Origin of the sequence: Nitrincola alkalisediminis, from assembly GCF_009821115.1 — a bacterium.
GTDB classification, from domain to species: Bacteria; Pseudomonadota; Gammaproteobacteria; order Pseudomonadales; family Balneatricaceae; genus Nitrincola; species Nitrincola alkalisediminis.
In genome coordinates, this window is sequence record NZ_VYTY01000012.1 from 57,672 (window position 1) to 115,342 (window position 57,671).

Consider the following 57,671-nt stretch of genomic DNA (forward strand, 5'->3'; position numbering starts at 1 on the left):
CTCACTTACGCCCTTTCTTAGCGCAAGTAACCTCAAGGCGGCTTGCAAAGGCAATAATCCTTGCTTCTTTAGATTAATTGCATCTTGATGGGGTGTCTCTTTCCCATCGCCATGAAGACGTTCAAAACGATCCAATGCCACGGGAGTCTCATCCAACAACTCGCTCATTTCATGTAAAAACAAACCCGCTCTTGGCATTCGGCTCAATGCATACTCACGAAACGCATCAGCTAATGAAGAGTCACCAAACACAGGTTTGAAATCCAACAAAATATTGGAAAATTGTACCTGACGAACGGTTCTGCGAGACGTCCATTGCCTGAACTGTTCACACCACTGAGATAGCGTCTTACGCCACAGAGGCCAGCGCGCCATAACATGCCCTTTACATAACGGGATGCCTACTAAATCTAATTTATCGGTAAAGCGCTCTGATAATGTCTGAAACCAAAGATCGATTTCCCCCTGTCGAGCATCTGGATAATCTTCAATAATCAAAGCATTGTCTTGGTCAGGGTTTAATAAACTCTCGGATCGTGCTCCCGAGCCCATACACAGCACACAAAATCGACAGGGTGCTTCACCCCAACCTTGCTGCTGCATTTCAGCAATGGACTCTTGAATAGCAAAACGATAAAGCCAATCATTATGATCACTTAGAATTTGACTGATGTGCCACGCTGGCAACTGTAACTCCATCAAAGCTTCAACAAGCGGAACTTGCAAGGCTTTAACACGCGTTACATCAGATGAAGACATCGCACTTAAGACACTGGCAAGTCCCGATAGACAATCCGGCCAACCTTGGGTATCCGGTAAACGAGTCTGAGAAAACAGCATTCTCCAGCCCAACACAAGGGCGCGTTGCGTTTCGAACATGTCTATTTCCTTTAATTATTATTCGCTAGGTATAGCGCCTAAAGGTTCTGCTGTCTTTTAGCCTCTAGTCTTATTCGCTTGTCTGCCTGTTGGGCTCAACGGACTCTTGATCTGGATCACAAATACAAGATAAATCGCTCATAAGATTGCAATTACCTCATTAATAAAGTGATAATGGCATCAAATTTTGGTTCGTCATATTAATTGCAGGATTGTGGGTTTTTTATGCAATTGAGAAAAGTTTATTTACCTAAGCACTTAACATCCGCTCTTCCCCTACCACACTTATGTGCTCTACTGATCGCTGTTTTTTTGCTGGCTTCTGCTTTCCTTATGCCAGAGACATCAAATGACGAGACCTCTGTAAGTGTCAAAATGAATGAAGACCCGCATGACTTTGCTCAAGAAATACGTCTTGATGCTGAATTTAGTGATATTTTTCACGATGAGAACCTGCTCACATTTGAGCATGAAATCGCACTCGATGTTGTCGAAACCGTCGAGGAAGAGCCTGGCATCGTCCGTTATTCAATTGAAGCAGGCGATACGCTCAGTTCTATTTTCGACAAATTTGAAATCGGCCAAACCATCATGTATCAAATTCTAGCTGCGGACGAACAAGTACTCGCGCTAGACATTATTCGGCCCGGACACCACTTAACCTTCCGTAAAGACCTTGAAACATCTGACCTGCTAGAGATGGAGCTCTTTATTCATGCAGGCAATCGCGTTATTTATCGTCGCGTTGACGAGACGATGTTTGAATTTGAGGAGCTCATTAATCCGGGGGTCTGGGAACAAGAAATTATTGCTGGCGAAATCTACGGAAGTTTTTATGTCTCTGCCATTCGAGCGGGTCTAACAAAATCTGAAATCCTCGAAGTCAATAAACTGATGGGGGAACAAATCGATTTTAATAGACAAATTCAAGCCGGTGATCGATTTCAGATTGTACGCAGTTCGCAGCGTGTCAACGATGAACATACAGGGCAATCGACTATCGAAGGCATCCGCTTACAACAAAATAGATCGACCTATACCGCCTTTTTGTTTGAAGATGGAAACTATTACGATGCAAAAGGTGAAAGCCTAACACGTGCATTCCGACGCATTCCTCACGATCAGAATTTCCGCATTAGCTCACCTTTTAACCCAACACGCCTTCATCCAGTGACACGACGTGTCGCTCCCCACAATGGGACTGATTTCGCTATGCCCATTGGCACCCCCGTTGTCAGCATCGGTGATGGTGTTGTTACACGTGTCGAAAATCATCCATTTGCAGGCAAGTATATTGAGATCCAACACGGCTCTACCTACAAGACCCGTTATTTACATTTAAATCGTCAATTGGTGAAGCGTGGTGACACCGTTAAACGCGGCCAACGCATCGCTCTCTCAGGCAACACAGGCCGCTCGACAGGCCCCCACCTACACTTCGAACTCCATGTTAACGGTAGGCCTGTAAACCCGATGACCGCTAATCTTCCGATGGCACTTTCTGTTCCTAGAGAGCAACTGGCGAAGTTCAACCAACGGGTCGAACAACTGGTTAGTGTGATGGAAGTCGCTAGCCAAGAGCAAATTGCAATGCGCTCTCAAAATGCTAACCAACCTGGAAGCTAAGTTGTACTTAAATGAACAACTTTTTGAAACACTCTCTAATGAAGCATAAGAATAGAGCTTCGTCCTTTTTTAGATCACTATGAAACGTCAATAATGGAACTCGATTTATCCATTCTCATGCTACTGGGGCTTGCCGGATTTGCTGCCGGATTTGTTGACTCAATCGCGGGCGGAGGCGGTTTAATCTCAATTCCGGCTTTGCTAGCAACTGGCATGCCTCCTACTATGGCGTTGGCAACAAACAAACTACAAAGTAGTTTTGGGGCTTTTACAGCGACATTATTTTTTTGGCGAAAGGGCCTCATTAAACTATCAACAATGAAGCTTCCCATTTTTTGCACATTCATTGGCAGTGCCTTAGGGACACTCTTAGTGCAACGTGTCGACTCTGGCTTTTTAAGTCAACTATTACCCTTCTTACTCATGGCATTTGCCATCTACTTTTTACTCTCTCCTCGAATCACCAATGACGATAGTGAACGACGTTTATCACACTCGGCTTTTGCTTTACTGATTGGAACAAGCGTCGGATTTTATGATGGCTTTTTTGGGCCAGGCACTGGCTCATTTTTTGCGTTTGCATTTGTTGCACTTGCTGGCTTTGGCTTAGTGAAAGCGACAGCACATACCAAGCTTTTGAATTTCACATCCAACCTCGCATCCCTTCTTTTTTTCACCTTTGCCGGCCAAGTTTTATGGAGTGCCGGCCTAGTCATGGCTGCAGGACAAATTTTAGGCGCCCGCCTCGGCTCAACGTTAGTTATTAGCCAAGGTACCCGCTTAATAAAGCCCCTACTTGTCAGTGTCTCCATGATTATCTGTGCGCGCTTAATTTGGCAGCAATACGCTTAAACCCACCTGAGTAAATTAAATAAGATTGAAGAAAACACGACAAGATACTGTTAATATTTAGTCTGACACTTTTGACACGTAGGTTACGCGCATGATGACATTCGAGAAGCGTTTATTCTCTTTTTTAGTGAGACACTCAACACGCTCATCATTAACCCAACGACACCCTGCTTTGGCCACATTGTTTGCTGTATCGGCTATTTTGATGCCCATACAAGGATTAGCGCAGGGCTCACCTGCCGGTTTTCGTATACTCGCAACTCCTCAAGTCCTGGCCCACCCAGAGGGTGGAGAACTGCTACAAGCTTATGTTCCCGCTAATTGGCATTCAGTCTATCGAGAGTGGCTTAACAACCGTGGAGTGGATGAACTTGTCCCCCAAGAACAAAACCTTATTAATTGGAAGCAAATGCTCGCATTCCAAGTCATCGACAATCCGGTGTTACTGCCTCAACACTATCTTAATGATCTGAAATCCACCCTGAGTAAGGAGTGTCGTTTCAGTTACTCTCAACCCCTGCAAACCGTAACGCAACCTCGTTATGAAAGTGCAATGATTATTAGCTGGTGTGGACAAGTCCTTGATGCAGCCTGGGGCGAAATTATTCTGACGCGTGTCATTCGAGGTGAATCAGCTCTTTACACCCTGAGTAAGTCTTGGAGAACCATTCCCTTTTCTTCCGTTAACGAAATCGGATTACCCAATGCGGAAATACAACATTGGCAAGCAACTTTAAACCGCTCAAATATTTGTAACATGCGGGATCAAACCTGCGCACAATAATGCCAATATAGCTCAACACATGTTGCACTCTGCAACCCTGCTAACATCTCGAAAGGAGACGGGGCCGCCCCATTGCATACCATGAGACATATTTTTTTAAGCTGCCTACTTATCCCAATCAGTCCTCTTGCCCAAGCGAGCTTGGTAAACTATTTCAAAACTGCTGACGGCCGCACCAATTGGCAATACATTGCAAACTTTTCGAGCGGCGTTTTAATAATACTATTGTCCGTGGCCGCTTTTTTTCTATTCATGACTTGGAGAAAAGCATTTAAGACGAACAAAGAACTAACACTGATTAAAGGTCAACTTGAGGAACGAGTCGTTCAACGCACGTCTGCACTAAAATCCTCACAAGCCTATCTAGACGATATTCTATGTTCACTCCCTCTTATGCTCATCGGTTTAGATAAACACCATCTCATCACCCAATGGAACAACAAAGCAGAAGCAATTTCTGGAGTCAGTCGTGAACAAGCGCTGGGCACGCGGTTATGGGATACGTACCCCACGTTAAATATCACCGAAGAGCATCTCAACAGCGCCCTTAATAGCCGAGAAGCCGTGTATATTAAGCAAAGCCAAAATGGTCTGTATTATTTCAACATAACCATTTACCCCTTGCACAATCAGATGGACGCGGGCGTTGTTATTCTGATTGATGATGTTACCCAAAAAATCTTAGCTGAAAACATGCTGATCCATAACGACAAAATGTCTTCCATGGGCGAGCTAGCCGCCACTATGGCACATGACATTAACGCTCCATTACAAGGAATACTTTTGGATTTGTCGAGTTTTCAAGGATTACTGACATCAGGTCAACTTATGGCAGAAAACTCATCATGCGGTAAAGAGATCCAGCGACTCAACCACCTTCTGGCAGACGCATCGGAAAAAGGTCGGAATGTCACCGCAATCATTAACAATTTACTCACCTTTGCCCGTAAGCGTAGTGATATTCGCCAAGCCGCGGATCTAACTGAAATTACCCAACATGCCTTAACACTTGCCGGTGATGTACTTACGTCTTCCGACTACCTTAACTTCTCTGAAATCCGGATTGAGAAATCATTTGATACTCACCTACCGAAAATAGCCTGCTATATCATTGAAATGCAACAGGCATTGCTAAGCCTGTTCCGGCATACTTACGATGCTCTCATTGCAGCGCGTACAACCAATCCTCTTATTCGAATAGAGATTGAACGGATATATGATGCTATCTGGATTAAGATTCATCATAACGGAGCGACGCTATCGGATGATGAGCAAATGACACTGTTTGAACCTTTTTTCAATAACCCTTCCGATTCAGCAAGTGAAGACATGAGTAAACGCCTGTCTTTTGCGCACTTCATCATTACCGAGCAACACCAAGGACATATTGCTGTGACCTCCGATCCTCACTATGGCACAACCTTTAATATCCAGCTACAGGTGCATTAATATGAAGGACACGTCTCTGATTTCCGTAAAGAACTTGTCGATTGCTTTTTCAAATAAAACAGTCGTTGATAACGTCAGCTTCGAAATAGCACCGGGTGAGTGCTTAGCATTGGTTGGTGAATCAGGTTCAGGTAAATCAGTGACAGCTTTATCTATTTTACAGCTATTGCCGAAAAACATAACCCGCTACCCGAGCGGTGAGATACTGTATCGAGGAGAATCATTACTGAATGAACCAGAAGAGCGTCTAAGAAACGTTCGAGGAAACAAAGTAAGCATGATCTTTCAGGAGCCCATGACCTCACTCAATCCATTACATACGGTTGAAAAGCAATTGGCTGAGTCTTTACAGTTACATCAAGCATTGAAAAAAGCAGAGATAAAATCGCGAAGTTTAGAACTGCTTGCACTCGTCGGAATCCCTGCTCCAGAAAAACGACTCAAACAATACCCTCATGAACTTTCAGGTGGATTACGTCAGCGTGTAATGATTGCAATGGCTCTTGCAAACCAACCAGAACTTTTGATTGCGGATGAGCCAACAACAGCCTTAGATGTCACAATTCAAAAACAAATACTCGAACTGCTGCGCACTCTCCAGACAAAACTCAATATGGCCGTACTGCTGATCACTCACGATTTAGGTATTGTGAAGCATTTTGCTGACCGTGTATGCGTCATGTGCAAAGGGAAGCTTATTGAAACCCAAAGCACTGAATTACTGTTTAATCACCCCCAACAAAGCTACACGCAAAAATTACTATCAGCAGATCCTTCTGGCCAACCTTACCCCCTAAAACCGAATAGCCCTGTGATTTTAAACGTTCGTCAATTAAATGTATGGTTTCCCATCTACACCGGTTTATTTAAACGCGTCACCGATTACCACAAAGCCATCACAGGCGCTGACTTTGAGCTTAGAAAAGGAGAGACTCTCGGAGTTGTGGGGGAATCAGGCTCAGGCAAAACAACTTTAGCCCTGGCCATCCTACGTTTAATCCAATCGTCAGGTGAAATACATTTTCAATCTCACCCCTTGCACTCACTCACGCAAAAGCACGTCAAACCCTTACGTAAGCAAATGCAAATTGTGTTTCAGGACCCATTTGGCAGCCTGAGCCCTCGAATGTTGATCGGAGAATCGATTGCCGAGGGGCTTGAGGTTCATGGCGTTAAAGACCCCAACGAAATTCGGCGGCGTGTTGAAGAAGCCTTGGTTGATGTGGGCCTAGAACCGTCATCGGCTGAGCGCTACCCCCATGAGTTTTCGGGCGGCCAACGTCAACGCATTGCCATTGCCAGAGCCCTAGTACTCCGTCCCGACCTTATCGTCCTCGATGAACCTACCTCTGCTTTAGACCGCACGGTACAAAGACAAATCGTCGAACTTCTCAGAGAGCTACAAAAGCGTTATGAGCTCAGCTATCTGTTTATCAGCCATGACTTATCCGTTGTTAAAGCACTTAGTCATCGCGTCATGGTGGTTAAAGATGGGATTACGGTTGAATCAGGGCTCACAGATGAAGTCTTTGCATCGCCCAAACACCCCTATACACAATCGTTAATGAATGCAGCCTTCGCACTTCACTAAACACCTACAAAAAACCCCAGCACTTGGCTGGGGTTTTTGTTAAAACGAAAAACGAATTGTCGCCTTAGTTACGTTCAATTGTCGCCGCTTGTCGCAACCCTTGTACACGACCCTCATACTCTATCTGCCCCTGATTTGAACCTAGGAAAGAGAGCATAAACGCCATTTCATCTTCTGTTAGATCCGCTTCTACACGATTAACGCTGTCTAATCTTAATAGAGCGAAGTTACCATTTCGTAACGAGATCACTTCAAATGCTGGCAACTGGTCAGAACTCATAGCAAAAGCCGCATTGCGTATCTCGGAAGAAACATCTTGAGCGCCACGGTTTACACCCGTTATATCAACCCAAGAATATTCATCACTCATATCCTGCGGAACTTCACCATTTTTAAAACTGGCAAGCCAAGCATCCGCTTGCCCACGAAGCTGCTGTTTGGCGACTTCAGTTATGAGCTCGAGCTCTATCGAATCTCTTGCCTCTTCAAACGTCACCTGCCGAGAGGGCTGATGCTGATTCAGACGCACAACTACGGCCCGCTCACGATCCAATTCGATTGGGAGACTATTCAACCTATCCCTTAAGACATCTTGACTAAAAGCGGCATCTAAAACTCGAGGGTGACCACCTAACAAACCCGTCCCACCCTTTCGAGATATCGCTTCGGATGTCATGACCTCTAAACCTAGCTCTTCAGAGGGTGCAACAAGATCAGCTGAAGAAAATGATAAATCCGCTAAACGTTCCAATGCTTCGACATAAAAACGCTCTGCATCACGCTCTGCAATTTCATAACGCAGTTCCATTTCTAGGTCTGCACGAGACGGCATTTCTTCCTGCTTCACACCTTCAAGCTTAATGAGGTGATAACCAAACTCCGTTTGAAAAGGCTCAGAAATACTGCCCACGGTTTCCATGGCAAACAGTGTTTCTGCAAATGCACCCACCAGCATCTCACGTGACATGAAGCCTAGCGCACCACCCTCAGATGCTGAACCTATGTCGTCAGAATACATTTGGGCGAGGGTAGCAAAATCCTCCCCTTCCTCTAGCTTCAACTTAACTTCCTGAATTCGGGCCAACGCTGCCAAAGCATCTCGCTGCTCATCAACCTCAATCAAAATATGGGCAGCATCACGTAACTCCTCACTTCTAAACTCAGCTAGGGCTTGCTGGTAAAGGGACTCAACCTCCGAGTCACTCACTTGCTCAGGATCAACAAAAGCGACTTTTTCAAGCAATACATAGTCCAGTATTACTTGTTCTTCCGTCTGTAATGCCGCTGCATTTTGATCGTAGCGCGCACGGATCTCCTCCTCAGTCACACTCACTTGATTCAAAATTGGCAACAAGGGCAAATTTACATAGGCAAAATCACGTGTCTGCTGATCTAACGACACAATACGCTCTATTTCTGGTCGAGTCATAAATGAGGACAGCACATAGCCTGCCCGCTCTTGATCGATCAAGGTTTCCAGTCTCAACAACTCTCGATAGGTCAATGGAGTGAAGCCAGCACTGCGCAAAACCATTTCGAATTGGTTTCGATCAAAGCGACCATCCACTTGAAACTGAGGCGTATTAACAATCAACTGATCAAGCATTTCTTCAGAGAAATACAGGCCTTGTTTCTCAACAGATTGTGATAGTAACGAGCGCTCTATTAAGCTTTCTAACACCATACGGTTGAGCAGATTGTCATCCAGCATCGTAGGATCTGCATCGGGGCCCATTTGTGACAGTATTTGTCGGCGCTGCAGCTCAACACCTCGCATAAGCTCTTGAGTGCTAACAGCCTCACCATTGACTGTTGCTACTGGCTTTTCGGATGAACCGAGTCCAACCAGTGACTCTACACCAAAAAGTGCAAATGTCAGAGCGATCAGACCTACGATAATTTTGGCAATTATACCTTTTGAGTTGTCCCTTATGGATTGAAGCATTGTTCGCAATACACCTTAGTAAAAATAAAAAAAGCGCACCCTTTCTGAATGCGCTTTTTTTGACAATGACTAACCAGCATCAGTTCGTTCAAATAAGGGTAAGATTATAATCAAACTGCCTTGTCTAAAAAACTGAGCTAGCACAGCCCCATTACTTATTAACAGCGTCTTTCAGCGCCTTGCCAGGCTTAAACGTCGGCAGAGTAGCAGCTGCGATCTCAATAGGTTGACCTGTCTGTGGATTACGACCGGTACGTGCAGCACGCTCTTTAACTGAAAAAGTACCAAAACCAACAAGTGCAACAGATTCGTTATTCTGCAAAGCTTTTGTTACGGCTTCTAGTGTAGCATCCAATGCACGCCCTGCAGCTGCTTTTGGCAGATCCGCAGAAGCCGCAATTGCATCGATTAGTTCAGATTTATTCACATTGTTCCCCTTAATGCATCATTATTTTTTACTAAATCAGTTATGTACCCTGCAACCTTAGTGCACTTTATACCAACTCAAAGAAACGAGTGTCAACACGCCCGAAGGGCTTTCTTTGCGAGGGCTCACATTAATGTGTACTTACTTGCCCTGGCTCAGGTTTTACGCCACTCGCTTCCTTACCTACGATTTCAGGATCTGTTTCCGGTAAAGGCTCGGGGTAACGAACAAGCGCTATCTCCAATACCTCATCAATCCATTTTACCGCTTTTATGTTCAGATCAGCTTTAATATTTTCAGGTATTTCTTTTAAGTCTCGCTTGTTCTCATCCGGTATGATGACCGTCTTGATACCACCACGATGAGCCGCCAGTAACTTCTCCTTCAGACCTCCGATGGGAAGCACTTGACCTCGAAGTGTAATCTCACCCGTCATCGCAACATCAGAGCGAACAGGGATACCTGTTAAAGCTGACACTAACGCTGTACACATTCCGATACCAGCGCTAGGACCATCCTTCGGTGTGGCACCTTCGGGTACATGAATATGTAGATCATGCTTCTCATGAAAGTCTGGAGCTATGCCCAGAGACTTACCACGATGACGCACGACTGTCAGCGCTGCCTGAATCGACTCTTTCATGACATCACCTAAAGATCCGGTATGTATCTGACGTCCCTTTCCAGGCACAACGGCTGACTCAATTGTCAGGATCTCTCCTCCAACTTGAGTCCAAGCCAAACCTGTAACTTGTCCTACCAGATCATCTTCTTCGGCTTTGCCATATGTATGTTTACGAACACCGGAGTAATCTTCTAGATTTTCAGATGCAATCGTTAACGAGCCTGCAGCCACTTTGGCTAACGCCATCTCACGAACAGCCTTACGGCAAATTTTCGCGATTTCTCTTTCAAGCCCACGAACACCAGCTTCGCGCGTATAATAACGGATCAGATCAATAACTGCAGCATCTGAAATCACAACTTCACTATCTTTTAATCCATTTTGCTTCAATTGTTTCGGAATAAGATAGTTACGCGCAATATTTAGCTTCTCATCCTCGGTATAACCCGGAATACGGATGACTTCCATACGATCAAGCAATGGACCAGGAATGTTCATTGAGTTGGATGTACAGACGAACATAACGTCCGAAAGATCCAAATCAACCTCAAGGTAATGGTCATTAAACGTACTGTTTTGCTCTGGGTCTAACACCTCTAGCAGTGCAGACGATGGATCCCCACGATGATCCATACCCATTTTATCAATTTCATCTAACAAGAATAGAGGGTTTTTGACGCCCGCTTTGACAATTTTTTGGACCAGCTTGCCCGGCATCGAACCTATGTACGTGCGTCTATGACCTCGAATCTCAGCTTCATCTCGAACACCGCCCAGCGCCATTCGGACATACTCTCGATTAGTTGCACGTGCAATCGATTTACCTAAAGAGGTCTTACCTACCCCAGGAGGCCCAACTAAGCATAAAATTGGCCCTTTCAGTTTTTTAACGCGCTTCTGTACCGCCAAGTACTCAATAATCCGCTCTTTGACCTCTTCTAAGCCAAAGTGATCTTCGTTGAGAATCTTATCCGCACGTTGCATATCTAGGCGTACTTTAGAACGCTTATTCCACGGAATTTGCAACATCCAATCAATGTAACTTCTCACCACCGTGGCTTCAGCACTCATAGGAGACATCATTTGCAATTTTTTATGCTCAGCAAGTGCTTTATTTAATGCCTCTTGAGGCATACCAGCACTCTCTATACGGCGACGCAGTTCATCCATATCGTTCGCGCCCGTATCATCCATATCGCCCAGCTCTTTCTGAATGGCCTTCATTTGCTCATTCAGATAATACTCGCGCTGACTTTTTTCCATTTGCTTTTTAACACGACCACGAATGCGTTTTTCGACTTCAACCAAGTCAATCTCGGCTTCCATTTTGGCCATTAATAATTCTAAGCGCTCACGGGCACCTAGCATTTCCAATACTTGCTGCTTCTCTTCCAACTTAAGTGACATATGAGCTGCCAGCGTGTCAGCCAACCGACCAATATCATCAATATTCTGAAGCGAGGAGAGAACTTCTGATGGAATTTTCTTATTTACTTGAATAAAACGCTCGAACTGATCCAGCGCCGAACGTTTATAGATTTCGGACTCAGCTTCAGAGATTTCTTCAGTGACTAAGGGACCCAATGTACACTCAAAGTTACTCCCTTCGTCTGTCAAACATTGGATCTCAGCGCGGTACTCGCCTTCGACGAGAACCTTTACTGTTCCATCTGGGAGCTTTAGCATTTGTAATATATTGGCAACCGTTCCCACATGAAACAAATCAGACGCCACAGGTTCATCTTCTGAAGCACTCTTTTGCGCGACCAATAGTATCTGCTTATCTTGTGCTAACGCCTTATCTAGCGCATTGATTGACTTCGCACGGCCTACAAACAATGGAATAACCATATGAGGGTAGACAACAACATCACGAAGCGGCAATACGGGAAGCTCAACGTGAATTGCGCCATCTTTTGCTTCTAAATGATCCATAATATGCGTGCCTCTGTGCCGAGCAACAACTCAGGTTGAGTTGTGCAAAAATACTTTCTAAGACTATGGGGACATCAACCGAAAAAAACAAGCCGATAACCCATAAGAAGGTTACATTTGTACGACTTGTTTTCCGATTTAGTGCAAGAAATTTACTTATAGTAAGCGTTAGATGTGTTGGTGTGATCCGTAACGTCCCTGACGCCGATTAAGCCGGGTACCTTTTCAATCAATGTTTTTTCCACACCGTCTTTAAGGGTTAAATCCACTGCGCTACACCCTTGGCACCCGCCTCCAAATTTCAAAATTGCCAAAACCCCCTGCTCCTCTTCAACCAACTCGACCAATTTCACCTCACCACCATGAGCCGACAGGCCCGGATTGATGTCGGAGTATAAAATGTAGTTGATTTGATCCTGCATTGGACTGTCGGCTGTTACTTTTGGCATTTTTGCGTTGGGGGCTTTGATTGTTAGCTGCCCACCCATTCTGTCTTCTGAAAAATCAATGACCGCTTCATCGAGATAAGGAAGACTGTTTTTTTCCAAATAAAAGCGGAGCAGTTCGTAATCCAACACTTCATCTTCAGAATTCACTTCATCCGGCCGGCAGTATGCTAGACAGGTCTCTGCGTAAGGCGTTCCTGGCTGAGTAACAAAAAGACGAACAGCAATTCCCTCTACGTTCTGTTTCTCAAGAAGCTGAGCAAGATAATTTTCTGCACCTTTCGTAACGTTTATACTCATAATAATTCAGCACTCACCTATTACCATTATTGTTGGAAGCATACACCGAAAATAAACCCGAGTAAATTTATCGGATATTATTCAGTCAAAAAATCCTACTGCCCTAACCGACAAAAGTTGCTAGAATTCACACATCTTTTAAGGAATTCGGTATGCGCCATTTAAATCGTCAAAAAAAACCATCTAAGCCGACCCTCTCTGCTACTCCAGTCGAACTATCCATCAGCCACCTCAGCATTGAAGGAAGAGGTATTAGTCATCTAGATGGCAAAACTGTCTTTGTGCGCGGCGCCTTGCCCAATGAGCAAATTGTGGCAAGAATCACAGCTCAGCACAAACGGTTTGATGAGGCAGAGACCCTTGAGGTACTCAGCGCAAGCCCTGATCGTCAAACCCCCCCCTGTGATCATTACCAGCTCTGTGGTGGCTGTGACCTGCAGCATTTAAACCCTCAAAAGGCCCTTAGCTTAAAATATGCACTAGTGCTGGATCAATTGCAGCGATTTGCACAGTGTCAACCCATACACATGGATAACGCCATACCCTCGCCTTCATTTAACTATCGTCGTAGCGCACGAATTGGTGTTAATCGTTTGCAACGCGATCAAAGTCTAGTGGTGGGCTTTAGACGCAGACAAAGCTCCAAACTTGTCAATATAGAGACTTGCCCAGTTCTCGATACACGCCTTGAACGGGTATTTGAACTCACACGCCATTATTTTTCTGAGCAGCCAGATAACAAATCCTTAACGCATATTGACGCGCTGTTGGGAGATGACTCAGGGGCGCTAACGTTTAGAGTCACTCGCAAGCCCACGAATTCATTCATGTCCGCAATGATCAACCTTTGCAATGATCTAAATCTACAAGGCTGGGTGGAAGACAACGATGGCAATCTATCGCCAGTACAAAGCAACTATCCGGCGCTAACCTACCGCCCGTCGCCTGAAGTCGAACTGAGCTTCAAACCTGGCAACTTCTTGCAAGTAAACAGCCAGATCAACCAAGCACTGATTCAACTTGCACTGGAGTGGCTACAACCCAGTGCTGAGGATTATGTATTGGACTTATTTTGTGGCCTTGGCAACTTCACGCTACCGCTTGCTAAAAAGGCCCACAAAGCAATAGGCGTTGAAGGGATGATGTCGATGGTAAAACAAGCCCAAGACAATGCAGACAAGAATCAAATCCATAATACCGTTTTTTACTGTGCAGACCTGAGCTCTGATGTCAGTCACGCATTCTGGTTCAAAGAGCCCATCACCATGATTTTACTTGATCCGCCTCGATCAGGTGCACACGCTCTTGTCAGCCAAATTGCCTCTAAGAAGGCAAAGAAAATTCTTTACATTGCCTGCAACCCTGCCGCCCTAACGCGCGACACCCAAGTGCTCTGCGCTGCAGGATATCAACTTTCACGTTTTACGGTTTTAGACATGTTTCCTAACACTGCTCATATTGAGTCGGTTGCCCTATTTGAGCGATCTAAATGATTGAAATTATTTTTGCTGACGATGAAATGGTGGTGGTTTCTAAACCTCACGAATTGCTTTCGGTTCCTGGTATTGGTGAGGCCAAAAAAGACTGCCTTGTCAGTCGATTACAACTGGAATTTCCGGGTATACGCATTGTGCATCGTTTGGATTTTTCCACATCAGGCCTCATCGTACTGGCGCGCAATGCTGAATCACATCGCCATTTAAGCATTCAGTTTCAAAATAGGGTTCCCAAAAAGCGCTATCAAGCGCTCGTGCATCACGTTGTGAAAGACAATGAAGGAGACATTTCTTTACCACTCACACAGGACTGGGATAACCGCCCTTTAATGAAAGTCGACCACGACATTGGCAAGCCATCCGAAACACACTGGAAGTGTATCGAGAGAGCTGAATCCTCAAGTCGCCTGTTGTTATACCCTCACACTGGACGCTCTCACCAGCTGCGCGTGCACTTATTATCAATTGGCCACCCTATACTCGGTGATGTGTTCTACACCCCGGAAAGTCAACACACAGCATTTCCTAGAATGATGCTTCACGCTGACCAGTTGACATTACGACACCCTGTAACCCAAGACTGGCTCGAGTTCTCGTCAGAGTGCCCCTTTTAATGTGACAGGCTAGTTCACTTGGCGTACAGGTGCACCCTTGATAAAGGACGCAATATTTTCGGCGGTCTGCTCAACCAAGTGCGTTCTTGCTTGATGACTTCCCCATGCGGAATGAGGAGTCACTATTAGGTTAGGAATAGAGGAATCCAGTAGCACATTTCCCATACGTGGTGGTTCTTGCGACAGTACATCAGTGGCAGCACCACCTAAATGCCCACTGCGCAAAGCATCTGCAAGGTCTTGCTCATTGACAATACCGCCCCGAGCAGCATTGACAATAAAGCTGCCTGGCTTCATACGTGCAATACGCTCAGCATTGATAATATTTCGTGTTTCATCCGTTAACGGACAATGAAGCGTCAACACATCTATTTGTGGCAACATTTCATCTAAAGCCACCCTGCCTAGGCGAGCAACCGCCTCTCCGGGGCGCTCAGCAATGAGCACCCGCATACCAAATGCTCGCGCCAAGCGCTCGACTTCAGCCCCCAACACACCATACCCCAAAATACCGAGCGTACGGTTTTTAAGCTCAAATATGGGGTAATCCAGTAGACAGAACTGAGACGAACGGTTCCAGTCACCCGCTTGAACGCTTCGATGGTAATCTAATAAACGCGTATGCAAGGCCAACATCAGCATCATCACATGCTGGGCGACAGAATCCGTACCATAGGCTTGGCAATTGCATATAGCGATACCCAAACGACTTGCCGCTTGCAAATCAACGTTATTGAGGCCGGTTGCTATAACACAGATTAATCGTAAGCTTGGATTTGCCTGCATGTCTTCCTGAGTAATGACGACCTTATTTGTAATAATAATGTCAGCACCTGCTATGCGCTCAGCAACCTGATGGATATCCGTTTTTTGATACGTATCCCATGAAGTGGCATGTGTTTGCAATAAGCTTAAATCAAGATCATCAAGCCCAAGTGTATCCAGAAAGACAATGCGCATAATCCAACCTAACTATTTAACAGGAGCATCAAAGTCAATGCCTAGTCTACGCCCCACCTCTTCGTAGGCCTCGATAACACCGCCCAAACCTTGACGGAAGCGATCCTTGTCCATTTTAGCACGGGTCTCTTTATCCCACAGACGGCAACCATCCGGAGAGAACTCATCCCCAAGAACCACTTCCCCTTTGTACAAACCAAACTCTAGCTTGTAATCCACTAACAGGATACCCGCATCGGCAAACATTTTTTTCAAGATTGCGTTGGCTCTAAAGGTCAGATCTTTTGCTTTCTCGATATATTTAATATCTGCCCAACCAAATGAAACGATGTGGGATTCATTGATCATCGGATCCCCCAGCGCATCATTTTTAAGAAACATTTCAAATGTCGGTGGGTTCAACTCCAACCCCTCTTCAACACCTAAACGACGACAAATAGACCCAGCTGACAAGTTGCGAACAACGCACTCAATCGGCATCATGTCTAAGCGTTTGACCAGACTTTCCGTATCAGACAACAACGCTTCAAAATGTGTCGGTATACCAGCAGCGGCAAGTTTTTGCATCACAAAAGCATTGAACTTGTTATTTACCATGCCTTTTCGGTTAAGCTGTTCTACTTTTTTACCATCAAATGCTGACGTGTCATCTCTGAACAACATGACCATTAAATCTGGGTTGTCTGTGCTGTAAACAGACTTAGCCTTACCTGAGTAAAGCTCCTCGCGCTTTTCCATCTATTGTCTCCACCTACCCAAGCCTCTTTCGAGGCTGGGAATAAAATCATTAAATACCCTGTGGCAACTGATCTTTGATCTGCCAGAGAATTTCTTCAGCAACAATGCCAGGGGCTTCGATTCCCTGGTCATTCAGCACAGTAACCATGACACCCTGACGCATCCGATTCAGCTTCACTTGATAGCGACCTGTATGCTCAACCTCTCCAGTGTTTCGGTTAAAGAAACCACTTTGACCACTGCCGAAAACATACAAGACTCGACCACCCAACCAGATTTTATAGCCCTGCTGATTTGCAGGGTTATCAGGGTCATTCAAATCGAGTGCAATTTCTTCGGGAGAACGACTAGCTGCTCCCATACCTTCCGAACTATAACGAACATTTCCCTCAGGCGTATCATTCGATAAGCCCAATGCATTCGTAATGATATTAGTATTCAACTTGATATCACCGCGGTCAGAATGAAGCCACTCAAAGAAGCCCATTTTCTGAGTATCATCAAAAGGCGTTGACGTGGTGTAGGTCAGATAAAAGATACCGGCTCTTTCATCCCGAGTCCCAACATCAAATCCAGAAGCATCAACAGCAGCATCTAGCAACCCCCATGCAGTTTGTGCATCAGTACTAATGCGTAATGCAGGATTGCCTCGTGAGTCACGTCCTAATTGTGGACGACTGCGCTGACGTTGTTCAAGCGCCAAAAGGCTTTGCGCCGTCGGCTGAGCAGAGGTGCGACTGAGATATCGCAGCATTTCAAACATCATCTCGGACTGATAGCTTATATCGGCAACGCTTGCATCCCAATCGACATTCGCAGGAACAGCGCCTTGAGCAAACTGTACATGCTGCATACGAATAGAAGTCCGAGCATAGTCCTCCGGATCAGGCCGCACACTGACTCTAATTTTATTATCAGACGGCCCTTCTAAGCCTTGAAGGGTTAATCGCTTAATCCAGCGATCCATGAAGCTGTAATCACGCCCATCTGTTCGGATCCACTCTGTCTCAATTGTGCCCATTCTAGGATCCTTGCGGGCAATATTTACGCCGTTAAACTCCCAGAAATCAACAACCTTTTGCCATACATCCGCGATCGGCTCATCAACAATGATGACCCGATCACCATCAAAACGCTGCAAATTGACTGTCTCGGAACCTGGCTCAGAATAAAAGAACTCTGGCCTCGGCACCTGAAAGCGCTCTTGACTCTGTGTACCGACCAACCCTACATCAGGAACGGTCAACTGATCCTGCATCGGTCGAGCACGGATATGGTCAGGGATTTGCAAACGCTGCCCCCCCTCAGCCAAAGTATAGTCTTGGCTTCGATCTCGAATAATCGCATGCTCACCATAAATTGGATTTTTTTCTACCATGCTGCATCCGCCGATAGACAGAAGCAAAGTGCCTGTCATCACGGTAGATAAACGAACTTTTCTCATGAGTTAACCTTTAATGAGATTCCACTTTCAATCAATGCGTTCCGCACCACTTCATGATAGGGCTCAGACAAAGGAGTTAAGGGCAAACGAATACCTCCTTCCATGAGTCCCATTTCAGCCATTGCCCACTTTACCGGGATAGGATTGGCTTCCACAAAGAGCTTTGTATGCATTGGCATCAATTTGAGCTGCAACGCACGAGCGTCATCTGCACGCCCTTCCAAACCAAGACGGCACAATTCAGACATCTCGGCAGGCGCAACGTTCGCGGTCACCGAAATATTTCCATCACCACCCAGTAAAATCAGCTCTATTGCTGTGACATCATCACCCGAATAAACAGCAAAATCATCGGGTGTTGATTCAATTAAGTACCGAGCACGCTCTAAATTACCCGTTGCTTCTTTGATACCGACAATATTGTCAATTTCGGCTAAGCGCAGAACGGTTTCTGGAAGCATATCACAGGCTGTTCTTCCAGGGACATTATACAGTATTTGAGGGATATCAACGGCTTCCGCTATTGCCTTGTAATGTTGATAGAGTCCTTCCTGAGTGGGTTTGTTGTAGTACGGTGTCACCAACAAACAGGCGTCCGCTCCAGCGGCCTTTGCGTCACGCGTTAAAGCAATGGCTTCACGTGTGGAGTTCGCACCTGTTCCAGCAATCACGGGGATACGCCCTGCCACTTCATTCACAATAAATTGAATAACTTTTGTATGCTCTTCACAATCCAAGGTAGCCGACTCTCCCGTTGTTCCGACGGCAACAATGGATGCGGTTCCCTTTTCAACATGAAACTCGACAAGCTTTTTGAGCGCAACCCAATCAACATCGCCATTTTCTAACATCGGGGTTACTAGGGCTACGATACTGCCGCGAATCATTTTATTCTCCACTTGTCTTTATATCAGGGTATGCTAGGGGGTCCATACCGACCACGCAACTCACAGGGTTAATATATCATCCTGCTTTTGCTATTGTTTATTCCATTCTAAACGAATAAGGGCCCCGAAGCGTAGTAGAAAGGGCGTTTTAGTTAAGGTTTTTTATCAAGAGGACAAAATATGTCAACCGTACAGCTGCACGAACCCATTCCCGACTTTACAGCCACCGCCACAAGCGATAAAACCATTGCGCTAAATGATCTTAAAGGGCGCAACTGGGTGATCTATTTTTACCCCAAAGACAGCACTCCAGGCTGCACAACCGAAGGCCAAGATTTCAGAGATCTGTATTCGTCCTTTCAAGAAGCGAACACTGAGATTTTCGGCGTTTCACGTGATAGCCTTCGCAGCCATGAAAATTTCAAGGCAAAACAGTCTTTCCCCTTCGAGTTGATTAGTGACGCAGACGAAACACTTTGCCAGCTCTTTGATGTCATTAAATTAAAAAAAATGTATGGCAAAGAATCACTCGGTATTGAAAGAAGTACATTCTTAGTGGACAAGGAGGGGGTTTTACGCCAAGAGTGGAGAAAGGTAAAAGTCGCTGGCCATGCGGCTGAGGTTCTTGAAGCGGCCAAAATACTTTAACCCTTCCAGAAGCACAGCCGACTCAGGCGAGCAGTCGGCTGTACATGAATCACTCAGACTCCTTTTCAATCTGAGCCACATGCAACTCCATTGCGTTTGGCCAAGCATTGACGATTGACTTAATAAGAGTCGCCAATGGAATCGCAAAGAAGACACCCAACACTCCCCATATGCTTCCGAACAATAAAACAGCCACTATGATGGAGACAGGGTGCAAATTCACAGCCTCGGAAAATAAAATGGGAACAAGCACGTTACCATCTAAGGCTTGAATGACAAAATAAGCGATCATCAGGGTAATAAACTCACCACCCCACCCCCATTGGAAAAAGGCAACACCTGCAACGGGCAATGTCACCAATGCTGCACCTATGTAGGGTATGACAACCGACAGACCCACCATGAGCGCCAAAAGCGCCGCGTAATTTAATCCAAGAAACTTAAATACGACAAATGAGACCGCACCCACTATCAGAATTTCGATCACTTTCCCTCGAACATAATTGGCTATTTGAGCATCCATTTCGGTCCAAATCCGACGCATCATATCGCGCTTATCAGGTAGATACGCGGTCAAACTCTGAGTCAAATGATCTCCATCTTTAAGGAAGAAGAACACTAGAATAGGAACTAAAATCAAATAAATAAGCAGTGCGACAATATTGGTAATCGAATGCAAGGAGAAGGTCAGCGCCCACTGCCAAGCTTTACCTATCTCATTTGCAGCCATGGCAATGAACTGCCTGATTTGCTGTTCAGACACCAGATCAGGATAGCGCTCTGGCAACAAAATCAGAACATTTTGCACCTCCATGACCATTCGTGGCGCCTCATTTAACAGCGTAATCAACTGACGCCAAACCTGCGGCATGATAAACAACATAAAGGCCAAAAACATGGCCATAAAACTGACAAAAACTACAAAAACCGCGACTTTCTTAGGTAAATACGGACTGAGACGATTCACGCCTCCCTGCATCAAAAAGGCCAGAATAATGCTAAAGAACACTGGAGCCAAAGCTTTACCTAAGGTCAGAATGACAACCAACCCCACTGCCAACAAGAAAAAGAACAGCAATGCTTCTTCATCTGAAAAATAACGATGTATCCACTTTTTCAGAATATTAAGCATGCTGGCATCTCCTACTAATGGCAAGCTCACCTTTACCCACGGCGTATAATGTAAACATAGGTTCCCTCCTGCGTGAACGTTTCTAGCATCGAATGGTCTGACTGTTGAACATAGACATCAAAGTCTCTAACGGATCCTGAGTCAGTTGCGATAACCTCTAAGACCTGACCTGCCAACATCTTATTTAAGGCCTGCTTAGCCTTTAATAGCGGCAGTGGACAATGCAGACCGGATGTATCTAAGCGCTGGTCTATGGTATGTTGATGCATGAAAATGACCCTCGAATGACAAATAGCTGACGATATAATGAAAGGCACGCCATCATAGTACTATTTTATGCTCTGTATAGTATTACAACCTTTATTTATTACAACCTTATCTCCTATTCACCCCTAACCTTGGGAGGTTACAGTTGAAACATTTGCTAATTGCGACTCTAATCAGTGGAATGCTGTTTCATCCTTTGTTATCGCCAAAGGTGATAGCCCAATCATCGCTACCAACCCTGTCCGATAGTTTATCTTCATCTGTGACGCTGGATAGCGAGTATCGGTTAGGACGAAACTGGGTTCGAATGCTAAGAGGGCAAGCCCCATTACTATCCGACCCGCTCACTTGGCATTATGTAGATGATTTACTTTGGGACTTAGTGCCTCATAGCCAAATCAATGACAGGCGTCTAGAGTTAGTGATGGTCGACAACCCAACGTTTAATGCCTTTGCTGTTCCCGGAGGTATTGTCGGTGTGCACGGGGGCCTTATCCTTGCGTCTGAAAATGAGGATGAGCTCGCATCCGTTTTAGCGCATGAATTGGCACACTTAAGTCAGCGGCATTTTGCACAACGGATTGAGGAGGAACGCCGCAATCGACCAATGGTTCTCGCAGGCATATTAGCGGGCATTCTGATTGCAGCCGCAGACACTCAAGGAGGAACCGCCGTATTATCCTCGACAATGGCCGCATCGGCTCAGTCACAACTTGCCTTCAGCCGACGCAATGAAGAAGAGGCAGACCGAGTCGGCATGCAAAACCTGGTCTCCGCTGGTCGTGACCCTCATGCAATGCCGCAAATGTTCTCACGCTTGCAACGAAATTATCGCTTCTACGGACAGCGCATGCCTGAATTTTTACTTAGCCATCCTGTTACTGAAGCCCGAATCGCAGACTCCCTCAACAGAGCCGCTGCATTACCTACACCGCGAGCAAGACCCTACTCTCCTGACTTTGATATCATCCGAACGCGCATGCAAGTCCATTATGCGCACCAAGCCAATGATATCTATAGAAATTTTCAAACACTTGCTCAGTCAGAGCCCAGCGACCTCAATCACTATGGTGCGATGCTGGCAGCAACACGTATAGGGCAACTTGAACAAGCACATGTGCATTTTCAAGCGTTATCGCCACAATGGCGGCAACATATGTACATACGAGCCAGCTATGTTGAACTGCTGTTAAAACGCCAAGAACTCACCCAAGCTTTAACTGAAAGCCAGCAACTGCTCCGACTCTACGCCGGATCGCTGCCTATTTTAAAACTTCACGCCAAAGTACTTCGTGAATCTGGGCAAGCGCAAGAAGCAACAGCTGTATACAAACAGATTGTTCGCGACCATCCCAATGATGTTGAGACATGGTATGAGCTTGCTGAGGCTGAAGGCTTAGTGGGCAATATAGCGGGCGTACATGACGCTCGAATTGAGTATTTTTTACTGACTGGCAACTTTGACAGTGCGATACGACAGGTCGAGTTTGCTAGACGCGAACGCAATATAAGCCCAACAGATCAAGCTAGACTTGATCGAAAAGAAGCAGAAATCCACGAAATTAGACGACAAATGAAAGAAGATTTTTAAAAAGAATGGCCACTGCGCAACAGACATCCTGAGTGGCCAAATTCCGTTAGGCTTTTTTAACTGGAAAATCCAGCATTCGCTGCAAAGGAACCCGCGCCTTCAGAATCAAGTCCGAGTCGACATAGACCTCATCTTGACCGTCGCGAAGCGCGTTACGAATATTTTCTAAGCCATTCATTGCCATCCATGGGCAATGTGCACAGCTGCGACAGGTTGCGCCTGTGCCACCTGTCGGCGCTTCAATAAAGGTTTTATTTGGAGCCGCTTGCTGCATTTTATAAAAAATACCGCGATCGGTTGCGACGATAAACATCGGGTTGTTCATGCTTGCCGCTGCGTTAATTAACTGACTGGTTGAGCCCACCACATCAGCCAAAGCAACGACTGCCTCTGGCGACTCTGGGTGCACTAGCACGGCCGCATCGGGATAGATTTTTTTAAGATCCATCACACCCTTTGCTTTAAACTCTTCATGAACAATGCAAGCACCATCCCACAGAAGCATGTCAGCACCTGACTCACGTCGTACATAATCCCCTAGGTGTTTGTCTGGTGCCCAAATGATCTTTTCGCCCTGCTCTGCCAAATGCTCGACGACTTTGAGTGCAATACTTGAGGTCACCACCCAATCCGCTCGAGCCTTAACCGCCGCCGATGTATTTGCATATACCACTACGACATGATCGGGATGTGCATCACAGAACGCCGAAAACTCATCAATAGGGCACCCTATGTCTAAAGAACAGGTTGCTTCTAAGGTTGGCATTAAAATGCGCTTTTCAGGGCTGATGATTTTAGCCGTCTCTCCCATAAACTTTACCCCAGCGACCAGAAGCGTCGAGGCATTATGGCGACTACCAAATCGAGCCATTTCGAGTGAATCAGATACGATGCCTCCCGTTTCTTCAGCCAATTGCTGAATGACAGGATCGGTATAATAATGGGCAACTAAACAAGCATCTTTCTCGTTCAGTAATGATTTAATTTCTTCTTTTAATTGATTTGCTTCGTCCAGACTCATTGCAGAGGGCAAGTGCTCTTGAGCAAAATGCTCCTGCACAAGAATACGATCTGAGAAATCATGATTACGTGTCATTTATCAATCCGAAAACTATGAGGACTGGTCACAAAGACCAAAAGACAAATAATACCACATGACTTAACTAAAGATAATCGACTAGCGTGGGGAGTAGAGCGTCGGATCTGCCACACCCGCATCAGCAAAGCCTTTCGCACGTAAACGACAACTGTCGCAACGACCGCAAGCCCTGCCTTCGTCATCCGCTTGGTAGCAAGACACAGTTGCAGCATAGTTCAAGCCAAGCGCTAATCCTTGACGAATAATCTCTGCCTTAGTCAAATTAATCAAAGGAGTTTCGATGCGTATAGGCTGCCCCTCAACACCTTGACGGGTTGCTAACGCAGCCATATCTTGGAAGGCTTTAATAAACTCAGGACGACAATCAGGATAACCGGAATAATCAACCGCATTCACCCCTATAAAGATTGCCTGCGCATCTAATACTTCTGCCCAACCTAAGGCCAGGGATAAAAAAACCGTATTACGAGCGGGCACATAAGTAAGAGGAATACCTGGCTGCTCCCCTTCCTCTGGCATTTGCAGACTGTGATCCGTCAGTGCTGATCCACCAAAATCTTCAAGGTTCAAACGTAAAACCCTGTGATCAGCAACATGCAAAGACTCAGACACACGACGAGCCGCATTCAACTCCGTCAGGGAGCGCTGACCGTAATCAAAACTCAAAACGTAACATTCATAGCCACTATTTTTGGCAATGGCCAACACGGTTGCCGAGTCTAGACCGCCAGACAACAACACTACTGCACGTTTTTTTTCTAACATGGATCTATAGCCTTAATTATTAGCTGCTGGTCTAAACCGTTGAGCCAAGGAGGCCGCAGTACTTTGCGGATACTCAGAAATGACTAAACTCAACACATTACGAGCACGCTCATGCTCGCCCAACTGAGAATAGGTTACCCCTAATTTATAGAGGGTATCAGGAATTTTATGGTGGGATGGAAAATCAACCATCACTTTCTCAAAAGCTGTTCTAGCTTTTTCTGGATTTTGTTGAGCTAAGTGAAGCTCGCCTATCCAATAATACCCGTTAGCCGTGCTATCCTTATTTGGATAGGTCACTACAAACGCTTCAAATGCCTTTAAGGCTTCATCAAACTTACGCTCCCGCACCAACTCGAAAGCACTCGCATACGCCGCCTGATCACTCACCAAACCCGAACCCGCTTGAGCAGACTGAGATGACGTCGAAGCCGGACTGGATGTGCTGGAGGTTGAGGCTATAGAGGGTGGTGTTGCTGTTGATTCAGACCCCATATCAACCGAAGGAGGCGGCAGCGCCGCTCCTCCAGCCGAGAGAGCGGCATCTTCGTTTTCAAGAGCCGCTTGCATGAGCACACTTATCCTACGATCGACATCACGGTAGCGATCTCTAGAGTCAGTCTCTAAACGATCCACTTTATGCTGCATCGTTTCTAACTCTCCGCGAAGCTGCCGCACCTCTTCCTGTAACTGAAATAATACCTGTACCATTTCAGACTGGCTTGACTGGTAAAGATCCTGGCTTGGATCTGAACTGACGCCACTGATTTGCAAAACAGGTACTTGTGCCATGCTGTGCATGGCGACAGGATAAAGGGCAATAAGGATGGCTGATCGTAGTAAGTGTCTCATAGTGTTATTTATCGACTAACGTATTTCAGCTCAACACGACGGTTTTGTGACCAAGCACCTTCGTGATTGCCAGATACAGCTGGACGCTCTTCACCGTAGCTGATGGTCTCGATTTGACGTGCATTCGCACCGTTTACAATCAATAAACGCTCAACAGCTTGCGCACGACGCTCGCCCAGTGCCATGTTGTATTCACGAGTACCACGCTCATCAGCGTGACCTTCCAAACGAACAGACGCTGATGGGTTACGTGACAAGTAACGCGCATGCGCTTCAAGATCAGAGAAACCATCCTGTCTTACCACAGAGCGATCAAAGTCAAAGTAAAAAACAGTACGAAGGTTTGCAACATCAGCCCAGCTACCACCAGAAACATCAGATCCAGTGCCAGATCCATAAGCCGCTGCACCGCCTGCCGCGTCAGAACCCATTGCACCTGAATCCGTTTTGGTGCTCTTTGAACCACAGCCTGCAGCAAAAGCCATAACGGCCGCCAACGCCAAAGCTTTACTTAAGTTAGTTGAACGCATTTTTTTCTCCCAAGCGGGTCTCAGACCCAATCAATTATTGAATATCAGTTTATCTAAGAAAAGGCGACCACGCAGGCTCTCTAACGTCCCCTTGCGGAACAGGCATATTAAAACGCACTCTTCCATCAATTGAAACAGCACCAAGAACGCCTCTTGATCCCTGCTGAGTTGCATAGATGATGATGGTACCATTTGGAGCTATACTTGGCGACTCATCATAATCGCTGTTGGTCAAAATATCCAGACGACCATTCTGTAGGTCCTGAACGGCTATCTGAAAACGGCGCGAGCTTCCCCGATGCACCATCGCTAAAAAGCGACCATCCTGAGTAAGCCTTCCCGCAGCGTTGTAGTTACCTTCAAAGGTCACTCGCTCAACTGCGCGGGTATTAAAGTTGTACTTATAAATCTGTGGCGAACCACCCCTATCAGAGGTGAAGTATAATGAGCGCCCATCCGGTGCCCAGAAAGGCTCAGTATCAATAGCACTGTTGTTGGTAATACGTTCTAAATGACGACTGCTTAAATTCAGAACATACACTTCTGGGTTTCCATCCTTCGACAATACCATCGCCAATTGATTACCGTCAGGCGACCAAGCAGGAGCGCCGTTAAGGCCCGGGAAGGACTGAACCTGTTCACGCTGCCCCGTAGCCAAATGCTGAACATAGATGGCAGGTCTTGATGTTTCAAAAGACACATAGGCAAGTCGACTTCCATCAAATGACCAAGCGGGTGACAGAATAGGCTCACTTGACTCCAACAGAGTTCTTGGACGCATGCCATCCCAGTCAGACATTTGCAATCTAAAGCGTTGACGATCTGGCCCTAAACTTTCAGCCGTCACGTAGGCTAGACGAGTCGAAAAGGCACCCTTAATTCCGGTGAGCTGCTCAAACAGAATATCTGAAACATAGTGAGCCAAATCCCTAAGATTTGTGCGAGAACCACTGACCTGCTGAGAATGAATCGTTTGCTCTTTAAGAACATCATACAACTCAAAGGTTAAGCGAACCTGATCCCCACCAACAGACTCCATTCGACCAATCACAAGATAATCGGTAGACGACATCCGCCAATCTCGAAAAAAGACTTGGCTTTGAGCCGTTGGAAAACTCAGCATATTTTCACGCGCCAAGGCCTTAAAGAAACCCGTTCTTTCCAAGTTTTGCTCAACAACGCGAGCAACGTCTTCATCTAATGCCTGATCACCGCGCCATTCAAATGGAACGATTGCGATAGGACTCTGACTGTCAACTCCCTGTGTAACTTCTACGACCAACTGTGCACTAACCCAAGTACTCATCGTAAGCACGAATGCACACACTATTGCTCTAACCATAGACTACCACCTCAATCCTTCAGGCCTGAATACGACTTGTGTTCGTCTCAAGCGCCGTTCAAATAATAAAGGTTCAACTTCTGCAACACGCGGAAGCCGCTCTGTACGCCTTGCTGCCTGCTCTGCAGATCGATCGAACGCAGCATCACCGCTGCTTTTAATAATACGAACATCACTGATTTCACCGTTTGGCATCAAGTGCAACTCAATGACTGTTTCCATCCCATTTCGCGCAGTTGCTGGAATACGCCAGTTTTGCGTCAACATTGCACTAATATAGCTACCAATGTCACCAATTACTGCATTTGCAGCCGCCTGTGCCGCTGCCTGAGCTGCCGCTTGAGCTTCTGCCTTCGCTTTTTCCTCAGCCGCTCGGCGCTGCTGCTCAGCCGCTTCACGCTGCCTTGCCTCTTCTTGGCGTTGACGCTCAGCTTGAGCGGCTGCTTCTTGACGCTGCTTTTCTTCTGCCGCTTTACGTGCCTCTTCTTCGCGCTTACGTTCTTCGGCCGCTTTTTGGGCTGCGAGCTCTTGTTCTCGCTTACGCTCAGCCTCTGCTGCTGCCTGCCGCTCTCGTTCCGCTTTTAGCCTTGACTCCGCCTCGCGCTGAGCCACTAACTCTCTCTCGCGCTGCTGCTCGGCTTCCTTCCGTTGCTGTTCTTGTCGTTGCTGTTCTTGTCGTTGCTGCTCTTGCCGCTGCTGCTCTTGCCGCTGCTGCTCTTGCCGTTGCTGCTCTTGCCGTTGCTGCTCTTGCCGCTGCTGCTCTTGCCGTTGCTGCTCTTGCCGTTGCTGCTCTTGCCGTTGCTGCTCTTGCCGTTGCTGCTCTTGCCGTTGCTGCTCTTGCCGTTGCTGCTCTTGCCGTTGCTGCTCTTGCTGAACAGCCTGCTGATTTCTGTTTTCCGTTACCTGCTGGCTCGCGGTTGCATCCGGCAAACTTAAAGACGCCAGATCAATCATCTGCGCTTGAATTTGCCTTGCTACCTTATGCTCGGGCTTTGCATGATCAAACCAATGACCCGCAATGATAAATACAACCACTAAATGGACAAATGTTGCCAAAATCGTAGGCACAATGTAATTGCGATTATTCACAACACAAAACCTATTCAGTTACCAAACCGACGCTAGGAGCGCCAGCTTGCTGCAAAAGGACCATTAATTGAATAATCCGATCATACTCAACCTTTTTATCCCCACGCACCAACAGCATCTTTTGCGGATTAACGTTCAATATTTTCTCGACCCTATCTCGAATAATATCGCCCGACACGGCCTCTTGATCATCGCCACCCACATTAATGTAGTAATTCCCCATTGCATCAATGGTTACGATCAATGGCTCTTCATCGTCTGTTTGTACTGGATCTGCACTTGCCTGAGGCAAGTCCACATTCACACCTTGGGTCAACATTGGAGTTGTAACCATGAAAATAATCAACAGTACTAACATCACGTCAATATAGGGTACGACGTTTATTTCAGAATTTAAGCTTCGTTTTTTACGCGTCCGCCATTCCATGCTCAACCCCTACAGTGCATGAACGCGACGATAAAGGATACTAGAAAACTCATCCGCGAAAGTTTCATAATTACCCATTAAGGCTTCGGCTTGTGCCGAGAAACGGTTGTACGCTATAACCGCTGGGATAGCCGCAAACAGACCAATTGCTGTCGCAATCAATGCCTCTGCAATCCCTGGAGCAACAGCTGAAAGCGTAGCCTGTGCTACATTTGCCAAACCACGGAAGGAGTTCATGATCCCCCACACAGTTCCAAACAAGCCGATATAAGGGCTAGTAGACCCCACTGTCGCCAGAAAGGAGAGATGCTTCTCCATCTTTTCCTGCTCACGCGACATAGCGACCCTCATGCTACGTTGAACACCTGCCATCACAACATCAGGATCGGCATGGCCTTTTTGGGTCAAGCGCGTAAACTCACGCAGGCCAGCCCTAAAAATATTCTCGGTTCCACAATGATCATTAGGCGTATGATTAACTTCTCGGTAGAGTTGACCTAAGTCAATCCCTGACCAAAAGCGCTCATCAAACTCCTGCATCGAACGTTTCGCGTTGCGAATGTAACTTCGACGCTCAAAAATCATGATCCATGATAAAAACGAGGCCAATACCAACACCAGCATTACTAGCTGTACGACCAAACTGGCCTCTAAAATAAGGCCCCAAATTGACAACTTATCCTGCACCTTTTACTCCTGCTCGGTCAGTAGAGGGTTCTATCGTTTCTGTTACACACATTTTCAGCCCACTCGGGAGCCTGCGAGGCTTTTTCGAATCAGCACTCACACAGACAACCGTTACATGGGCTGTACATAATAATTCGGAATCGGATTTACGGCGAATTGACTGTTTGAACAACAGTTTTGCTGCGCCTGAAGCTTCGATTGCAGCTTCGACTAATAGTTCATCATCTAGACAGGCGGGCTGAAGGTATCGGCTCTCCAATTGACTAACGACAAATAATACATTATCCGCAGACAAGGACTGCTGCGAAAATCCAAACGAACGAAGCATTTCTGTTCTCGCTCGCTCCATGAACTTCAAGTAGTTCACATAATAAACGATACCACCGAAGTCTGTATCTTCTATATAAACTCTTTGCTCCAGGGTGAATGACATTACCCTCACCATATGCATAATTCAGACGACACAATATCAGCCGCTCAAATTTATACAAGAGGCAAAGGGCTTTCTAGAGAAATTTTTTTCGCATACCTTATTCGATTTTATACCGACTTGAACAAGCCAAGCAGTATCGCACCAAAGGATCAGCTTTTAAGCGGTTTAATTCTATTGATTCGCCACACGAATCACAATACCCGTAGCGACCTTCAGCGCATTTGCACAGCGCCTGTTCACACTCACGTATCTCAAGTTCCAGAGACGGAGGAAGCTGCCTGTTTGACTGCAGCAACAACTCCCTTTCATCCAACAGATATTGACGCATCTGCTTTAGCTCTTCTTGAACATTCGAGCGTGCTGATAACCTCACTGACTGAACCATTATCTCACCCGGAATCTCAATCGCTACGTTCAGATTCCATAGTAACAAGCACAATCAAAGAAACGTTGATCAGCGTCAGAAAAACGTATTATTCTGACGTCTTTTTTAACAAACCGAAGTGCGCATAGGCATGATCAGTAACCACTCGACCTCGCGGCGTTCTCATAATAAAGCCTTGCTGAATCAAGTAGGGTTCGAGCACATCTTCAAGCGTATCCCGCTCCTCACTAATGGCAGCCGCCAAACTATCGACACCGACGGGCCCACCATCAAACTTTTCGATCATCGCTAACAGCATACGCCGATCCATATGATCAAAGCCGCGCTCATCTACATTCAACATATTCAATGCAAGGTCAGCAATTGCCGCTGTAATGGCACCATCTCCCTTGACCTCCGCATAATCTCTTGCACGTCGCAATAATCGATTCGCAATACGTGGCGTCCCCCTAGAGCGCTTTGCAATCTCCCTTGCCCCATCAGGATCAATCGGGGTTTTCGTCAAAGCCGCAGCACGAGAGACAATAGACGTAAGGTCATCAACAGAGTAATACTCTAAGCGCTGAACAATCCCAAACCTATCTCGCAGCGGCGATGTTAGCAACCCTGCGCGTGTCGTTGCCCCCACCAGCGTAAATGGCGGCAACTCTATCTTGATTGACCTAGCCGCCGGACCTTCTCCGATCATAATATCCAGCTGATAATCCTCCATTGCTGGATACAGAATTTCTTCGACATTTGGGCTTAAACGGTGTATCTCATCAATGAATAAAATATCGCCCGCTTCCAAGTTGGTCAACATTGCAGCGACATCCCCTGCTTTTTCAAGCACAGGCCCTGATGTTGTCTTGATTTGCGTCCCCATCTCATTCGCAATGATATTTGCAAGCGTGGTCTTTCCTAGACCCGGCGGGCCAAAAATCAACGTATGATCAAGCGCTTCATTACGATTACGTGCGGCATGAATAAAGATTTCCATCTGTTCTCGGACAACAGGCTGCCCTTGATAATCCGCCAACGTCTGAGGCCGCACCGTTCGATCCTGAACTTCCTCGACTCGACTGACAGGCTTAGGCGTTAAAAATCGATCTGCTTCTATCATCCGCACACACTTCCCAATTAACTAATCATCGATTTCAACGCATGGCGAATCAGATCCTCGGAACTCGCCTGAGCACCCAACTGCTTGTACACCTGCTCTACAGCTTTCGTTGCCTGAGCAGGCTTATAACCTAAGGCCGCCAATGCACTTTCAGCTTCCAAGCGACTGTCCATACGCTCAACTTCCACTTGAGGCGTGCTAATTTCAGGAGACAACAAATCATGCGCAGATGAAAAACGTTTTTTCAAACGGTCTTTCATTTCAATAATCAGACGCTCGGCTGTTTTTTTACCCACACCTGGAAGTTTACATAAAGTCGTTACATCTTCTAACTCTACACAACGAATAAAGGCATCGCCTTGCGTACCCGACAAGATTGTAATGGCCAATTTAGGCCCAACGCCGTTGGTCTTAATCAGCTCCCTAAACAACCCTTTTTCTTGAATATCCGCAAACCCATACAACAACTGCGCATCTTCTCTGACCACCATGTGAGTGTACAAGGAAACCTCTTTCCCCACCTCTGGTAGCCGATAAAATGTATTCATTGACGCTTCAATTTCATACCCCACTCCTGCAACATCTAACAACATAAAGGGAGGATTTTTCTCAAGCAAGATTCCACGCAAATGTCCAATCATGGGGCATCATTCCTCTGGATGTTTAGATTTTTTGAACAAACGCCGCAAGAGACGGGGCAAACGGGGTGGATGATCCATACCCGCCAAAACAAAGACAGGTAAACGCAACTCCAACACAATCGCGAGCATTCTAACGATAAAAATAATGGCGATCGTGATTAAGGCGAGCAAACCCGACTCAATAATGCCATGCAATGACACGTAAAATATTGCCCCAAGCAATGCACAGGTCGCGTAGAATTCATCGTGTCGCAAAATACCGGGGATTCGAACCGTCATTAAATCACGGATCATCCCACCCGCGCAGCCCGTCACCACGGCCATAACCACCGCGATGGTTGGTGTAAAACCCAACGACAGTGCTTTTTCAGCCCCAGCCACCGCAAACAATGCTAGACCCGCGGCATCGAGTGTCAGCAAGGCTCGCCGCGGATAAGGTCTATAACGACATACTGCAAAGGTAAACAATGCAGCAATCACGGCCGTCCACAACAGCACGGGATCTGCAATCCAAATTAATGGATGTGCATTCAAGCAGAGATCTCGCAGCGTTCCTCCACCCAAAGCCGTCACAATTGCCAGCACAATGACACCAAACATATCAATTTGGCGACCTTGCGCCGCTAAAACCCCTGTTGCAGCAAACACCGCAATACCCGCCAAATCGGCATAATAGACAAACTCTGTCACCTCAATCATCGCCAACGCCCTCCACGACCTGAGTGATGTGTAACAACACTCAATAAAGAGCTACGAGAATGAGCATGACAAAGCGCAATCGCTAATGCATCAGCAGCATCCGCTTGTGGCAATCCAGGTAATTTCAAAATATGCGAAACCATGTGTTGAACTTGTGTTTTATCAGCGGAGCCTGAGCCCACTACCGACTGCTTTACTTTTCTTGCCGAGTATTCATAGACAGGTAACGACTGATTACTCGCGGCCACGATCGCCACTCCACGTGCCTGACCGAGCTTTAATGCAGAGTCTGCATTGCGAGCCATAAAAACCTGCTCTATGGCGCACTCTTGGGGGAGGTAACGCTCAATAATTTCCGTCACGCCGGCATACACTTGGCGCAAACGGTCCGGCAGCTCATCTCCTTTGATGCGGATACAGCCGCTGGCAATATACTCGTTTCGACCCGATACACTGTTAATCACACCGTACCCTGTAATCCGTGACCCCGGATCAATACCCAACACAATCATTCAGATCTCTCTGTATAAAGAGGCATTACTCCATTGCCTCTTCCGGTATATTGGCGTTATGAAAGACATTCTGTACATCATCAAGATCTTCCAGAACATCCAGCAAACGCATAACCTTTTGCCCGGCTTCCAAATCGAGATCTATCTGTGTTGACGCCACCATGCCAACCTCAGCGTCCACAGGTGCAAAACCCGCATCCACCAACGCCTGCTTAACATCCATAAAGTCTGCCGAGCTGGTTAAGACCTCTACAGTGCCTTCCTCATGGGTCACGATGTCTTCTGCTCCCGCCTCAAGGGCAACATCCATGATCATATCTTCAGTGACAGGTGCCTCAAACACTATCTGGCCTCGCTTAGTGAACAAGTAGGCAACGGAGCCATTCGTTCCTAAATTGCCACCGTGTTTAGAAAAAGCAGCCCTTACCTGCGACACCGTACGATTAATATTATCGGTCATGCATTCAACAAGAATCGCAACACCACCTGGCGCATAGCCTTCATACGTCAGCTCATCGTAGTTTTCACCTTCGGCGCCACCCACTCCACGCTGAATAGCTTTATCGATTGTATCGCGCTTCATGTTAGCGCCCAGCGCTTTATCTACGGCAGCCCTAAGGCGAGGATTGTCTTCAGGTGCACCACCCCCTTCTTTTGCAGCCACCGTCAATTCGCGGATCAGCTTGGTGAACACCTTGCCACGCTTAGCATCTTGAGCCGCTTTTCTATGCTTTATATTGGCCCATTTGGAATGACCTGCCATGCTACTCCCTCACTTTCGTATCGAACACGTCTCTAAGTAATACGCGTATAAAGTAAAAAGGGGCACCTGAGCACCCCTTTTAAGATTTCATATGAATCTATCAGGGTGCTTTTCGCACTTTGATATTAAGCTCTCTCAGCTGCGCTGCGCTAACCTCACCCGGCGCGTCTGTTAACAAACAGGCTGCACTTTGGGTTTTCGGGAAGGCAATCACTTCACGAATGGATGAAGAGCCCGTCATTAACATAACTAGACGGTCCAAACCAAACGCCAAACCTCCGTGTGGAGGCGCACCGTAGCGCAATGCATTTAGCAGGAAGCCGAACTTCTCTTCCGCTTCTTCATCGGTAATGCCCAGCACCTTAAAGACGGCACGCTGCATTTCTTGATCATGGATACGAACCGATCCACCACCAAGCTCAGTTCCATTCAACACCATATCATATGCACGAGACAACTTGCCTTCAGGCTGCTCAATCAACTCGGCAGGTGTGCAATTGGGTGAAGTAAATGGGTGATGTAGAGCGGTTAAGCCACCCTTTCCATCGTCCTCGAACATAGGGAAATCGACAACCCACAAAGGTGCCCACTCGCATTGATGCATTTTCAAGTCTTCGCCGACTTTTAAACGCAGAGCACCGAGTGCTTCATTAACAACTTTCGCTTTATCTGCACCAAAGAAGACCAAGTCTCCGTTTTTCGCACCAACACGTTCCATTATTTTTAAAGCGACATCTTCGCCCAAAAACTTAACAATCGGAGATTGTAGGCCTTCAGCACCCTGAGCAAGATCATTGACCTTAATCCACGCCAAGCCTTTTGCACCGTAAATTGAGACAAACTTGGTGTAATCATCAATTTGCTTGCGCGTTAACTCAGCACCACCAGGTACATTCAACGCAGCGACTCGTCCATTTGGATCCTGAGCAGGCGCTGCAAAGACTTTAAAGTCCACAGCGGCTACCAAATCAGCCACATCGACAAGCTCCATCGGAAAACGTAAATCAGGTTTATCCGAACCGTAACGCTGCATTGCCTCAGAGTATGGCATGTGCGGGAAGTCACCCAGCTCGACATTCAACAATTCGCTAAACAAACCGCGAATCATGGTCTCGGTGATGGCTATAATTTCATCCTCAGACAAGAACGAGGTCTCGATATCGATCTGAGTAAACTCTGGCTGACGATCTGCACGAAGATCCTCATCTCTAAAGCACTTTGCTATTTGATAATAGCGGTCAAAGCCAGACACCATCAGCAACTGTTTAAATAGCTGCGGTGACTGTGGCAACGCGAAGAAATGACCTTCGTGGGTACGGCTAGGAACAAGATAATCACGCGCACCCTCAGGTGTTGCCCGCGTCAAAATAGGGGTTTCAATATCAATAAACCCGTTATTTTCTAAATAGTTACGTATATAGTGCGTAATTTGTGAACGAAAACGCAACTTACGCTGTATTTCAGGACGACGCAAATCAATAAAACGATTGCGCAAACGAACGTCTTCACCAACTTGTTGATGTTCATCCAGCTGGAAAGGGGGCGTGTCTGACTTGTTCAGAATACGCAGTTCTTTACCCAAAACCTCTATGTCGCCCGTTGGCATGTCTTTATTTTCAGTTCCCGCAGGACGCGCACGAACGCTGCCACGCAACTCAATGACGTATTCGTTGCGCACACTGTCTGCCAACTTGAAAGACTCGTGCCTATCAGGATCAAACACGACTTGAGTGATACCTTCACGATCTCTAACATCAAGAAAGATAACACCACCGTGATCACGGCGACGGTGAACCCACCCCATGAGAGTAATGTCTTGGCCGATATGTTCTTTGCGAAGATCGCCGCAATAATGGCTGCGCATGATTGACTGTTCCTGTTCCCGTAACTGTAAAAGCAAATAAGCGCGGGATTATACCCTATTATCTCGGGCCTGACAGCGTCCGCGCTATGATTCAATTTAGAAAGGTGCAAAACTCATTTCGCCCTCAAGCAGCGTATGAATACGCTGACGAATTGACTCAATCTCCTCATCTGAATAAGGATTTGCATCAACTACTCCCCAGATAGGGGCTGGCCAAGCGACGTCATCTTCATACCGAACGACATGATGAACATGCAACTGATGAACAACGTTCCCTAATGCAGCTACATTCATCTTGCGAGCCGAAAAAGAGTCAGCTAAAACCTGAGACAATACAGATGATTCCTTCAGCAACTGGATCTGATCCTCTTCAGATAAATGGTAAATCTCACTTACACCAGCTCTTCTGGGCACCAAAATAAACCAAGGATAATGGCTGTCATTCATCAGCAATACGCGACATAGAGGAAAATCCCCCATAATAAAGGTATCTGCCTCAAGCCGAGGATGCAGTTCAAACTCTAACTCTAACTCGTCCATACTCACTCCCGTGATATAAAAATACACTTAATACGTATAGGATGGGGGGTATCTAAAAAACAGTATAGGTGATTATGTATCAAGTCAGAAGTATTGAAGGCATTTCAGAAATAAGTGCTAAGGATTGGAATCATTTATGCGGCCAAGACTACCCTTTCCTTCGACATGAGTTCTTACATGCGCTGGAAGCATCTTCAGCTGTATCGCCTTCAACAGGCTGGACACCCTGTCATCTATTAATGAATGAGGGTCGTCAGCTTATTGCTGTCATGCCCATGTATATCAAGACACACTCTTATGGTGAATATGTGTTCGACTGGGTCTGGGCAGACGCCTGGCAACGCTACGGTTTGCCCTACTATCCCAAATTACTGACAGCCATCCCCTTCACGCCCGCCACGGGTCCACGTATCGGCACACATCACCCACTCAATAAAATAGTACCCTTATTTATTGAGGCCATCCAAGCACTAGGTGAATCATTTAACACCAGCGGATGGCACGGTTTATTTACCGAGCCTGAGTTGACGCAAATAGGTAAAGACCAAGGGCTTTTCACTCGACTCGGCACCCAATACCACTGGTTCAACCGCCAATACTCTGACTTTGAACACTATTTAGCGCACATGATGTCCCGAAAGCGAAAGAGCATCCGCAAGGAACGCGATAAAATTAGCAAACTCAATCTAAGGATTCGTTGTTTAGAAGGACATGAAATTGACAGCACGGCTTTAAATCATTTTTATCAATTTTACCAAATCACGCATTTGAAACGCGGGCGCAAAGGCTATTTAAACCGCGCGTTTTTTGAACAAATCGTCCAAAAACTACCCGAACAGCTTATGCTGTGCAGTGTCGAAAGAAGCACGGAAGTCATCGCAAGCGCCCTCTTTTTTAAAAGCTCGACGACCTTATTTGGACGCTACTGGGGCGCTACAGAAGAGATCGATGGCCTGCACTTCGAGACCTGCTATTATCAAGGAATCGAGTACGCAATACGACATGGGCTGCAGCGCTTCGATCCTGGGGCTCAAGGAGAGCACAAAATTGCACGCGGCTTTGAGCCCGTTGACACTTGGTCATTGCACTGGCTGGCGGAGACAGGGTTTCAGCCAGCGCTGACACAATTTTTAGAAGAGGAACATCAGCACATCCGAGCGCAACAGGATGACCTAAGAACCTATCTACCCTTCCATAAAAACACTCATTCACAAGAGGACTAAGCCTCCTTGTTTAATGAAGCGCTATACTGGCAAAGGTGGGTTCGTCTCTTGCCTGCGCCAACGCCTTGATCGCCGAAGACACTCGATCCTTAATGCCCTCATTTGGCATAGGCGGCAGTGTTAGCGTCATCTTAGGAGCAAGCAATACCTCTTCTGATGCTGTCGCTTTTGAATGCATGCCTTGGCGCTCTTCACGTGGTGGAATACCGAAATACTCTCGATAACATTTAGAAAAATGAGGCGTTGAAGCAAATCCGCATGCAGACGCAACCTCAATAATAGACAAACCACTTTGCTTAAGCAGTTGCCGAGCACGGATTAATCGCAGCTTTAAATAGTAACGTGATGGTGAGCAATCCAAATATTTTTGAAACAAACGCTCAAGCTGTCGCCGAGACAAATCGACATAACTGGCCAACTCATCAAGCGTTAACAACTCTTCAAGATTAGACTCCATCAACGCCACAATCTCTAAGAGTTTAGGCTGATTTGAACCCAACACATGCTTTAAAGGGACACGCTGCTGATCTTGTTCTCCCCTGACGCGATCATAAATAAACATATCCGAAATACCTGCAGACAGGTCCTTACCATGATCACGCGCAATTAACGTCAGCATCATATCCAACGGCGCGGTTCCACCTGACGAAGTTAAACGATCACGGTCGATACTAAACAAACGCGAACTTAACTCTACACGCGGATAAGCTTCATGCATTGAAGCGATACACTCCCAGTGTATACTTGCCTCATAATGATCCAATAAACCCGCCATCGCCAATACCCAACTCCCCGTGCAAATGGCGCCAAGCTGACGGTGCTGACGAGCTTGCAATTGCAACCACTGTAAATGCTCTTTACTGGCACTGCGCTGAGGGGCAATACCACCACAGACAATAACCATGTCCAGCGGCAGGGCTTCATGCGTAGATGCATCCGGCGTAACACTCAAGCCATCACTTGCCTGCACAACCCTTCCACCCAAGCTTAGGGTATACCATTGATACAGCTCTTTCCCCGAAAGCTGATTTGCCATGCGCAACGGCTCAATGGCCGATGCCAATGAAATCAAAGTGAAATTATCCAGTAATAAAAAACCTATATGCTTAACACTGGTATTTGTGCTGGGTCGAGCACGAGAATAAGAAAGATCTGATGACATTGACAAAACTCCGAGTTTTTTGTGTCGCTAAAAAATCTTAAGCAAGACTAATGCCAAAAAAAGCATAACTTGCACTTTCGATCTGTCAGCGACGTTTTTATTGTTATTATGGTTTGTGAGAAAAGATTGATAGCTCACTGAACCTCGATGTCGTTTTTGGGCACGTTCTGGGTCAACAGTAACTGAATTTGATACGTTTAGCATGTAGTTTTTGTTGCATGCACGGAAATGAGTATTGCTATACAGCATCAATTGCCTGTGTTTTTTTTATCTATTTCAAACACGACCTATAACATCCCATCTGCGCCACCCGCATGACCTCTATGCGGTTGATATTCGTCTAAAAATGAAAAGATTCTTTGAATTATCAACAACTAATAATAAACCACAAAACTTGATGATCATCAAGATTCCTATTTGACAATACAAAATTATTTTTATAGATTCAAAACAAGAATGACGCAGATCAATGATTTTTTGCTTGATCTATACTTTACGATTTCGACTTACTCAATGCAGGATTAATGAACATGACACGCTTTCCCGAGCACGCACTTTACATTCACGGTGAATATTACCAAGCGACGTCAAACAAAACCTTTACGACACATAATCCTGCAACAGGGGAAGTATTGGCCAGCATTCAGGAGGCCAGCTTAGAAGACATAGATGTAGCCGTTAAAAGCGCGCGTGCCGGCTTTAAGATATGGTCAAAAATGACCGGAACTGAGCGTAGCCGCATTCTAATGCGCGCCGTTGACCTATTGCGTGAGCGCAACGATGAACTAGCGCAGCTTGAAGTTTTGGATACTGGCAAACCTTGGCAAGAAGCCTCGGTTGTTGATATCGCCTCCGGTGCTGATTGCATTGAGTACTTTGCAGGTTTAGCACCCACTCTTCGTGGCTATCATGTCGATCTAAACCACGCCTTTGGCTACACTCGCCGCGAGCCCTTAGGCGTTTGTGCAGGGATTGGTGCATGGAACTACCCTATCCAGATTGCTTGCTGGAAAGCCGCCATGGCGCTTGCCTGTGGCAACAGCTTAATTTATAAGCCCGCCACTCTGACTCCACTCACCGCATATAAACTGGCCGAAATCTTTACAGAAGCGGGTCTACCAGCAGGTGTTTTCAATGTTATTTCAGGTGGGGCTGATGTCGGAAATGCGCTTTCACTTCACCCAGGTATCGACAAAATCTCCTTAACTGGCTCCACGGCTACAGGCAAAAAGGTAATGGCCGCCGCCGCTACGACACTTAAGCAAGTGAGTATGGAACTTGGAGGCAAATCGCCATTAATTATCTTTGATGATGCAAATCTAGACAATGCCGTCTCTGCCGCCATGCTGGCTAACTTTTACACTCAGGGTGAAATTTGCACCAATGGCACCCGCGTGTTCGTCCACAAAGATATTAAAGATGCGTTCATCGAACGCCTTGTAAATCGCACAAAGCAATTAATTATTGGCGACCCTATGAACCCAACAACCCAAGTTGGAGCGCTCATTTCACAGGATCACATGGAAAAAGTGCTCGGTTACATACAATCGGCTGTGGATGAAGGTGCAACGCTTGTCTGTGGCGGACAAGCCGCTCAGGTCGAAGGCCTTCCTCAGGGGTATTTTGTAGAACCCACCGTCTTTGCTGACTGTCGTGATGATATGACGATTTGTCAGGATGAGATTTTTGGGCCTGTTATGTCGATTCTTGAATTTAACGATGAAGCCGACGTAATCGAACGTGCAAACAAAACAGATTACGGACTTGCAGCGGGTATTTTTACACAAAACCTCGCACGCGCTCACCGCGTCATTGCCGAAATTGATGCAGGAACCTGCTGGATCAACAATTACAACATCACCCCGATTGAGCTGCCTATTGGAGGTTTCAAACTGTCGGGTATCGGTCATGAAAATGGACCAGAAGCCATCCATCACTATACACGTTTAAAAAGCGTTTATGTGGAACTTGGCGACGTAGACAGTCCTTACGCGTAATTCTTTTAGCAGGCGAGTTCAGGTCATGAATAAAACATACGATTACATAATAGTAGGTGCGGGGTCAGCAGGTTGTGTGCTGGCGATGCGCCTAACCGAGTCCGGTGAGCACAGCGTTTTACTGATTGAAGCAGGCGGTAGTGATAAGAGCCTCTTTATTCAGATGCCCACCGCACTCTCCTATCCCATGAATAACCCAAAGTACAACTGGGAATTCGAGAGCGTTAGTGAGCCTGGATTAAATGGACGTAAGTTGCACTGCCCGCGTGGAAAAGTGCTTGGCGGCAGCTCTTCAATTAATGGAATGGTCTATGTACGCGGTCATGCCTGCGACTTTGACGAGTGGGAAAGCCTAGGCGCTAAACACTGGAACTATCAAAACTGTTTGCCCTATTTTCAGAAAGCCGAGCAATGGATTGAAGGAAAAGACGGGTATCGAGGTGGATCTGGTCCACTAAACACCTGTGCGGGCAATGACATGAAGCTCAACCCCCTCTACGAAACCTTTATTAAAGCAGGCGAAGAGGCAGGATATCCAACCACCGAAGATTATAATGGATATCGCCAAGAAGGCTTTGGAAAAATGCATATGACGGTTAAGAATGGCGTTCGCTGGTCAACGGCCAATGCATATCTTAAACCCATTTTGCATCGCCCAAACCTCACCTTAGTGACGCATGCATTAACGCACCGCGTCATCCTCAAGGATAAACAGGCACAAGGGGTTGAATACCAAATCGGCAATACGCTTTACCAAGCGACGGCCAACAAAGAAGTCATTCTTAGCGCAGGCTCAATCGGCTCTCCAACACTCCTGCAACTTTCTGGTATCGGCCCTGCTCCTGTTCTTCAAGCAGCTGGCGTTCCTCTGGTTCATGAGCTGCCGGGCGTAGGTGAAAACCTTCAAGATCATCTTGAAGTATACTTTCAATACAAATGCTTAAAGCCAATTACCCTGAACAGTAAGCTCGACCTTCTGAGCAAAGGATTAATCGGTGTGGAATGGATCACCCAGAAAAAAGGGCTCGGAGCAACAAACCATTTTGAGTCTTGCGGCTTTATTCGATCCAGAGCCAATTTAAAATGGCCAGACATTCAATATCATTTTTTACCCGCAGCCATGCGTTATGACGGCCAAGCCGCGTTTTCAGGTCACGGTTTTCAAATGCATGTTGGGCCGAATAAACCAAAAAGCCGTGGATTTGTTCGAATTCTATCCAGCGATCCCCGTCAAAAGCCATTGATTCAGTTTAATTACTTACAAGACGAGCGTGATCGATTGGATTGGCGCAATACAATACACCTCACACGTGAAATTATTCGTCAGCCTGCCATGGATGAATTTAGAGGTGATGAAATACAACCTGGCCAATCCGTGCAAACGGATGCAGAGATCGACACCTGGGTAAGCAATAATGTCGAGAGCGCATACCACCCCTCTTGCACCTGCAAGATTGGTCAGGATGACGACCCGCTTGCTGTGCTCAACGAGTTTTGCCAAGTGCGCGGCATTCAGGGATTACGTGTCGTAGACTCATCTGTTTTTCCGAGCATTACCAATGGCAACCTCAATGCACCCACGATCATGGTAGCCGAGCGTGCCGCCGATATGATTTTAAATAAGCCATTGTTACCTGCTGCAAATGCATCCACTTGGATCGATCCAAACTGGCAAACACAGCAACGTTTAAACCAACCAAAGCGATAGTGATATCGCTTTGGCATAACAACTAGCACAACCTTAAGTCCCCTATTTTTGTACGAGGAAAAACCACTCCCGCTAAACAGTTGCATATAGTGTAACTAAAGGCTAAATAAATAGAAAATAAAAGGAGAAAATCATGCAAATGATTTTATCAGCCGCATTTATTGCGGTCTTAGCAACAGCTATATTTATCGTTATACGATGGGGATCTGTTAAATGCAAAGGCCCCATTCCTGTTTCACTCTTTACGTTTATCGCAATTTTGTTTACCTCCGGTCTCGATGTGGGACTCATTATGTTTCCGCTCACCGAATTTCCGGTCTATGCTGAAGATAGCGCCTACAGCTTTACAAATCCTTTAGCGATTGAATTCGGTTTTTGGGGATTTTTAGTTTGGGGACTTTATTTCTTAACTACTTTTTATTTCAGCGTCATAGAGCCCAAATTAAAACTCTTTGAAATACCTATTATCAAAGTAATTAATAACTTTGTTATTATCACCACTTGTGCATTTACTGGTTTTTTATTTTTAACCTATCTACCTGATTACATCGAAGGCATCAATGATTTTACTCGGTATTTATTAGTCGCCGGTGTTGTTCTAGCTGCGGTTATTTCCAGCACAGATATTCGATACGTTAAAATACTTAGTATCAGCTCCACTTGGCTATTTTTTGCTTTGATCGCAGCTATCGGACTCTCATCCGGCATGGGGTTAAGCGATTTCCTTTCAACCACAAGTGAACTTGGCGGGTACTTTAGCAACTTGCACCGTTTTGTCACCCCCATTACAGACTACCATGAGTTCTATTTATTCTGGTGGTTTGCCTGGAGCATCATGATTGGTCAATTCGTTGCTCGTTTTGTCGGAGGGCTAAAGGCTTGGCACCTACTAATCGCCTTATTGGTATTCCCTTCCATTCCTCTAGCGATTTGGTTTAGTGTTTTATATTTCCACTTTATCAATGATCAGGTCGTGCTCGGGTCTCTTCGAATGGCAATGGTCATAGTGGGTATTATTTTCGTGGTAAACTCATTGGACTCACTGATCAGACTCTACACCGAAAACTTAGGCCTAACGGTTGATCGTCTTGGGAAGAGCGCCTATATATTCGGAAACTGGACACTGATGTATGGGATTATTCTGCTTTACCAGTTCACACCCTTTGAAATCCAATGGGTCGGGCTAGTGGTCATCGCACTGTATGTCGGCATTTATTGTCTATTGCTTAACCAAAGGCAAGATGTAAAAACACAAATTCACTATGTTAAACACAACCACTGAAGCGCCAATCTAATGCAATAAACTGTAGAAAGGGAGGCAAGAACCTCCCTTTCTACATTTAGTTTTGTGGCTGTTCAACCAAGGGCGATTGTGCCAACATAGCGTTAATATACAAATCACATAGATGAATCGCAACCTCGCTCGTAATCTCTCGATCCTCCATGGCTTTTTGCAACCAAAACCCATCCATCATCACGGCTAACCCTTGGCTAGCCACGAGCGCACTTTCTTTAGGCATAAGTGCTTTAAGGTTGTATAGCAAATTACTTTGTAAGCGGCTATAGATTAGCTTTTGTAACCTCAAAAAAGGTTCACTTGGTGATGTCTGACCGTATAGCATCAACCAGGCTTTTGCATTTTCTCGTGTAAAAATAGAAGGATCAAAATTCCCTTTCAACACCGCCGTCAACTTTGTCCTAGGTGTTTTTGCTTCCCTCATCAGCCCCGTGACCTTATCACCAATGAGTCGATTGGCATATTTAACCACAGCATGAATCAATTCCATTTTATTTTTAAAATGGTAATTGACGATGCCATGCGACATACCTGCTTTTTCACCTACGCGCGCAACAGTCGTACCTTCAAGCCCATGTTCCAACATGACATAATAGGCGGCTTTAGTAAGATCGGCGCGACGAATTTGTCCAATAGAGGTTTTCACGTTATGTTCCTTGACTTGAGACACAGCTCATATTCAAATTGACACAGATTGTACTTTGGCCTCGCGACACAACTGCCTCTTAACAAGGTGCTCAGCCCCACAGACTAAACACGTGCCCTAGCCACAAATATCGGCCAAACAGACTACTCAATTTTGTCGGTTATGTATATGAGTCCATCGATGTAAATCGTGTATTATTCTTTTCTTTGAAACTAAACGAGATATCCTATGCAAAATCGGATTCCCACTAACCTAATCACAGGTTTCTTAGGTTCGGGTAAAACAACGGCCATTAAACATTTAATTGGTTTAAAACCCTCCCATGAAAAATGGGTTGTAATCGTAAATGAGTTTGGTCAAGTCGGTGTGGATGAAATGGCTTATGAAAGCCAAGGCGACATTACACTTGCTCCCTTGTCAGGCGGCTGTGTCTGTTGTCAGCTCAGTGGGGAGCTTCACAAAAGTTTGTCGCAACTGCTAGAGGCTGACCACTTTGACCGACTGCTGATTGAACCAACGGGCATGGGACATCCTGCAGGCATACTGGATACGCTACGCAAACCTCACTTTAGTGAACGTTTGGATCTAAGAGCCACACTTTGCATCTTAGATCCTCGGCAATTAGACGATCCCATGCTTGGCTTTAATGAAACTTTTCGGGATCAAATCAACCTAGCCGATATCCTTGTTGGCAACAAGTCCGACTTGCTCGACGTTGATCAAATCGAACGTTTCAAATCCTTTGCCACCTCTGTATTTCCACCAAAATTAAGTACACATATCACTCAGTTTGGTCAGTTGAAAATTGAATGGCTTGATGCCATCCAAGAAGGCATTGTCAGCACGACCGCAGCTCACTCAAGTCACGCTCACAAGCATGACCACGAACATAATCATAAACACCATCCGCATGATCATAAGCATAACCATGAACATGCCGCCTCACCTCAGCCATGTGCACCTATTCGAAAAACCAGTTCTGGGTTAGGAAAGCACAGTTGCGGATGGATTTTTCATCCAGACGATATTTTTCCGTTTGATGAGCTTGAAGCCTTGATCCAATCAATCCAGGGCGTTGATCGGCTAAAAGGCGCCTTTCGTTTAGGCGCACCTTGGGTGTTTTTTAATCGGGTCGGTGATGAAATTCATTACGATGCGATCGCCTATCGACGCGACTCCAGAATGGAAATCATTTCGTCAGAACCACTTGATTGGGATGCGATAGAAACAGAGCTCGTTGCCTTAACTCAAATCGGCCTCAACTCTCCTTATCGAGGCCTCTAATAAGACGGTACTAACACTCGATTGCGTTTACAGCGAGGCCTCCTTTAGAGGTCTCTTTGTATTTATCTTGCATATCACGCCCAGTGTCCCTCATTGTGCGAATGACTTTATCTAAAGAAATAAAATGCTCGCCATCCCCTCTGAGTGCCATTTGTGCGGCATTGATGGCTTTCACTGATGCGATGGCATTGCGCTCGATGCATGGCACCTGCACAAGGCCACCAACCGGATCACAGGTTAATCCTAGATTATGCTCCAAACCAATTTCAGCCGCATTCTCAACCTGTTCTGGCGTTCCGCCTAAGACTTCACACAGACCAGCGGCCGCCATCGCACAGGCCGATCCAACTTCACCTTGGCATCCAACCTCTGCCCCCGAAATCGATGCATTTTTCTTGCACAGTATCCCTACGGCACCTGCCGCCAATAGAAAATCTACAACCTGCTTTTCACTCGCGGTAGGCTCAAACTTCATGTAATAACAAAGAACGGCCGGAATAATCCCCGCAGCGCCATTCGTCGGTGCGGTTACCATACGTCCACCCGCCGCATTTTCTTCATTGACGGCCAACGCATACACATTGACCCAATCCATCACTGAAAAATTTGTCGCAATCACATTTTTGTTCTGCTGAACTGATTTTAAGCGATCATGAAACGCAGATGCCCGACGTTTAACATTTAAACCACCGGGTAACATGCCTTGATGCTTTAACCCATTTTCAACACACTCCAACATCACCTGCCAAATTTTATTTAAGCCAGCGCGGATATCGGCTTCGGAACGCCACACCTTTTCATTTTCCAGCATCAGCTCACTGATACTCATTTGGTGCGTCTTACACAACTCCAACAGTTCAACCGCTGTGTCAAACTCGTAAGGCAAACGCGATGAATGGAGAACAAGTTTATCCTTAGACGCTTCAGCTTCTGTGACCACAAAACCGCCACCAATTGAATAATATGTATTCTCATACAGCTCAACCTGATCGGCATAGGCACGAATGCGCATCGCATTCGGATGGTGCGGAAGCGACTCATCAAGAAACACCATATCGCGCGTCTCTACAAACACGATATCCTGTATCCGGTTAAGCGTTAGTGTTTGTGTAGACCGCAATGTCTCAATCGACGAATCGATCACGCTTGGATCAATACTGTCGGGGCGCTCTCCCATCAACCCCATTAAAATTGCACGATCAGTGGCATGGCCTTTACCCGTTGCGGACAAAGAGCCATACAATAACACTTCAATACGTGTGACCTGCGTCAACACATCCATTTTTACTAATTCATTGACGAAATCATTCGCCGCACACATTGGACCGACCGTATGTGAACTGGAAGGCCCCACCCCTATTTTAAAAAGGTCAAAAACGCTGATTGACATCGCGCTTCCTCAAAGACTTATTGTTTTGTTAATTGGCAAAAACGACCGTCTTGCTGCCCTGCATAAACACTCGACGCTCGATGTGATAGCTTACCGCACGTGCCAGTGTTAAACACTCTATATCCCGACCTTTTGCCACTAAATCTTCTGGATAATGGCTATGATCTACCGATTCTACCCCCTGAGCAATAATCGGTCCCTCATCCAAATCGTTGTTAATATAGTGCGCTGTCGCTCCCACAAGCTTGACACCTTTATCATAGGCTTGATGATAAGGTTTTGCGCCTTTGAAGCCAGGCAACAAGGAGTGATGTATGTTGATTGCACGCCCCGATAACTTGCTGCACATATCGGCAGACAACACCTGCATATAGCGCGCTAAAATAACCAACTCAGCGCCCGTTTGTTGGATAATGCTCCATACTTCAGCTTCCTGTTCCGCTTTTGTTGTCGGCGTGATAGGTAGGTGATAGTAAGGAAGCTTATGCCAAGCGGCCAGAGGCTCCAGGTCCGGATGATTGGAGACAATGGCTTTAATATCGATGGGTAACTGGCCGATACGGTAACGATATAGCAGGTCATTTAAACAATGATCAGACTTAGACACCATAATAACGACAGGCATACGCGTTCCCGGTGCCGTTAACTCAAACGCCATGTCAAAGGGTTGAGCGCGATCGTCAAAACGACTGATAAACGAGGCGGAATCAAACGCCCCTTCGGGCCGAAACTCGACACGAATCACGAAGCCCTGACCTTCTCTATCATCAAAGGAGTTAAGCTCAGTAATGTAACAGTTTTCCTCTCTCAAGAATCGTGTCACAACATCCACTGTGCCGATTTTACTAGGACACTGTGCAGCCAAGATCCAATTGTCGTGATGTGTTGTCATCGTCATAGCTCCTTGAGCAATACGGGTCAGGGATGGAAGAAAAATCCCTCCATCCTCTGTCACAAAATATTAGACCGTAAAGGTCAGATCAAATTCACGACCAGCATCCGCGATCCACCGATAGCAGTAATCCGAAAAACTACGCCGTATCACCAACTCCCATTCCTGCTCATTGGGCCGTCGAATAATCGCCGTTGCCTTAGCAAAGGTAGTCGAAACACCCTTGCCAACGGGGAAGTTGCGTTCATGCACATCGTAGACACAGGATTTACTCAATAAGTCAAAGACCTTGCTTCCTGTTAAACGCAACAGGGTTTGCCCACCGCCTACATTCACAATCGAGAAATGACCTGAAATTTGCTGACGTAAATTTTGCTCGACGTCGTACTCTTGTCCTGCAGGAAGGATTAACAACCACTCATCAGGCGATAACCACTGCACGCTGGCACCGGTTGTTTCATTCAACGCCAGTGTCAGCGGTTGCAACGGCAGCTCAACACCAATGACGGACTGTACCGCCGCTTTCAATGACTCGTTGTCAGCCTGACCGCGCAGAATCAAGTGCCCTAAAAATGCGTGCTCAGTGACAACCAGCGAACTGCCACCTTTGATAGACGCTAGATGCGCCAAGGGTGATTCCGCTCTCACCTCTGATCCAGGACATTGGTTAAAAACAGCAACCTTAGACATTTTGACGTACCCCTTTAGGATCCAAGAAGATTGGACTGACCACCTCAGCTTCGATGACTGTGCCATCGGCCATTGGCATATACACTTTTTCACCCATGCGTTTAGAGCCGCCCATTAAGAGTGCTAAGGCAAATCCATGACCGAGCGTTGGACTGAAATAACTCGAGGTTACATGTCCTACCATTTTCATTGGAATGCTTTGCTTGGGATCCAGTACGATTTGAGCACCCTCTTGCAAAACGACCTTAGGATCGACAGGTTTCAGGCCCACCAGTTGTTTACGATCTTCACGACGTGTATCCGGGCGCGATAATGCACGTTGCCCTATCCATGAAAAGGGCTTGTCATAACCAACGCACCACTGCATGCCAAGATCCTCTGGTGTCACTGAACCATCGGTGTCTTGCCCAACAATGATAAAGCCCTTTTCCGCTCGAAGAACGTGCATCGTTTCGGTGCCATAAGGCGTTAAACCGTATTTGTGCTCGTGAGCAAACAAGGCCTTCCAAACATGCATGGCATAGTTGGCTTGCACGTTAATCTCATACGTCAGCTCACCCGTGAACGAAATCCGATAGACACGTGCAGGCACACCCGCTACCTGACCTTGACGACATTCCATGAACTTAAAGGTGTCTTTTGACAGATCGATATCTGTTATTTCAGATAGAAGGTCTCGCGCTTTTGGTCCAGACAAGGTCATGGTGGCCCAATGATCCGTCACTGACGTAAAATACACCTCAAGCTCAGGCCATTCTGTTTGATGCCAGAGTTCCAGCCATTCAAGAATGGCAGCGGCTCCTCCGGTTGTTGTGGTCATCAAGAAATGATTGTCGCCTAAACAGGTCGTGACACCATCATCCATCACCATACCGTCATCTTTACACATCAAACCATAACGGCATTTATCAACGCCCAATTGTGCCCATTTATTGGTGTAAACCCGGCCAATAAACTCACGTGCGTCCTTACCCTGAATATCAATTTTGCCCAACGTCGACGCATCGAGAATACCGACTTTTTCACGCACGGCACGACACTCACGTTGCACGGCATCGTGCATCGTTTCATTACCCACAGGGAAGTACCAAGGACGCTTCCACTGCCCGACATCTTCAAACTTAGCACCACGTTGTAAATGCCAAGCATGAAGTGCTGTGTAACGCTCTGGATCAAACAAATCACGGCAATGACGACCCGCAATCGCACCAAAGGTAATGCCCGTGTAGTTAGGACGGAAGACGGTTGTACCCGTTTCAGGGATCGTCTGATTCAAAAGACGAGCGGCAATGGCCATACCGTTAATATTACCCAGTTTTCCTTGATCCGTTCCAAAACCAAGGGCTGTGTAACGCTTAACATGTTCAATTGACTCAAAGCCTTCACGTGTCGCCAGCTCGATACCCGCGGCTGTCACGTCATTTTGCAAATCGACAAACTGTTTAGGCGCACGCATCGTCGGTTTTTCATGTGGCACCTGGAACAAAGCTATAGGCTTCGACTCCAACTGCTTAGTGACGCTGGGCAATTCCACACCTGCCACATTAAAGCCACTGGCCAACGCCGCATTTGTGCCTGCCTCAGCCGCATCGGCCAAGATCCGATCCAACGCATAGACGCCATTTACAGCACCTACAGAGGTTAAACCTTTCACTTTCCCAGGTACAAAACCAATAATGTCATCACGCCAAATCGGACGTGTCCCAGTATGCGCAGACAAATGCACAACTGGACTAAAGCCACCCGAACTTGCAATCGTGTCACAGGCTAAATCATCTTTAACACCCGTGAGGGTAAAGGTTGCAGGATCAACACCCGACACCCGAGCACCTGTGACCCGCTTAGAGCCTTTCGCCTCAAACACAGCGCTTCCTGTGATAATGCGAATGCCCTTTTTACGCGCCTCTTTGACACAATCGCCTTCCGGACTGGGTCTAGCATCAACAATCGCAACCACTTCACGACCCGCTTCAGCCCAGTCCAAGGCCGCGCGATAGCCATCATCATTCGTTGTCGTAACTACTAAGCGTTGACCCGGAACAACCGCATAACGGCGAATATAGGTCGAAACAGCACCGCACAGCATATTGCCCGGAACATCATTGTTCGCATACACCAAGGGTCTTTCGTGAGCACCGCTGGCTAAAATGACCTGGTGTGCTCTGACATGATGCATACGCGAACGGACTTGATTCGCATCAGGAGCTGTGTCTGCCAGATGTTCGGTACGGCGTTCATGTAAGGTTGCAAAGTTATGGTCATGCAAGCCATTGGCCGTTGTGCGCGGTAAAAGCAACACTTCAGGCATTGTGGCTAGTTCAGCCAACACCTGTGACACCCAAAGACTTGCGTCTTTACCATTGAGCTGATCGCGCGTATCTAAAAGATGCCCGCCCATCTGCTCTTGCTCGTCACAGAGTATCACGCGCGCACCGGAGCGACCTGCTGCCAAAGCCGCTGTCAAGCCCGCAGGTCCAGCACCGATGACCAGCACATCACAATGACGATGGTAATGATCGTACTGATCAGGATCTTTTTCTTTGGGTGAACGCCCTAAACCAGCAGCCTTACGAATGAACTTTTCATAGGTCATCCACATAGATGCGGGTGCCATAAAGGTTTTGTAGTAAAAACCAGGCCCCATCATCGGCCCACCCAGCTTACCAATCAGCCCCATGGCATCGTTTTCAACGTTTGGCCAACCATTGGTACTGCGCGCAGTTAAGCCCGAATAAAGTGCTTGTTGAGTCGCTCGAATATTCGGAACTTGTGCCGCTTCAGTGGCACCCAACTGCATAATCGCATTGGGTTCTTCAGCACCCGCTGCAACGATGCCTCTGGGACGAGAATACTTAAAACTGCGATTAACAATACCTACGCCGTTTGCCAAGAGTGCCGACGCAAGCGTATCCCCTTTGTACCCTGTGTACTGATTGCCATTAAAGGTGAAGGTCAGTGTTTGAGTGCGATCAATATAACCACCCGACCCAAGACGATTTACTTGGCTCATGAGCGACCTCCTTTAGCGAGACTTTCAGCCGTTACCTTGGGTTTCTCGCCCATCTTATAGGTTTCTAAAATTTCATAACTGACCGTATGGCGGGTAACATTAAAAAACTTGCGGCAACCCGTTGCATGCACCCATAGCTCATGATGAATCCCACGCGGATTATCACGGAAGAATAAATAATCTGCCCACTCCTCATCGCTGCATTGCTCTGGTGACAGAGGTCTGGCGATATGGGCTTGGCCTTTAGGTCTAAACTCAGCTTCTTCACGATGTTCCCCACAGTAGGGACAGAAAATATGTAACATGTTAAATCCCTCGAATTAATGGGCAACACCGGCAGCGCCGTGCTCGTCAATCAACTTACCACTCACAAACCGATCAATACTAAACGGTGCGGCCAATGGATGCGCATAGCCTTTAGCAAGTGTCCACGCAAAAACATTGCCAGACCCAGGTGTGGCTTTAAAACCTCCCGTTCCCCAACCGCAATTGAAAAACAAACCTTTAACAGGAGTCGCCGATAGGATCGGACACGCATCTGGGCAGGTATCCACGATGCCGCCCCACTGGCGGTTCATGCGCACACGGGAGAATACCGGGAACATCTCCACAATCGCCTGCAAGGTATGCTCGATGGTGGGATAGCTGCCACGTTGGCCATAGCCGTTGTACCCGTCAATCCCGGCCCCGATGACCAGATCCCCTTTATCCGACTGACTGGCATAGCCATGCACATGGTTAGACATCACGACCGTGTCTAAAATCGGCTTAATTGGCTCAGAGACCAATGCTTGCAGAGGATGAGATTCAAGTGGCAACTTGATACCGGCCATTTTCGCCAACACGCTGGAGTTACCCGCAGCCACACATCCCACGGTCTCCGCACCAATGAAACCGCGATTGGTTTCTACACCCACAATCTGGCCGTCTTCGATACGCATGCCAATCACTTCTGTTTGCTGAATCAGATCGACACCCAATGCATCCGCCCCGCGAGCAAATCCCCAGGCTACCGCATCGTGGCGTGCAACCCCCGCTCTTGGTTGCCAAGATGCTCCCAATACGGGGAATCGAGCGTCCGCTGAGCAATTCAAAATCGGACAAATTTCTTGAACCTGTTGAGTATCCAGTACCTCACCATCGATCCCATTCAGGCGATTGGCATTTACGCGTCGCTGAATATCGCGCATGTCCTGTAAAGTGTGACCAAGATTTAGAACACCGCGTTGCGAGAACATCACGTTATAATTCAGATCTTGCGACAAACCCTCCCAGAGTTTCATGGCATGCTCATACAATGCAGCTGCCTCATCCCATAAGTAGTTAGAGCGGACAATCGTTGTATTACGGGCCGTATTGCCGCCCCCAAGCCAACCTTTTTCAATCACTGCTACATTGGTAATGCCATGTTCTTTCGCCAAATAATACGCTGTAGCCAAACCATGTCCGCCAGCCCCAACAATGATGACATCGTATTTTTTCTTGGGCGTTGGGTTACGCCATAGTCTTTGCCAATTCTCATTGTGTGTTAGAGCATGTTTAGCCAGCCCAAAACCTGAATAACGCTGCATAACTTTCTCCTGATCCAGGCCTAGCCTTGGGTCTGTGTGTAAACGGGGAAGCGTGAACAGAGTGACGAAACTTTATCTCGAACGTCTGCCTCTACATCTGCGGATGCATTACCTGCCGCCATCGCGTCCAGAATATCGCATATCCAACCGGATAATTCGCGGCACTCACTGACACCAAATCCTCTCGATGTGACAGCTGGGGTTCCAATACGAAGGCCTGATGTTACAAAGGGACTCTGTGGATCGTTGGGAACTGAATTTTTGTTAACGGTAATGTGTGCACGCCCGAGAGCAGCATCCGCGTCTTTGCCAGTCAAGCCTTGTCGAATCAAGGACACTAAAAACAAATGGTCCTCTGTACCACCGGATACGACATCATAACCACGCTCGGTGAATACCGAAGCCATGGCTTTAGCATTGTCGAGCACCTGTTGCTGATAAGTCGCAAACTCAGGCTCCATTGCTTCTTTAAACGCAACGGCTTTCGCGGCAATCACGTGCATCAGCGGCCCACCTTGCTGACCTGGGAACACCGCACCGTTAAGGCGTTTATGCAACGTCTCATCCTCTTTAGCCGACAGAATTAAGCCGCCACGAGGTCCACGCAATGTTTTGTGTGTAGTGGTTGTCACCACATCGGCAAAGGGAAGAGGACTTGGGTATAAACCTGTTGCGACTAAACCTGCGATGTGCGCCATATCGACAAAGAAAATGGCACCCACTTCATCCGCAATACGACGGAAACGCGCCCAATCAACGATTAACGAATAGGCGGAGAAACCTGCAATAATCATTTTAGGACGATGTTCACGCGCTAAACGGTCGACCTCATCGTAATCGATTTCGCCAGTTTCTGGGTTTAAGCCATATTGGACGGCATTGTAATATTTACCTGAGAAGTTCGGCGCCGCACCATGAGTTAAGTGGCCACCATGCGCCAAGCTCATACCCAAAATTGTATCGCCGGGTTGAACCATCGCCATAAACACCGCCGCATTCGCTTGTGCGCCGGAATGGGGCTGTACGTTTGCATAACAAGCACCGAAAAGCTTGCAAGCACGCTCGATGGCTAAGGCCTCCACCTTATCAACCGCTTCGCAACCACCATAGTAGCGTTTTCCGGGATAGCCTTCTGCGTACTTGTTCGTCAACTGTCCACCCTGCGCCTGCATGACACGAACACTCGTGTAGTTTTCAGATGCGATCAACTCGACATGTGCTTCTTGGCGAGCCTGTTCTTCATTCAGCATTTGGGCTAAATCGTTATCGTATGTTTCAATAGAATCTTGGCGGGAAAACCCATCACGATGAATCATTGGTCGCTCCTGTTATGGACAAAGCAAATTATGGAAAGCAGCCCCTGGAGAATCCGGCAAGCATGCTATTTTCAGCTGATGGTATCCTTGCCCCGTATTATTCAGATGCCTCGCACCGTCAACGCTCGATTCATTTGCGACATGGCAATCAATTTGCGACAAAACAGGCTTAATACCGCTAAATAAAAAAGCAGCTAGGTGGTATCACCTAACTGCTTTTCTCAACCCAAGACACTCAACCTCATACGGGTCGTTAAGAGAGTCGCTGCTAAAACTCAATTACAACATCTGAAACAGGACGACTACAGCAGGATAAAATATACCCGTCTGCTTCATCCTCATCCGTGATTCCTCCATTGTGATCCATTTCAACCTGACCTGATTTAAGCTCAACTCGGCAGGTTCCGCAAATCCCCATGCCACAGGCTTTCGGTATATGCACACCCAGCTTAGCCGCTGCCGTGTGAATCGTTTCTGTTGGCAAAACACGCACACTCTTACCAATCCCAGCAAACTCTACCTGCAGCATTTCGGCCATATCAATATCTTCAGCCGCCTGCTCAGCCAGCTCTGCCAGCTCAAGAACATCTTCTTTGATCTCCGGCGGTGTCGCCCCAAATGACTCTTCATGGTAACGACGCATATCAAAGCCGTTGCGCTGTAAAATCTCTTTAACGGCCTTCATATAAGGTGTCGGGCCGCAGCAAAAGATTTCACGATTCAGATAATCAGGAACGATCAGCTCCAACATTTTTTGATCAAGATACCCGCGCAACCCATACCATGACTGGCCCAGTTCATCACTGCGCTCACAAACAATATGCAATTTAAACTCAGGGATTCGAGAGAAAATATGCTCCAATTCTCGGTGATAAATAATGTCTTTTGGAGAGCGAGCACTGTGCACAAATTCAATATCTATGGCTGCATTCGTATCAAAAAACCAACGCGCCATCGACATTAGAGGGGTAATTCCAACACCACCGGATAAAAACAAAGCCTTATCCGTCGGGTAATCTATACAGTTAAAAACACCTACAGGACCATGAACGGCCAGCTCATCTCCCTGCTTCAAATTATCATGCAGCCAGTTAGACACCTTACCGCCTGGCACACGCTTTACCGTAATTGAAAAGCTATAGGGAACAGATGGAGAGCTCGAAATAGTGTAAGAACGCATGACTGTCTGAGCGTCGATTTCCAGTTCCAGTGTGACGAATTGCCCAGGTTTAAAGAAAAAGAGCAACGGCTGCTCTGCCATAAAACAAAAGGTTCGAACATCCCAGGTTTCTTGTATCACCTTGACACAGCGCACCAAATGGCGACCATTGGACCAGGTCTGAGTAGTAATGGTATTCATAAAATTTGCTGTCATAACCCTATTTCCGCTTAGTGTCTTCAAATGGAGTACAAACCTGTACTGTTCATAACATGCATTTTCCACATGCACAAAGACGACCACTTATCTATGAGCGACATTTATCGTCTAAAAACACCCTAACCCACCGTTTTTTTTAACCTTACAAGTCGCTTTGTTATCTTGAAATGTCGTCAGTGGATAATTGCCGGAATTGACCTTAATCCACACTATCTTCAAGGAAACTGTCGAGACCCTCTCGCCAAATTTATCAACGCACTGTTAAAGGTATGAACGCAATGAACCAAGTCCTGACGCCAATGTTAGAAGATCCACTGTCGGGTGTAAGTGAGAAGGCAGCCAGCATGCTCGCGAACCGTAAACCCAACTACTCGCTTGAGCAGCCTTTTTACAATGATGAGCGTATTTTTAAACTCGATATTCGCGAAATTTTTGAAAAAGAATGGATTTTTGCAGGGATGACCTGCGAGATACCCAAAAAAGGTAATTTCATTACATTGAATATTGGCGACAATCCAATTGTGCTCGTACGAGGTGCGGAGGACAAGATCCACGGTTTCTTTAACGTCTGTCGTCATCGGGGATCGCGTTTGTGTGTTACAGAAAAAGGCAAGGTTGCGAAACTTGTTTGCCCGTACCACAAATGGACGTATGAATTAGATGGTCGTTTGATCTTTGCAGGTTCTGACATGGGCGAATCGTTCGACCTGAACGCCCACAGCCTTAAACCGGTCAACGTAAAGGTGGCAGGAGGCTATATTTTTGTTTGCCTAGCGGAGACTCCACCGGATATTGAGGAGTTCACTCAATCACTTGAACATTATTTAGAGCCTTATGATACTGAAAACCTAAAAGTGGCGGTTCAATCAGACATCGTCGAAGACTGCAACTGGAAGCTAGTGATTGAAAACAATCGCGAATGCTACCACTGCAATGGTTCACATCCTGAGCTGCTCAACTCCTTGCAGCAATTTGATGATACAGATGATCCGCTGGCCACCCCTGAATACAAGGATCTGGTCGCTCGAAAGCAAAAAGATTGGGATGATATGAGGGTCCCCTATACTCTGAAATACTTTGGTAAGCGCAATCGTATGACACGCACTCCCCTATTAGACGGTGTCGTTTCTATGACCATGGATGGAAAGCCTGCATGTTCTAAATTGATGGGACGCATCACCAGTCCTGACATGGGCTCACTGCGTATTTTACATTTGCCAAACTCTTGGAATCACTGGCAAGGTGATCACACCATCGTATTCCGTGTATTGCCCCTAGGCCCGCAAAAAACATTGGTAACAACCAAATGGCTGGTTCACAAAGATGCCGTTGAAGGCGTTGATTATGATCCTGAGAATATGCGTAAAGTGTGGGATGCAACCAACTACCAAGACAAAGTATTGGCTGAAGAGAATCAAAGAGGCATTAACTCAATTGCCTACCAACCCGGTCCTTATTCTGAAACCTTTGAGTTTGGCGTAATTGATTTCGTCAATTGGTACTCAGAACGCATTATTGAAAATACGAGAAAATCATAACATATTGATTTAAATTGAAGTCCATCGTTTTTCACGAGGGACTTCAATAAAAATCAAAAATAAGGTTGACTTAACATCAACCGCATGTAATAAATAGGTCTCTTAACGCTCAACCCATTTATTTAGAGCACACCATGAAACTGATTAATACGCGAAATACAGCTCGAATTAGCGTCGCCAATAAACGGCCGATGCCCGTTCCT

Annotated in this window: 53 protein-coding genes (1 of these 53 only partly in view); 15 read left to right on the forward strand and 38 right to left on the reverse strand. The window is 46.5% G+C overall.

Annotation, left to right across the window (positions count from 1 at the left end; genetic code table 11):
- On the reverse strand, positions 1 to 879 hold the 5' portion of the coding sequence (locus F5971_RS15780) for a DUF294 nucleotidyltransferase-like domain-containing protein (protein ID WP_036509796.1). 255 nt of this gene lie to the left of the window's left edge; only the first 879 of its 1,134 coding nucleotides appear in the window; the start codon lies at positions 877 to 879; the stop codon falls past the left edge of the window.
- Positions 880 to 1,254: 375 nt separating this feature from the next.
- Here F5971_RS15780 and F5971_RS15785 point away from each other — a divergent pair, with 375 nt between their 5' ends.
- The 5 genes from F5971_RS15785 to F5971_RS15805 all read left to right on the forward strand — a co-directional run bounded on the left by F5971_RS15785 (position 1,255) and on the right by F5971_RS15805 (position 7,181).
- A complete protein-coding gene (locus F5971_RS15785) occupies positions 1,255 to 2,505 on the forward strand; it encodes a peptidoglycan DD-metalloendopeptidase family protein (protein WP_157682264.1) in 1,251 nt (416 codons plus the stop codon).
- A 93-nt stretch (positions 2,506 to 2,598) separates the two neighbouring features.
- Positions 2,599 to 3,357, forward strand: a complete 759-nt coding sequence (locus F5971_RS15790) for a TSUP family transporter (RefSeq protein ID WP_193495951.1) — start codon at positions 2,599 to 2,601, stop codon at positions 3,355 to 3,357.
- Positions 3,358 to 3,448: 91 nt separating this feature from the next.
- Positions 3,449 to 4,141, forward strand: a complete 693-nt coding sequence (locus F5971_RS15795) for a hypothetical protein (protein ID WP_193495953.1) — start codon at positions 3,449 to 3,451, stop codon at positions 4,139 to 4,141.
- A gap of 252 nt (positions 4,142 to 4,393) precedes the next feature.
- On the forward strand, positions 4,394 to 5,590 hold the full coding sequence (locus tag F5971_RS15800) for a two-component system sensor histidine kinase NtrB (RefSeq protein WP_237748551.1): 1,197 nt from the start codon (positions 4,394 to 4,396) through the stop codon (positions 5,588 to 5,590).
- Between the two features lies 1 nt (position 5,591).
- Positions 5,592 to 7,181: an ABC transporter ATP-binding protein gene (locus F5971_RS15805; protein ID WP_036509793.1), complete on the forward strand. Its 1,590-nt coding sequence runs from the start codon at positions 5,592 to 5,594 to the stop codon at positions 7,179 to 7,181.
- 64 nt (positions 7,182 to 7,245) lie between these two features.
- On the opposite strand, the gene F5971_RS15810 is transcribed toward F5971_RS15805, so the two are convergent.
- The 4 genes from F5971_RS15810 to nfuA all read right to left on the reverse strand — a co-directional run bounded on the left by F5971_RS15810 (position 7,246) and on the right by nfuA (position 12,859).
- The gene (locus F5971_RS15810; RefSeq protein ID WP_036509792.1) at positions 7,246 to 9,126 is read right to left on the reverse strand and encodes a SurA N-terminal domain-containing protein; all 1,881 of its coding nucleotides are present in this window, start codon (positions 9,124 to 9,126) and stop codon (positions 7,246 to 7,248) included.
- 151 nt (positions 9,127 to 9,277) lie between these two features.
- Positions 9,278 to 9,553, reverse strand: a complete 276-nt coding sequence (locus tag F5971_RS15815) for an HU family DNA-binding protein (RefSeq protein WP_036509790.1) — start codon at positions 9,551 to 9,553, stop codon at positions 9,278 to 9,280.
- Positions 9,554 to 9,683: 130 nt separating this feature from the next.
- Positions 9,684 to 12,113 (reverse strand): endopeptidase La, encoded by a 2,430-nt coding sequence (gene lon, locus F5971_RS15820; RefSeq protein ID WP_193495955.1) that lies wholly within the window; start codon positions 12,111 to 12,113, stop codon positions 9,684 to 9,686.
- Between the two features lie 152 nt (positions 12,114 to 12,265).
- Positions 12,266 to 12,859, reverse strand: coding sequence for a Fe-S biogenesis protein NfuA (nfuA, locus tag F5971_RS15825; RefSeq protein ID WP_036509787.1), 594 nt, complete (start codon positions 12,857 to 12,859; stop codon positions 12,266 to 12,268).
- Positions 12,860 to 13,011: 152 nt separating this feature from the next.
- Between nfuA and rlmD the strand changes: the two genes are divergently transcribed.
- Both rlmD and F5971_RS15835 read left to right on the forward strand, forming a co-directional pair.
- Positions 13,012 to 14,352 carry a 23S rRNA (uracil(1939)-C(5))-methyltransferase RlmD gene (gene rlmD, locus F5971_RS15830; protein WP_193495966.1) on the forward strand — a complete coding sequence of 447 codons (1,341 nt, stop codon included), beginning with the start codon at positions 13,012 to 13,014 and terminating at the stop codon, positions 14,350 to 14,352.
- Entirely contained in the window at positions 14,349 to 14,969 is a 621-nt protein-coding gene (locus F5971_RS15835; RefSeq protein ID WP_036509783.1) for an RluA family pseudouridine synthase, read from the forward strand. Before rlmD ends, F5971_RS15835 begins: the two co-directional genes overlap by 4 nt.
- Before the next feature lie 9 nt (positions 14,970 to 14,978).
- Here the strand turns inward: F5971_RS15835 and F5971_RS15840 are convergent, their stop codons facing one another.
- From F5971_RS15840 to dapA, 4 genes are read right to left on the reverse strand one after another with little or no spacing between them, the layout of a single operon-like run.
- Positions 14,979 to 15,929, reverse strand: a complete 951-nt coding sequence (locus F5971_RS15840; protein ID WP_193495968.1) for a 2-hydroxyacid dehydrogenase — start codon at positions 15,927 to 15,929, stop codon at positions 14,979 to 14,981.
- A 12-nt stretch (positions 15,930 to 15,941) separates the two neighbouring features.
- Entirely contained in the window at positions 15,942 to 16,667 is a 726-nt protein-coding gene (purC, locus tag F5971_RS15845) for a phosphoribosylaminoimidazolesuccinocarboxamide synthase (protein ID WP_036509779.1), read from the reverse strand.
- A 49-nt stretch (positions 16,668 to 16,716) separates the two neighbouring features.
- Positions 16,717 to 18,111 (reverse strand): outer membrane protein assembly factor BamC, encoded by a 1,395-nt coding sequence (gene bamC / locus F5971_RS15850; protein ID WP_036509777.1) that lies wholly within the window; start codon positions 18,109 to 18,111, stop codon positions 16,717 to 16,719.
- The gene (dapA, locus tag F5971_RS15855; RefSeq protein ID WP_036509775.1) at positions 18,108 to 18,998 is read right to left on the reverse strand and encodes a 4-hydroxy-tetrahydrodipicolinate synthase; all 891 of its coding nucleotides are present in this window, start codon (positions 18,996 to 18,998) and stop codon (positions 18,108 to 18,110) included. Before dapA ends, bamC begins: the two co-directional genes overlap by 4 nt.
- Before the next feature lie 180 nt (positions 18,999 to 19,178).
- Here dapA and F5971_RS15860 point away from each other — a divergent pair, with 180 nt between their 5' ends.
- Complete coding sequence (locus F5971_RS15860; protein ID WP_036509773.1) at positions 19,179 to 19,646, forward strand: peroxiredoxin; 468 nt, start codon at positions 19,179 to 19,181, stop codon at positions 19,644 to 19,646.
- Between the two features lie 49 nt (positions 19,647 to 19,695).
- Here the strand turns inward: F5971_RS15860 and F5971_RS15865 are convergent, their stop codons facing one another.
- Both F5971_RS15865 and F5971_RS15870 read right to left on the reverse strand, forming a co-directional pair.
- Entirely contained in the window at positions 19,696 to 20,778 is a 1,083-nt protein-coding gene (locus F5971_RS15865; RefSeq protein WP_036509771.1) for an AI-2E family transporter, read from the reverse strand.
- Between the two features lie 32 nt (positions 20,779 to 20,810).
- On the reverse strand, positions 20,811 to 21,047 hold the full coding sequence (locus F5971_RS15870) for a sulfurtransferase TusA family protein (protein WP_036509769.1): 237 nt from the start codon (positions 21,045 to 21,047) through the stop codon (positions 20,811 to 20,813).
- Positions 21,048 to 21,190: 143 nt separating this feature from the next.
- Here F5971_RS15870 and F5971_RS15875 point away from each other — a divergent pair, with 143 nt between their 5' ends.
- Positions 21,191 to 22,636, forward strand: coding sequence for a M48 family metalloprotease (locus tag F5971_RS15875; RefSeq protein ID WP_193495970.1), 1,446 nt, complete (start codon positions 21,191 to 21,193; stop codon positions 22,634 to 22,636).
- Between the two features lie 46 nt (positions 22,637 to 22,682).
- Here F5971_RS15875 and nadA read toward each other — a convergent pair whose 3' ends face one another.
- From nadA to F5971_RS15960, 17 genes are all read right to left on the reverse strand, one after another.
- Positions 22,683 to 23,732, reverse strand: coding sequence for a quinolinate synthase NadA (gene nadA / locus F5971_RS15880; protein WP_193495972.1), 1,050 nt, complete (start codon positions 23,730 to 23,732; stop codon positions 22,683 to 22,685).
- Between the two features lie 81 nt (positions 23,733 to 23,813).
- Positions 23,814 to 24,500, reverse strand: a complete 687-nt coding sequence (queC, locus tag F5971_RS15885) for a 7-cyano-7-deazaguanine synthase QueC (protein WP_036509765.1) — start codon at positions 24,498 to 24,500, stop codon at positions 23,814 to 23,816.
- A gap of 12 nt (positions 24,501 to 24,512) precedes the next feature.
- A complete protein-coding gene (gene ybgF / locus F5971_RS15890; protein WP_193495974.1) occupies positions 24,513 to 25,352 on the reverse strand; it encodes a tol-pal system protein YbgF in 840 nt (279 codons plus the stop codon).
- Between the two features lie 8 nt (positions 25,353 to 25,360).
- On the reverse strand, positions 25,361 to 25,882 hold the full coding sequence (pal, locus tag F5971_RS15895) for a peptidoglycan-associated lipoprotein Pal (protein WP_036509763.1): 522 nt from the start codon (positions 25,880 to 25,882) through the stop codon (positions 25,361 to 25,363).
- Positions 25,883 to 25,931: 49 nt separating this feature from the next.
- A complete protein-coding gene (gene tolB / locus F5971_RS15900) occupies positions 25,932 to 27,224 on the reverse strand; it encodes a Tol-Pal system beta propeller repeat protein TolB (RefSeq protein ID WP_036509761.1) in 1,293 nt (430 codons plus the stop codon).
- Between the two features lie 3 nt (positions 27,225 to 27,227).
- Positions 27,228 to 28,313 carry a cell envelope integrity protein TolA gene (gene tolA / locus F5971_RS15905; protein WP_193495977.1) on the reverse strand — a complete coding sequence of 362 codons (1,086 nt, stop codon included), beginning with the start codon at positions 28,311 to 28,313 and terminating at the stop codon, positions 27,228 to 27,230.
- A 10-nt stretch (positions 28,314 to 28,323) separates the two neighbouring features.
- Complete coding sequence (gene tolR, locus F5971_RS15910) at positions 28,324 to 28,740, reverse strand: protein TolR (RefSeq protein WP_193495979.1); 417 nt, start codon at positions 28,738 to 28,740, stop codon at positions 28,324 to 28,326.
- 9 nt (positions 28,741 to 28,749) lie between these two features.
- Complete coding sequence (gene tolQ / locus F5971_RS15915) at positions 28,750 to 29,427, reverse strand: protein TolQ (RefSeq protein WP_193495981.1); 678 nt, start codon at positions 29,425 to 29,427, stop codon at positions 28,750 to 28,752.
- On the reverse strand, positions 29,417 to 29,860 hold the full coding sequence (gene ybgC / locus F5971_RS15920; protein ID WP_281348328.1) for a tol-pal system-associated acyl-CoA thioesterase: 444 nt from the start codon (positions 29,858 to 29,860) through the stop codon (positions 29,417 to 29,419). Before ybgC ends, tolQ begins: the two co-directional genes overlap by 11 nt.
- A gap of 97 nt (positions 29,861 to 29,957) precedes the next feature.
- Positions 29,958 to 30,245, reverse strand: a complete 288-nt coding sequence (locus F5971_RS15925; RefSeq protein ID WP_036509751.1) for a TraR/DksA family transcriptional regulator — start codon at positions 30,243 to 30,245, stop codon at positions 29,958 to 29,960.
- 88 nt (positions 30,246 to 30,333) lie between these two features.
- Positions 30,334 to 31,347, reverse strand: a complete 1,014-nt coding sequence (gene ruvB / locus F5971_RS15930; RefSeq protein WP_036509749.1) for a Holliday junction branch migration DNA helicase RuvB — start codon at positions 31,345 to 31,347, stop codon at positions 30,334 to 30,336.
- A gap of 17 nt (positions 31,348 to 31,364) precedes the next feature.
- Positions 31,365 to 31,988: a Holliday junction branch migration protein RuvA gene (ruvA, locus tag F5971_RS15935; protein WP_193495984.1), complete on the reverse strand. Its 624-nt coding sequence runs from the start codon at positions 31,986 to 31,988 to the stop codon at positions 31,365 to 31,367.
- A gap of 6 nt (positions 31,989 to 31,994) precedes the next feature.
- Complete coding sequence (locus F5971_RS15940) at positions 31,995 to 32,687, reverse strand: trimeric intracellular cation channel family protein (RefSeq protein ID WP_036509747.1); 693 nt, start codon at positions 32,685 to 32,687, stop codon at positions 31,995 to 31,997.
- Entirely contained in the window at positions 32,684 to 33,199 is a 516-nt protein-coding gene (ruvC, locus tag F5971_RS15945; protein WP_036509745.1) for a crossover junction endodeoxyribonuclease RuvC, read from the reverse strand. Before ruvC ends, F5971_RS15940 begins: the two co-directional genes overlap by 4 nt.
- Before the next feature lie 25 nt (positions 33,200 to 33,224).
- A complete protein-coding gene (locus F5971_RS15950) occupies positions 33,225 to 33,962 on the reverse strand; it encodes a YebC/PmpR family DNA-binding transcriptional regulator (protein ID WP_036509743.1) in 738 nt (245 codons plus the stop codon).
- 100 nt (positions 33,963 to 34,062) lie between these two features.
- The gene (gene aspS, locus F5971_RS15955; protein ID WP_036509741.1) at positions 34,063 to 35,826 is read right to left on the reverse strand and encodes an aspartate--tRNA ligase; all 1,764 of its coding nucleotides are present in this window, start codon (positions 35,824 to 35,826) and stop codon (positions 34,063 to 34,065) included.
- Positions 35,827 to 35,922: 96 nt separating this feature from the next.
- Positions 35,923 to 36,366 carry an HIT domain-containing protein gene (locus tag F5971_RS15960; protein ID WP_036509739.1) on the reverse strand — a complete coding sequence of 148 codons (444 nt, stop codon included), beginning with the start codon at positions 36,364 to 36,366 and terminating at the stop codon, positions 35,923 to 35,925.
- 74 nt (positions 36,367 to 36,440) lie between these two features.
- On the opposite strand from F5971_RS15960, the gene F5971_RS15965 reads away from it, so the two are divergent.
- Positions 36,441 to 37,589, forward strand: coding sequence for a GNAT family N-acetyltransferase (locus F5971_RS15965; protein ID WP_193495986.1), 1,149 nt, complete (start codon positions 36,441 to 36,443; stop codon positions 37,587 to 37,589).
- 10 nt (positions 37,590 to 37,599) lie between these two features.
- Here the strand turns inward: F5971_RS15965 and gbdR are convergent, their stop codons facing one another.
- Positions 37,600 to 38,751, reverse strand: a complete 1,152-nt coding sequence (gene gbdR / locus F5971_RS15970) for a choline metabolism transcriptional regulator GbdR (RefSeq protein ID WP_193495988.1) — start codon at positions 38,749 to 38,751, stop codon at positions 37,600 to 37,602.
- A gap of 530 nt (positions 38,752 to 39,281) precedes the next feature.
- On the opposite strand from gbdR, the gene betB reads away from it, so the two are divergent.
- From betB to F5971_RS15985, 3 genes are all read left to right on the forward strand, one after another.
- Positions 39,282 to 40,748, forward strand: coding sequence for a betaine-aldehyde dehydrogenase (gene betB, locus F5971_RS15975; protein ID WP_036509734.1), 1,467 nt, complete (start codon positions 39,282 to 39,284; stop codon positions 40,746 to 40,748).
- 25 nt (positions 40,749 to 40,773) lie between these two features.
- The gene (gene betA, locus F5971_RS15980) at positions 40,774 to 42,456 is read left to right on the forward strand and encodes a choline dehydrogenase (RefSeq protein WP_193495990.1); all 1,683 of its coding nucleotides are present in this window, start codon (positions 40,774 to 40,776) and stop codon (positions 42,454 to 42,456) included.
- Positions 42,457 to 42,589: 133 nt separating this feature from the next.
- Positions 42,590 to 43,738, forward strand: a complete 1,149-nt coding sequence (locus F5971_RS15985) for a BCCT family transporter (RefSeq protein ID WP_193495993.1) — start codon at positions 42,590 to 42,592, stop codon at positions 43,736 to 43,738.
- A gap of 58 nt (positions 43,739 to 43,796) precedes the next feature.
- Here F5971_RS15985 and betI read toward each other — a convergent pair whose 3' ends face one another.
- Positions 43,797 to 44,399 (reverse strand): transcriptional regulator BetI, encoded by a 603-nt coding sequence (gene betI / locus F5971_RS15990; protein ID WP_193495995.1) that lies wholly within the window; start codon positions 44,397 to 44,399, stop codon positions 43,797 to 43,799.
- 228 nt (positions 44,400 to 44,627) lie between these two features.
- Here betI and F5971_RS15995 point away from each other — a divergent pair, with 228 nt between their 5' ends.
- Positions 44,628 to 45,683: a CobW family GTP-binding protein gene (locus F5971_RS15995; protein WP_193495997.1), complete on the forward strand. Its 1,056-nt coding sequence runs from the start codon at positions 44,628 to 44,630 to the stop codon at positions 45,681 to 45,683.
- 10 nt (positions 45,684 to 45,693) lie between these two features.
- Here the strand turns inward: F5971_RS15995 and F5971_RS16000 are convergent, their stop codons facing one another.
- From F5971_RS16000 to F5971_RS16035, 8 genes are all read right to left on the reverse strand, one after another.
- On the reverse strand, positions 45,694 to 47,073 hold the full coding sequence (locus F5971_RS16000; RefSeq protein WP_193496000.1) for an L-serine ammonia-lyase: 1,380 nt from the start codon (positions 47,071 to 47,073) through the stop codon (positions 45,694 to 45,696).
- Positions 47,074 to 47,101: 28 nt separating this feature from the next.
- Positions 47,102 to 47,965, reverse strand: a complete 864-nt coding sequence (purU, locus tag F5971_RS16005; protein ID WP_036509724.1) for a formyltetrahydrofolate deformylase — start codon at positions 47,963 to 47,965, stop codon at positions 47,102 to 47,104.
- A 69-nt stretch (positions 47,966 to 48,034) separates the two neighbouring features.
- Positions 48,035 to 48,655: a sarcosine oxidase subunit gamma gene (locus F5971_RS16010; protein WP_036509722.1), complete on the reverse strand. Its 621-nt coding sequence runs from the start codon at positions 48,653 to 48,655 to the stop codon at positions 48,035 to 48,037.
- Positions 48,648 to 51,665, reverse strand: a complete 3,018-nt coding sequence (locus F5971_RS16015) for a sarcosine oxidase subunit alpha family protein (protein WP_193496002.1) — start codon at positions 51,663 to 51,665, stop codon at positions 48,648 to 48,650. Before F5971_RS16015 ends, F5971_RS16010 begins: the two co-directional genes overlap by 8 nt.
- The gene (locus F5971_RS16020; RefSeq protein WP_036509718.1) at positions 51,662 to 51,970 is read right to left on the reverse strand and encodes a sarcosine oxidase subunit delta; all 309 of its coding nucleotides are present in this window, start codon (positions 51,968 to 51,970) and stop codon (positions 51,662 to 51,664) included. The genes F5971_RS16015 and F5971_RS16020 overlap by 4 nt, the downstream gene beginning before the upstream one ends.
- 15 nt (positions 51,971 to 51,985) lie before the next feature.
- Positions 51,986 to 53,236 carry a sarcosine oxidase subunit beta family protein gene (locus F5971_RS16025; protein ID WP_036509716.1) on the reverse strand — a complete coding sequence of 417 codons (1,251 nt, stop codon included), beginning with the start codon at positions 53,234 to 53,236 and terminating at the stop codon, positions 51,986 to 51,988.
- A gap of 20 nt (positions 53,237 to 53,256) precedes the next feature.
- The gene (glyA, locus tag F5971_RS16030) at positions 53,257 to 54,552 is read right to left on the reverse strand and encodes a serine hydroxymethyltransferase (protein WP_193496004.1); all 1,296 of its coding nucleotides are present in this window, start codon (positions 54,550 to 54,552) and stop codon (positions 53,257 to 53,259) included.
- A 268-nt stretch (positions 54,553 to 54,820) separates the two neighbouring features.
- On the reverse strand, positions 54,821 to 55,927 hold the full coding sequence (locus tag F5971_RS16035; RefSeq protein ID WP_036509712.1) for an FAD-binding oxidoreductase: 1,107 nt from the start codon (positions 55,925 to 55,927) through the stop codon (positions 54,821 to 54,823).
- Positions 55,928 to 56,208: 281 nt separating this feature from the next.
- On the opposite strand from F5971_RS16035, the gene F5971_RS16040 reads away from it, so the two are divergent.
- On the forward strand, positions 56,209 to 57,468 hold the full coding sequence (locus F5971_RS16040; RefSeq protein ID WP_193496006.1) for an aromatic ring-hydroxylating oxygenase subunit alpha: 1,260 nt from the start codon (positions 56,209 to 56,211) through the stop codon (positions 57,466 to 57,468).
- The last annotated feature ends 203 nt before the right edge of the window (positions 57,469 to 57,671 follow it).

What these genes read in the sequence shown, in the direction of transcription:
- nadA (WP_193495972.1), bottom strand. Translation starts at nt 23,732, where the DNA reads ATGACACGTAATCATGATTTCTCAGATCGTATTCTTGTGCAGGAGCAT.
- ruvB (WP_036509749.1), bottom strand. Translation starts at nt 31,347, where the DNA reads ATGATAGAAGCAGATCGATTTTTAACGCCTAAGCCTGTCAGTCGAGTC.
- F5971_RS15985 (WP_193495993.1), top strand. Translation starts at nt 42,590, where the DNA reads ATGCAAATGATTTTATCAGCCGCATTTATTGCGGTCTTAGCAACAGCT.
- F5971_RS15925 (WP_036509751.1), bottom strand. Translation starts at nt 30,245, where the DNA reads ATGGTTCAGTCAGTGAGGTTATCAGCACGCTCGAATGTTCAAGAAGAG.
- F5971_RS16010 (WP_036509722.1), bottom strand. Translation starts at nt 48,655, where the DNA reads ATGTCTAAGGTTGCTGTTTTTAACCAATGTCCTGGATCAGAGGTGAGA.
- bamC (WP_036509777.1), bottom strand. Translation starts at nt 18,111, where the DNA reads ATGAGAAAAGTTCGTTTATCTACCGTGATGACAGGCACTTTGCTTCTG.
- F5971_RS15805 (WP_036509793.1), top strand. Translation starts at nt 5,592, where the DNA reads ATGAAGGACACGTCTCTGATTTCCGTAAAGAACTTGTCGATTGCTTTT.
- purC (WP_036509779.1), bottom strand. Translation starts at nt 16,667, where the DNA reads ATGGAAAAGCGCGAGGAGCTTTACTCAGGTAAGGCTAAGTCTGTTTAC.
- ybgC (WP_281348328.1), bottom strand. Translation starts at nt 29,860, where the DNA reads ATGTCATTCACCCTGGAGCAAAGAGTTTATATAGAAGATACAGACTTC.
- F5971_RS16035 (WP_036509712.1), bottom strand. Translation starts at nt 55,927, where the DNA reads ATGACAGCAAATTTTATGAATACCATTACTACTCAGACCTGGTCCAAT.
- queC (WP_036509765.1), bottom strand. Translation starts at nt 24,500, where the DNA reads ATGTTAGAAAAAAAACGTGCAGTAGTGTTGTTGTCTGGCGGTCTAGAC.
- F5971_RS15995 (WP_193495997.1), top strand. Translation starts at nt 44,628, where the DNA reads ATGCAAAATCGGATTCCCACTAACCTAATCACAGGTTTCTTAGGTTCG.
- F5971_RS15785 (WP_157682264.1), top strand. Translation starts at nt 1,255, where the DNA reads ATGAATGAAGACCCGCATGACTTTGCTCAAGAAATACGTCTTGATGCT.
- betB (WP_036509734.1), top strand. Translation starts at nt 39,282, where the DNA reads ATGACACGCTTTCCCGAGCACGCACTTTACATTCACGGTGAATATTAC.
- dapA (WP_036509775.1), bottom strand. Translation starts at nt 18,998, where the DNA reads ATGATTCGCGGCAGTATCGTAGCCCTAGTAACCCCGATGTTAGAAAAT.
- rlmD (WP_193495966.1), top strand. Translation starts at nt 13,012, where the DNA reads ATGCGCCATTTAAATCGTCAAAAAAAACCATCTAAGCCGACCCTCTCT.
- nfuA (WP_036509787.1), bottom strand. Translation starts at nt 12,859, where the DNA reads ATGAGTATAAACGTTACGAAAGGTGCAGAAAATTATCTTGCTCAGCTT.
- F5971_RS15965 (WP_193495986.1), top strand. Translation starts at nt 36,441, where the DNA reads ATGTATCAAGTCAGAAGTATTGAAGGCATTTCAGAAATAAGTGCTAAG.
- tolR (WP_193495979.1), bottom strand. Translation starts at nt 28,740, where the DNA reads ATGGAATGGCGGACGCGTAAAAAACGAAGCTTAAATTCTGAAATAAAC.
- F5971_RS16000 (WP_193496000.1), bottom strand. Translation starts at nt 47,073, where the DNA reads ATGTCAATCAGCGTTTTTGACCTTTTTAAAATAGGGGTGGGGCCTTCC.
- lon (WP_193495955.1), bottom strand. Translation starts at nt 12,113, where the DNA reads ATGGATCATTTAGAAGCAAAAGATGGCGCAATTCACGTTGAGCTTCCC.
- ybgF (WP_193495974.1), bottom strand. Translation starts at nt 25,352, where the DNA reads ATGAGACACTTACTACGATCAGCCATCCTTATTGCCCTTTATCCTGTC.
- F5971_RS15795 (WP_193495953.1), top strand. Translation starts at nt 3,449, where the DNA reads ATGATGACATTCGAGAAGCGTTTATTCTCTTTTTTAGTGAGACACTCA.
- ruvA (WP_193495984.1), bottom strand. Translation starts at nt 31,988, where the DNA reads ATGATTGGACATTTGCGTGGAATCTTGCTTGAGAAAAATCCTCCCTTT.
- ruvC (WP_036509745.1), bottom strand. Translation starts at nt 33,199, where the DNA reads ATGATTGTGTTGGGTATTGATCCGGGGTCACGGATTACAGGGTACGGT.
- gbdR (WP_193495988.1), bottom strand. Translation starts at nt 38,751, where the DNA reads ATGTCATCAGATCTTTCTTATTCTCGTGCTCGACCCAGCACAAATACC.
- F5971_RS16040 (WP_193496006.1), top strand. Translation starts at nt 56,209, where the DNA reads ATGAACCAAGTCCTGACGCCAATGTTAGAAGATCCACTGTCGGGTGTA.
- purU (WP_036509724.1), bottom strand. Translation starts at nt 47,965, where the DNA reads ATGACAACACATCACGACAATTGGATCTTGGCTGCACAGTGTCCTAGT.
- F5971_RS15940 (WP_036509747.1), bottom strand. Translation starts at nt 32,687, where the DNA reads ATGATTGAGGTGACAGAGTTTGTCTATTATGCCGATTTGGCGGGTATT.
- F5971_RS15870 (WP_036509769.1), bottom strand. Translation starts at nt 21,047, where the DNA reads ATGCATCAACATACCATAGACCAGCGCTTAGATACATCCGGTCTGCAT.
- F5971_RS16020 (WP_036509718.1), bottom strand. Translation starts at nt 51,970, where the DNA reads ATGTTACATATTTTCTGTCCCTACTGTGGGGAACATCGTGAAGAAGCT.
- F5971_RS15810 (WP_036509792.1), bottom strand. Translation starts at nt 9,126, where the DNA reads ATGCTTCAATCCATAAGGGACAACTCAAAAGGTATAATTGCCAAAATT.
- F5971_RS15950 (WP_036509743.1), bottom strand. Translation starts at nt 33,962, where the DNA reads ATGGCAGGTCATTCCAAATGGGCCAATATAAAGCATAGAAAAGCGGCT.
- F5971_RS15960 (WP_036509739.1), bottom strand. Translation starts at nt 36,366, where the DNA reads ATGGACGAGTTAGAGTTAGAGTTTGAACTGCATCCTCGGCTTGAGGCA.
- F5971_RS15840 (WP_193495968.1), bottom strand. Translation starts at nt 15,929, where the DNA reads ATGCGCATTGTCTTTCTGGATACACTTGGGCTTGATGATCTTGATTTA.
- F5971_RS16015 (WP_193496002.1), bottom strand. Translation starts at nt 51,665, where the DNA reads ATGAGCCAAGTAAATCGTCTTGGGTCGGGTGGTTATATTGATCGCACT.
- betA (WP_193495990.1), top strand. Translation starts at nt 40,774, where the DNA reads ATGAATAAAACATACGATTACATAATAGTAGGTGCGGGGTCAGCAGGT.
- F5971_RS15835 (WP_036509783.1), top strand. Translation starts at nt 14,349, where the DNA reads ATGATTGAAATTATTTTTGCTGACGATGAAATGGTGGTGGTTTCTAAA.
- tolB (WP_036509761.1), bottom strand. Translation starts at nt 27,224, where the DNA reads ATGGTTAGAGCAATAGTGTGTGCATTCGTGCTTACGATGAGTACTTGG.
- F5971_RS15800 (WP_237748551.1), top strand. Translation starts at nt 4,394, where the DNA reads ATGACTTGGAGAAAAGCATTTAAGACGAACAAAGAACTAACACTGATT.
- pal (WP_036509763.1), bottom strand. Translation starts at nt 25,882, where the DNA reads ATGCGTTCAACTAACTTAAGTAAAGCTTTGGCGTTGGCGGCCGTTATG.
- aspS (WP_036509741.1), bottom strand. Translation starts at nt 35,826, where the DNA reads ATGCGCAGCCATTATTGCGGCGATCTTCGCAAAGAACATATCGGCCAA.
- glyA (WP_193496004.1), bottom strand. Translation starts at nt 54,552, where the DNA reads ATGATTCATCGTGATGGGTTTTCCCGCCAAGATTCTATTGAAACATAC.
- F5971_RS16025 (WP_036509716.1), bottom strand. Translation starts at nt 53,236, where the DNA reads ATGCAGCGTTATTCAGGTTTTGGGCTGGCTAAACATGCTCTAACACAC.
- F5971_RS15865 (WP_036509771.1), bottom strand. Translation starts at nt 20,778, where the DNA reads ATGCTTAATATTCTGAAAAAGTGGATACATCGTTATTTTTCAGATGAA.
- F5971_RS15860 (WP_036509773.1), top strand. Translation starts at nt 19,179, where the DNA reads ATGTCAACCGTACAGCTGCACGAACCCATTCCCGACTTTACAGCCACC.
- F5971_RS15790 (WP_193495951.1), top strand. Translation starts at nt 2,599, where the DNA reads ATGGAACTCGATTTATCCATTCTCATGCTACTGGGGCTTGCCGGATTT.